The organism is Bacillus sp. sid0103 (genome assembly GCF_019219025.1).
Map to the genome: position 1 here is coordinate 1 of NZ_JAHUWN010000012.1, position 57,671 is coordinate 57,671.

A 57,671-nucleotide genomic window follows, 5' to 3' on the forward strand; every position below is an offset into this window, starting at 1 on the left:
TATGAATTAAAAAGGTGAACGTAGAAGTGTTCGTTCTATTTAAGAATAAAAATGTCTACTAATACTCCCATTTGTAATAAAACGGGGGTATTTTATTTTATATAAAGATAATTGTAATCCATACAATCATATCATTTTTTGTATGGAATTCTTAATAAATTGTATGAATTAAAAAGGTGAACGTAGAAGTGTTCGTTCTATTTAAGAATAAAAATGTCTACTAATACTCCCATTTGTAATAAAACGGGGGTATTTTATTTTATATAAAGATAATTGTAATCCATACAATTATCTTGTTTTTTGTATGGATTTTCTGTGTTAAATTTAAATAAATTTTGCAATCAGGATGTGAATCAAATGAAAAAAAGAAGAAATCAAATATGGATTGCATTTCGTGCCGCTTTCCCATATACAGTCCCCATTTTTGCAGGATTTGTTTTCTTGGGAATCGCTTATGGAATCTTTATGAATTCTTTAGGTTTCAGTGCCATATACCCAATTCTAATGAGTTTAACCATATTTGCAGGATCAATGGAGTTTGTTGCAGCTAATTTATTGCTTGTCTCTTTTAATCCGATAAACGCTCTTTTTCTAACTTTAATGGTGAATGCACGGCACTTGTTTTATGGCATTTCCATGCTGGATAAGTACAGGGGAATCGGGAAGAAAAAGCTCTACATGATTTATGGGCTTTGCGATGAGTCTTTTTCTATCAATTGTACCGTCGAAATTCCGAAGAATATAGACAAGGGCTGGTTTATGTTCTTTGTAACATTGCTCAATCATTCCTATTGGGTCTTGGGAGCAGCAATTGGCGGCATTTTTGGATCTCTTGTTAAGTTCAACACAGAAGGACTCGATTTTGTTATGACCGCTCTCTTTGTAGTCATTTTCATTGAACAATGGATGAAAGAGAAGAAGCACCACAGTGCTATCGTGGGTCTTGGAATTTCGACTGTCTGTCTTATTATTTTTGGTGGAAACCATTTCATTATCCCAGCTATGTTTGCCATTTTGGGGATAATCACCCTACTAAGAAAGCCAATTGAGAAAGTTGAGGTTAGCGCCATATGACAATGAATGTAACGCAGCAGATTATTACGATTGCTATGGTTGTTTTAGGCACAATGCTAACAAGGTTTCTTCCATTTATTGTTTTCCCATCCGGTAAACCCACACCGAAATATATACAGTATCTCGGTAAAGTCCTGCCATCGGCGGTCATTGGTCTTTTGGTCGTTTACTGTTTTAAGGATGTGAATTTATTATCTGGAAGTCATGGTATTCCTGAATTTATTGCAGTGGCGGTGGTGGTTCTTCTGCACTTTTGGAAGAAAAACATGCTCCTCTCAATAGCAGTGGGAACAATTGTCTACATGATGTTGGTGCAATTGGTCTTTTAATCACATTCGAAACATTCAATATATTAAAGGGGTAGGTCACCGTGAAGAAGAAAATGGATGAGTATCAAATTTATGAAAAGCATTACGAGCAAATTTATGAACAAGTAAAAAACGACCCGTATGCGAAAGTCTTAGCATCCAATTAACAAAATTTGAGGCAGGTTTTGCAGAAGCAATTCTAGAAGTGCAGGACCATATGGTAAATGCGTATGGAACAGTTCATGGAGCAGTTATTTATGCTTTAGCAGACCACGCATTTTCTGTAGCCTGTAATGCATATGGAAAAACCTCAGTAGGACTCTCGACCACTATCCAGTTTATTGAAGCAGCAAAACCAGGAGACAGAATTGTTGCGCGTGCGACGGAATTAAGACGAAACTTTCGTACAGGATTCTATCGAATTGACATTTTTCACGAGCAAAATCTAATTGCAACCATGGAGGCAGTGTCATATCGTAAGGATCATTATTTTATTGAGCTTGATTAACAAGTTTGAGTATAGGGATACGATATTGTTCCAAAAGGAAACATCTTGTTTGGAACGATAAAACAAAAGAGAAAAGGCAAAACCATATGATGAGATTTACTAATATAAGGAGTATGTCTTTCGGAGTATCTAGCAAACGAGCTAATCTTGTTACCGCGTCTAGCAAAGATGGCTCTATTTTGCTGACATACATATCTCGTTTAGCATTTTCCTTCTTGTCAACTCCCATTTGGAATTCACGTAACACCTTTAATATTTCACTTGGTGTAAATTCAAGTTTGAGAGCCAGATAAGGAACTTCGGAAGAGCCTTCAGTAAAGACCCTCCAACAGAATGCTGGAGATTCTTAAAATTATTTTTTAAATTTATTCGGAAACTGCTTTACAACTCCCGACGAGATAGTATCTGCCATTAGGATTATATGTGTGACCCCTTCGTCAATTGAAACGATTCTGGCATTCCAATCTTTTGCTAAACTTGCAGAGACATCATTTGTCACTAATTTCAGATGCATATACAGCAAATTTTTTAGATCTTCATTTTTCAAATAGGGGTTGGCACCGCTAAGGAAAGCTACTATTTCATCAGCATTTCTATACCATTCTTTGTTTAGCTGATTCACCAAGGCTTTATTTCCGCTTTTAGCCGCAGCCACAATCTTTCCCGCAATAACAATATGCTGCTTAAGCAACTTCGTAAGTTTGTTCCCAGCTTTCACTCCGTATACTGGCTTTACAGCATTGCCAATTTCCTCCTGATTTTTCAGAAGCCTAGTCAGTACCTGTTTTTGATCCTCCGCTCCTGCTGTTGTAGCACTTGTAATATAATTACTTGTCCACAATACATGATCAATCCAAAGTCTCCTGAATTTATTTTCGAACTTTACCTCAGATTGACTAATGCAATGTACCTGCGGTTTAGCGTAGGTGCTTGTTACAGCCACCATGTTTAATGGAAATAACAAAATAAATCCCATTAACAATAATTTTTTCATAAATCCTTCTCCTTCCAAATTAAAAAGTGCTCTTTTTATTATTGATATATGGGATTATTTTATTCCTAAAAATGGTTCTACTTACCGTGTTGATCTGTAAAGGAGCAAACGATTGCCAGTTGAGATTTTTTCACTTGATACAAATGCAATAAGTACCATATCGGATAGCCTGCTGATGTGTTGGATGAATTGACAGGGATAACATAGAAAAGCATAAAATAAAAAGAGGGGATGGGAAGTAATATATAAACTGTCTTCTTTAGCATACGGGTACGATGTAAAGGTATAAACGGCGGCTCGAGCATATTTTTACTCTTCTAGGGAAAACGTATCAATACAAAAAGAATGGAGGTAATTAGGTGAATACCGATAATCCAATTGACAATTATCTATTTCCACTATCAGGAGGAAAGCTGGATTTACAGAACGGTGTGAAGTTAAATGAGGATACATATGAAGTGTATGTAAATGATAAGTTTGTAGGGCATAAAACATTAAAGAATGCTGGTGAAAAACTTTCAGATGTTGACGACTTTTTACGAATTCAAGGAATTCATAATTTTTCCTCTTCATTAGAAGGTGACCACTATATAATAATAACAAATGAAGACTCCGAAAATTTTAGCGATGCTTTATCCGTTTATTTTAATAATCGATAATTAACAAATTGATGGTCATAAAACCCAGCAATACCAAGGGGAATTTGATAATCATTTTAATTTTGGGATGATGACGATAATAGAAAATTAAAAAGAAAGGAATTGGATTGTTTGAGCGTAAATTTAGCATCAATGGGGCTGCTATCGCAGTCCCTTTTTTCTGTTCTACTAGAGAAGCAGTTAGTTAATTTAAACCAACATTTAGTTGACTAAATCAACTAAATGTTTTATGCTATTTGTAATGTTTAATATTCTGAATATTAAGGAGAATAAAGATGGAAGAAATTCAATATGTAGAAAAAATTCGGAAATTCAATCGGCATTATGCAAATGTTCTAGGTAAAATTGACCAAGAAATCTATAATAAACCTTTTCCTTTAACAGAAGCACGTGTTATAACTGAAATCAATTTTAGAAATGGTTGTACTGCAACGGAAGTGAGAGAAAATCTTGGAATAGACCGTGGACAAATGAGCAGAATCGTTCAAAAATTTGAGGAAGAAAAAATTATTTTTAAAAAGCAAGCATCAGACGATAAACGCCAATACTTACTTTACCTCACTGACTATGGTAAAGAAATTTTTAATGAGCTAGTTGAAAATGCGAATCGTGAAGTTGGAAAAATGATTCAAGAAATATCTAATCGTGATTTGACCAAGCTGATCAGTGCCATGGAAACCATAGAATCCATATTCACTAAAGAATATCCTTCTCAATCAGAGGTATCCATTCGAACATTTCAACCTGGAGATGTTGGTTTCGTAGCACACCTGCATGGAACGTTGTACGAAAATACTTATAAGTTTGGACCAATGTTTGAATATTACGTTATGAAGGGCTTAACTGAATTTATGATCAATACGGATGGAGGAGAACTGTGGATTGCTGAAGTAGATGGTAAAATGGCAGGTTCGATTGCGATTACTAAATCCAATGATAATGTTGCCCAATTAAGATGGTTTATTTTGGATGAAAATTATCATGGAATGGGTATTGGTAAGAAACTTATGGAGACGGCCATCGACTTCTGTAAAAAACAAAGATACAAACATGTTTTCCTATGGACGGTAAGTGTTTTAAGCACTGCTCGTTATCTATATCAAAAATATCATTTTAGATTAACAGAAGAAAAAGAAAATTATGAGTGGACTGGTTCGAAATTAGTAGAAGAACGATGGTACTTAGACTTATTCGATGAAAACTAAACTAAGAAATGGTAACAGGTGAAAAACATGGATTTTTGTTTTAGCGGAGAACCAACCCTTTTAAAGACATTGTGAAGGTGAGGAAATACACTTAAACTATCTTATTATAAAATATTGATGATAAAAAATGACAGGTATGAATCTAACGAAATAGATCACACCTGTCATTTTCATTACAAAAAGTTATATTAAAATTACCCTAAATCACATTTGATTCATATGATTTATGAAGATAACGTTCTATAAACTCAGCTAATCCATCATTTTCGTGGTGTTCTGTAACAAAATCAGCTGCTAATTTAACCTCTTCGCTAGCGTTCCCCATTGCCACACCCGTACCGACATGACGAAGCATCTCTATATCATTGGGTCCGTCTCCAATAGCAACGACTTCATTTGGACTAATTCGAAATTCGCGAAGTAAGCTTTTGATAGCAGACCATTTGGAAACATTAGGAGCAACCAGTTCAAATCCGTCATTCCAATTGATGATATCTGCTTCCTTTTTAAACAAAGCGGATAATTCATGACTTGGTGTACCTGTTCGAACACTTACTTCATAGTGTCGTCCAGTAGCTAGAAAAACCTTGACTCCCTGATTAATGAGCCTATAAATGGCTTCCATATTTCGACGGGAAATGTTGTTTGAGGCTTTTAGTAGTGTTCCATCCATATCAATAAATATTGCACGCACATTCATTTATACTGCCTCCTCATTCGTTGATAAACCAATCATATCATCTGAATATTAAAGACTTGTAAACTTAGTGTACAGTTTAAATAAAGTTTATGAGGAAGCAAGGGACGTTTCTATGAAAAATAAAAATATTATTCTATTAACGGGTGCTTGAATTCAAGAAGGGATGGCTGCATTGGCAGTCTTTTTTTTGAGCTAACGAGCATATCTATAAAATAAAGAAAAGAATTATTGATTTGAATGATGAGAACTTAACGAAGAACCAATAGAAACTATCATTTTTACGTGCTCTTCCATAAGAAGAGCTCTTTTATGTGTAATAAAAATAGGGGATATTTTTATGGAGAAAAATGAACAAATAAATCTTATTAACGGATTTAATGAAGGAGGGGATTCTGCGCATTTTTGTAATATGCAGTTAGCGGATACCTTCTGAGATACGTTCACCCGCGTTCAAGTGTCCGCCTGAGTTGGGCTATCCGCTTTCCTTATTTGTTAACGAAGGTTTTCAATATAGTTTACGACATCACCGACAGTTTGAAGCCTCGCTGCAACTTTCTCACTAATTTCGATCGCGAATTCATCTTCAATTTCCATCGTCAGGTTCACCATATCAAGTGAATCAGCTTCGAAGTCATCTTTAAATGATGCTTCCGGTTTGATATTCTCCATTTTGACACCCAGTTGGTCTGCAATAATAGGCTTTAACTTTTCAAATATGTTCATTGTGACATCCTCCTAAGTATTTCATAATCACCATTATAACAACCTATTTCGGAACATAAAACATAAAAGAATTGCCAATATACGGTGAACATTTGACCAAATGGAAGTCGGTACCACTCTAAATTAATGAATGAAGTGATAATATTTTATGAATTAGAGAAAAATAGTGGTTAGGAAAGGAGGGATTGCGAATGTCTTTGAAAAAGTGGTTAACAGGATTGGTCGTTATGCTTGCCATGATTGTGGTTGTGACAACTCTAGGCTCACTAGGCGCATTTGCCGAATCCAGTGTCGGAACTCAGCCTATGGAGACGGTGAAAGCGATTGAGGTCGAGTTGAACGATGATTACTTTAATCCGAAAGTCATCACTATTCTCAATGGAAAAACGACACCGTTGATATTGAAAAACAAAGGTAAGAAGGAACACACCTTCACCGTGGAAAAGCTCGGAATTGACGCCGAAGTCCAGCCAGGAAAAGAAACAACCATTACCGTGGAACCGAAAAAGCCCGATACATATGAACTGCTATGTCGGTACCATTTCAGTAAAGGAATGGTTGGAAAAGTAATAGTCAAATAACAAGCAGGGCCAATCGGGCCTTGCTTTTTAAATAGGCGACGGTAGCTTGCTTAATATTAAAACCCCGACATCATTGTAACAGCTAACATTCCTCCACAAAGGATTGTTCCTTTAAGAAGTGAAATGCTCACTTTTTGTTAAAGTAAAGCGGTAGGTTTGTACAATTACATTTCTAATTGAAACTTATTTAATGTAAGTATGGGAGCTATGGAAAAAGCTTTTGATGATAAAAAATGGGGAGAACGAAACAAAAAGATATTTATCTGTTATTAAGTCGAATTTTATAGATGTGAATTATGGAACAATTTCAAAAACAGTGCCTTGATTAAAATCAGTCACTTTCATAGAGCCATAAACCCCTAAATATATTCTGGTTTGATCCAGATTCGTGCCCAAATTAACATAATAAGATGATTGAGACCCAAAATTATAATCGGTTTCAATCACACTAAAATCATTTAGTTTACCATCTGTTCTTACCCTGGTATAAGCTAAACCCCCTCTAACCGGAGGCCGAGATTCTTCAACACGGGCAAGGTCGGTAAACACAACACTTCCCGTTAAATCGGGGATTCCATTTCCCATATATGGCTGGACTCCTGTAAGTGCAGTTCCTCCAAACTTATCGGGTCGGGGATCTTTATGAAAATAACTTGTTAAAGGCTGAAGACGCCTCACTGAAGTTTTTATTGCTTCATTGTAATAAGCAATTGTTTTCTCATCCAAAGTCGGATTTTGAGAGCAGCCCCTTATAGTCGAAGTAGGAAAAGCACCTTCCCACCCTCGCCAGCCAAAGTTAATAAATTCTTCTTGGTCAGGTTCAGATTTCAATAAAGAAGCTTGAATAAGCTGAGTAACCGGTATTGGTTTATAATGAACGAATGAAAAAATCGACTCAACCAAATCCTGTCCGACATTTCCCACATATTTGACATACTGATTATAAAACTTTTGAAATGAAATGCCTGGTATATTGCGAACCCCTTTGGCAATTACCGTAAGCGTTTCTTGAATAGGTGAGGGAAGTTCATTAAACCGTGTGACTACGGGTGGATTATCAATAAATGTATTCTTAACTACGTCCATTTCAATTATTTTACCGGCAATTTCCATATTATCCTGGCTTAAATTAAATGGATCATAGCCTGATCCACCGTCTCCGGTTGTTAAAACAAGTTTTCCGGTTTCAGGTGAAAAGTTTAAGCTATTGAAACCATTATGATTGAAAAATGGTCTTCTTAAGTTAAGTAATGTCCGTCGTTTTTGAGGTTGACCATTCGATTGTAAAATCCATTCTTCAACTGTATCAATATGATCATATTGAGTTTCTCTATTTATCCACTTTAGGTTTAAAGTTCTAGGATCACACGGGTTAGGTATAAAATGTTCAGAAAGAGCACCTGGACCTTGTGTTCCAGCTACTGAATAATGAAGATAAAAAAGACCGTTATAATAAAATTTGGGATGAAACGCTAGCCCAAGCAATCCCCGTTCATCATATCCTCGACCAGAAACACCTGGTTCAGAAGTACCTAACTTTATGATTCGCGGGCGAATATCTAAAAAAGTCCTTAAACTTGAGTTTCCTATGTAAAAGATCTCTCCTACCTGGGTTGCAATAAATAGTCTTTCAATTGAGTCACCCGGAAGTATAGCTGTTTTCAAAACTGTGGGTAAATTTATCTTACTTACAATGGGCCGTAAACTAACCTTAATTTTTTTCAAACTAACTTTACACTCCTTCTTATTGTTTTCTTTTATAAGAATATGATTAGGACTGTTCTATTAGTACCATATTAGGGCCGGAGAGTCTGACAACTATCCTGCTTACTTTAATAGAGGAAGAGATCGTCTATTGACGATCTTTTTTATGAGTAAACATATTTGTGCAGGGAGAACAAAATTTTTTTCATTGAATATCATGTCTTTTTAAGAATAGAGGAAGAATAAACAGAAAATGCTACTTAAGAGCAGATGATTTGTCATCGTCAGGGGGTCTACCTTGTTCAATCAGATAGTAAAAGCTGTACCCAATTTATTTACGATTGGAAATTTATTGTGCGGTGTTCTTTCAATTACTTTTAATATGAGTGGCTTTTTAGAAGTAGCCTCCATTTTTATTTTCTTTTCGGCTGTTTTAGATCTTCTTGACGGAAGGGTTGCGAGAAAATTAAAAGTGAACAGTGAATTTGGCGTAGAATTGGATTCCTTAGCTGATATTGTTAGTTTCGGAGTTGCTCCAGCACTTTTATTTCATTCGTTAGCAGCACCATCCATTTTAACTTCTTTGGCGTTTATCCTTTTCCCAACAATGGGGGCAATAAGATTAGCTAAGTTTAGTGTTAAACCAACCATTGGGTATTTTAAAGGATTACCTATTCCAGCTGCTGGATTGCCATTGGCTGGTATGGGATTCTTTTTATATAGCAATGCATGGATTACCTTAATCCTCGCTCTATTAATGGTAAGTCCAATTAAGGTTAAAAAACTTTAATTTTAATATCCATTGTAAAAAAGCTGGTAACCTTTTCAAAAAGGGATTAGCTTTTTTATTTTATCCATAACCTTTTTGTTCTCTTAAAACCAGATTAAGAATTCATTAATATGGAAAATGAATTCATTTATCGTGCTACATTGTATTTAGAACTAAATTTGAATTGACTTTAGTGTTTCTTTTTATAAATATTGGAGGCATATTTTATGTCACATTTAATCACTTTATTTGAACAGCACAGTTATCTGATTCTATTTACAGGAATCTTTCTAGAGCTTTTGGCCCTACCTATTTCAGGCGAATTTTTAATGAGCTACGCTGGCTATTTTGTATTTCAGGGTAAAATGAATTACACTTTGGCTCTCCTGACAGTCTTTATTTCGGGCGGTGCGGGAATTACTGCCACTTATTGGATAGGTAAGGCAGGAGGATATAAATTGATTGAAAAATACGGAAAGTATATTCACTTGGGACCAGAAAGATATAAAAAAACCGCCGATTGGTTTGAACAATCTGGCAGCAAACTGTTGGTCTTTGCTTATTTCATTCCAGGGATTAGGCATTTCACTGGTTATATTTCGGGTATTTCAAGAATGCCTTTTCGAAAATTCATTGTCCCTGCTTATACAGGTTCATTTTTATGGGGATTTTGTTTTATTACTCTAGGAAAAGTATTGGGACCTCGTTGGGAGGCCTTACATCAAGCTGCTAGTAAATATTTCATTATATTTATTATTGTTTTTGTCATATTGTTGGCAGGTTTTTTGGCCTATCGGTTTTTTAAGAATCAAATCAAGGACTTTTTTATTCGTTTCATACAACGATTGTTGAATCATCTAAAAACCATTAGAAAAATAGAGATCTTTCTTGTTTTTCTTACTTTAGTGTTAATCGGTATGGTGACCTTGATGCTAGGAATGGCTCAAGACTATTTATATGATGAGTTTAGTCAATTTAATGAAATAGTTGAATATATGGTTAAGATTGCAATTTATATGAGTTGGATGAAAGTATTTCTTGTATTCCAATCTCCGTATACCCTGTGTGCAATTATTGGGATAACCATCATCCGTATTTGGAGAAAAGGAAAGAACAGACTGCTTGAGTACCTTTTACTCATCGTTTCGATTTTAGGAGCGAGGCTGTTTCATGAATCTATCATCCAGATTTTTTCCTATCTTCAATCAATAGGGTTTGTAGGAAAATTTCATTCAGATAATTTTCCTGATATAAGCTCTACTTTAACAATCATAATTTATGGGACATGCTTATTTTTACTTGTCCGTCATCAAAAAACCACTATTACGCCATTATTGGGCATTTTATTTACTTTAGTCTTTTTAATAGGGTTAACCATAGCAAATGTTGCATCGACCGATTTACTTCCAAGTGATATTATGGGTGGTTATGTATATGGCTCTGTATGGATATTTTTTAACTTCTTGTTGTTTGAAATGCTACGGCTTGTTTTGGAAAAGCATAAAGTTGAGAATGATTATGGAATCTGAAAGACAATCGAGAAAAAATTTTTTTGGATTAAATTCAGTGATTTGTTAATAAAGAAGTGTTAGACGCTTCAATCAGAAGAAAGTGTGAACATTAATACTCGCACTAAATATTATTAAAACTCAAATGGCTTGGACAAAAACAAAATTTCATGAAGAATTAACTTATTTAATGAGTGGACACTATCAAGCGTTTTTGTTGACAGTGCCCTTTCATTTTCAACTACTCTGCGAACCACTATGCGTGAGAAACTTTAAAAACTTAATCTTCGTAAAATCTTTTCCAATGAGGTTAATGAGGATAATTGAACTGACTCATCATATTCATCTTCAATAGATGTTTTGAGCGAAGCTCCCTTAGGGCTAATAATGGTGTTATTGTTGTTATTTTCACTCTCATCGATTAATTTTGGAGGTAATGTTTGCGAAGTAGCAATAGGGCTACTAGTGGTGGTATTGTTGTTATTTTCACTCTCATCGTTTAATTTTGACGGTAATTCTTGCGAAGTAGCGATAGGGCTACTAGTGGTGGTATTGCTGTTATTTTCACTCTCATCGTTTAATTTTGACGGTAATTCTTGCGAAGTAGCGATAGGGCTACTAGTGGTGTTATTGTTGTTATTTTCACTCTCATCGTTTAATTTTGGCGATAATTCTTGCGAAGTAGTGATAGGGCTATTATTGTTGTTATTTTCACTCTCATCATTTAATTTTGGAGGTAATGTTTCCGAAGTAGCAATAGGGCTACTAGTGGTGTTATTGTTGTTATTTTCACTCTCCTCGATTAATTTTTGAGGTAATTCTTGCGAAGTAGCGATAGGGCTATTATTGTTGTTATTTTCATTCTCCTCGTTTAATTTTGGATTTAATGTTTGCGAAGTTCCAATAGGGCTACTAATGGTGATATTGTTGTTAATTTCATTCTCCTCGTTTAATTTTGGAGGTAATGTTTGCGAAGTTCCAATAGGGCTACTAGTGGTGTTATTGTTGTTATTTTCACTTTCATCGTTTAATTTTGGAGGTAATGTTTGCGAAGTTCCAATAGGGCTGCTAGTGGTGTTATTGCTGTTATTTTCACTCTCCTCGTTTAATTTTGGAGGTAATTCTTGCGAAGTAGCGATAGGGCTATTATTGTTGTTATTGGTGTTATTTTCACTCTCCTTGTTTAATTTTGGAGGTAATGTTTGCGAAGAAGCAATAGGGCTACTATTGGTGTTATTGGTGTTATTTTCACTCTCCTCGTTTAATTTTTGAGGTAATGTTTGCGAAGAAGCAATAGGGCTACTATAGGATATATTGTTGTTATTTTCACTCTCATCGTTTAATTTTGGAGGTAATGTTTGCGAAATAGCAATAGGGCTACTATAGGTGATATTGTTGTTATTTTCACTCTTATTGTTTGATTTTTGACGTGATTTTTGTGAAGTTCTCTTAGGGCTACTAGTGGTGTTATTTTTGTTGTTTTTGTTATTTTTACTCTTATCGTTTGATTTTTGACGTGACTCATGTTCTTTCGATTCAGCCTTTTCATTATTTACTCCATAACTAACATTTTTAATGTGGACCATGGCAATGCGAACGATTTCCGCATTTTTGACCAAAGAAACAAAATCATTTTTTACCTCACAGAGGACCCCCTCGACCGTCTCAGGACCGCCACGATTTATTTTCACCCAACAATATTCCAATGATTTAAGCAGGTGTTTGAAATTTTTAGCTTTTTTAAATTCGAAATCCTTCGGAACATCAACGTCGAATTTAAACTGCTTTTTCAGATTTTCTGTAAAACTTTTAATATTGTGAGTGTTGTAATAAACGACCCCATCATCTTCCGTGAGAACGGTGATAAAATCGTCACTTGCATCCAGTAACTTCCCAATTCTGGATTCTGGTCCACCTCGATTAACCTTGATTACTTTTTCTTGAAAATATTTCTTGAGGTATTCATTCATAAAAAATTATCCTCCTTAAATTATATAATTATATTTACACTGCATGTATATGTATCACGGGATGAAGTTGTCCTAATAAAACAGCCTGTTTACTTATAACTTAAGAGAAAAATAGGCTAGATTTTAAAGAATAGTTACACCAGCTCGGTTTAATAAAATTCAATTTTTTCTTTATATGTTTCTGAAGTCATTTTTCTTATATGGAAGTCATTACTTATTTAAGAGAGAAGAAACCATATAAAATTATAAAAGGAGGAGAGTCATAAAATGCAGATAAAGAACAATTATTTTCGTGCGCGTACGAGTATGGTGTACATGATGACCAATAATGAAGTAATGAATCAAATCATTTCCTTCTACGTGGACATGAATGGAATGCTTACCTTTGTAGGTGCCTACCCAACTTATGGAAGAGGTACTGGTACCAAGGAAGTTTCCACTGCAACAGCAAACGATGGAGTCGACCCCTTAGCGTCACAAGGCGCCCTAACTTTGTCCCGTGATGGACGTTTCCTACTTGCAGTCAACGCAGGCAGCCATAGTATCAGTAGTTTCATCATAACCGAAAACGGAGCACCTGTTATCGTGGATGTAAAGCCATCAGGAGGTGCTCAGCCCAATAGCGTAGATGTTTTTGGTAATCTTCTCTATGTCTCCAATGTAGGTCATGCCGCAAACAATTTTGCATCAAATATCACTGGTTTTCACATAGATGATAACGGAAGCCTTATTCCTATTCCCGGATCCACCCATTCTCTCAGCACTTTCAATGCTCAGCCGGCGCAGGTTCTCTTCACTCCGGATGGAAGTAAAATCGTTGTCTCCGAGCTTACATCAAACCATCTCAGTGTATTCCAAGTAAATAATAATGGTACGGTTACAGGACCAATCGTTAATGATTCTTTCGGTCAAGGACCATTGGGCGCTTATTTTCTTTCGTCTGGAATCCTCTTAGTTACAGAAGCAGTTTCAAATGCGCTGTCATCTTATTCATTGACCAACGACGGTATTCTTCATGTGATTAGCGGCTCTGTACCAAACGGATATAAGACTGCTTGTTGGGTTGTAACAACGAGAGATGAACGTTTTGCCTACATTACCAATACCTTAAGTGGCATCATCTCCACCTACCATATCGATCCCAATGGAGCACTGTCGGTGGTAAGGCATATAACCAGTACACCGCCAGGTACAGCACCAGGTCTTCCAATGGATGTCGGAGTAAGTAAGGATGGACGGCATTTTTACAACCTTAACGGAAATCAGGGTACAGTGTCAGTATTTAATATCCAGGATGATGGTAGTTTAGTAAGATTGCAGGTTGCTGCCTGGACTAACTTTCCTTACTTCGGCTCGCAAGGTTTAGCTGTTCTTTGATTCTATTGGGTTCAGCATACTGTGTGGAATAGAAAATACAGGAGTTGCTAAAAACAAGGCTGCCGGCAAACTGGCGGCTTTTGTTATGAGACAACATAATTGCCAGCAAGATTGTGAGGAAATGTACTTACAAACGGGTGCAATAGTTCAAGAAATGATTGCTCAAATTCTAAGTGACATAAACAACCGTTTTGAGCATATTCATAGCGTTGGAAATCCTCATAATCCTGATGCTACCCTCTATATAAACTCACCCATACTAAAAGAGTAAAAAGTTATTTGGAGTCATATGATTTTTTCTACTGTTAATTAAAGCAATACCATGAGCTAATCGCTCTACCCCTAGTTTAATTTGACTCTCGTTCACTTGAGAGATGCTTAATCGAAGGAGATTTTCCTTTTTATATTCTGGCAAAAACATTCTAGAGGCATCATCAACAAATATATGCTGCTCGTTTAGCATATGAACTACCTGTTTGGCTTTCACATTCTCGGGCAAAGTGATGGATAGATAGAATCCTGAAGTCGGTTTAGAAAAATGAGTATTAGCCGGTAGCAATAATTCACAGGCTTCTTGAAGGATTTGCATTTTAGTATGGTATACCTTTTTAATTTTTTTGAGATGGCTATTTAACATTCCACTTTTTAAATAGATTTCTAGTGCCCCTTGAGAAAGTGCTGAACTATTAAAATCCGAACAAAATTTATATCGTAAAAAATTGTTAATCATTAATGTAGGAAGAACGACAGTAGCAATCCTTAACCCTGGGAGGAAAATTTTCGAAAAGCTTTTAATATAAATCACTCTCCCCGAAGGATCATAAGAAAATAAAGGATCTGATTTTGCATTTGGGTCAAGGTCACCTAAAAAATCATCTTCCACTATATATACATCGTATTTTTCAGCTAACTCAACGATTTTTTTCTTTTCGCTATTCGAGTAACAATGTCCTAGAGGATTGTGAAATCTCGGGATAATATAGAAAAATTTTATATCATTATTTCGAAAAATGTATTCTAGCCGATCAAGATCAATCCCTTCCATCGATAACTCAATTCCGAAAGTAGTAGCTTGGTGCAGATTGATGGCCTCAATAAATCCGAAATAAGTAGGTTGTTCAATTAGAATATTGTTTTTTCCATTTGGAAATGGCATAGAAACTAATAAATTAAGGGCTTGCTGCGAGCCAGATACAACCACTACTCTTTCAGGTTGAGTGAACACTTGTAAATTCTGCAAATATTTCACTAACTGTACGCGTAATGAGTAAAGGCCTTGTTGATCAGAGTATGTAAAAAGCTCTTCTTTATATTGTTCAATTGCTTGATTCATACAATGTTGAAATTCAAGATAAGGCATAACTTTTTTATCTGGACCAGCAGATAAGAAATCAATCACGTCATTTTCATTCGTCGTCATTTGAAATTCATTCACAACAAAGTAGCCACTTTTAGGAACTGAATAAATTAAATGCTCTTTTTCTAGTTCTTCGTATGCTTTAATGACTGTATTTTTGCTACATGAAAAATGCTCAGATAGCTGACGAACAGAAGGGAGTTTACTCCCTGCAATAAGCGCCCCGTCTGCTAGCCGAAGCTTCATTTCTTCCATTATCTCGATATATTTTGAGCTCATTCATTTATCCTCCTTCAACTGTACTGGTACAGAAGGGCGAAAAAGTGGTTTATTTTTATTGTGTGTACCTATTATTATGTTAATTATATCAGAACTGTTTTTTAAGAAAAAAGAAAATGGTACAGATATAATACGAAGGTAGGTAGGATAAGATGCAGAGAGAAACCAGAGAGAAATTTGGATTATTGTTGGGATTAGTAGGTGTTATTTGTTTTAGCTTAACGCTCCCTTCTACAAGAATTGCAGTAGAGTATTTTGGGACCACGGTCGTCGGTTTAGGAAGAACAGTTCTTGCTGCTATTTTAGTAGCTGTGATATTTATTGTTCGAAAAGAAAAACTTCCTTCTCCTCGCCAATTCAAACATCTATTTATTGTTGCTGTTGGTGCAGTTTTAGGATTTCCACTCCTCACTTCTTGGGCAATGGAATCCTTGCCTGTTTCTCATGGAGCTGTGGAATTAGCCTTATTACCATTAGCAACAGCCGGATTTGCTATGTTTAGAGCTGGTGAAATCCCTTCTCTCAAATTCTGGCTTTCCAGTATAATCGGTTCTTTAGCTGTTATTGTGTATGCACTTCATCTTGGATTCGGTCAATTACAATTTGCCGATTTAGCTTTACTAGCAGCAGTGATTATACTTGGACTTAGTTACGCAGAAGGTGGGAGATTAGCGAAAGAATTAGGTAGCTGGCAAGTGATTGCTTGGGCGATTATGATCGGTGCTCCATTTTTCATTATTCCAGTTGGGCTAAACCTTACAACTGAAATGCTCCATGCTCCATTACAAGCATGGGTTAGTTTTATTTATCTCGCAGTGGTTAGTCAATTTCTAGCATATGTTGCTTGGTATAGCGGAATGGCTATGGGCGGAATAGCAAGAGTTAGTCAGATTCAATACTTACAACCATTTTTGATGATTCTATTTTCAACAGTTTTTCTCGATGAATCCATCACATTTTTCACTCTTGTAATAGCAGTGTTTGTTGTCTATTCTGTTATATTAGGCAAAAATGCTCCCGTATCAAAAAAAGGATCACTATCAGAGAAAAACTAACTATTATTTATATTTCCTTATAATATTAAGCACGAAATTTGACATATAATCATTCAAAACATTGATATGGATCGTGTAGGTCAGGAGTTGTATATTTCCATTATTGTAAAATCGAAATATACAAAAAATACATTTTTCAACCGAGTATTTATTCTAAAAATAAATAGAAGAAATATATGATAAATGAAGGAACTATTAAAGGGGGGAAACACGATTGAAAAAATTTTTAAGCGCAATTCCATTATCATTACAGCATTTGTTTGCAATGTTTGGTGCCACAGTTTTGGTGCCGGCACTAACTGGTCTTGATCCAGGAAGTGCACTTATTGCCAGTGGTTTAGGAACCTTGATTTTCCATCTTATTACACGCGGAAAGGTTCCTACGTATCTAGGTTCATCCTTTGCCTTTATTGCTCCGCTTGCGTTGTATGTGGGGAAGTTACATTCACCGGGTCAAGCCGTTGCAGGTCTTATCAGCGTTTCCATTGTTTATGCCATTGTATCTATAATCATTTCATTTGTCGGCTTTGAAAAAGTCCGCAAGGTAATTCCTGCAGTTGTCGTTGGTCCTGTTGTAAGTATTATCGGTCTTTCGCTGGCAACCACGGCGGTGACCAACATGGCTTCGACCCATTGGGATGTCGCTATCGTCAGCCTTCTTGCAGCGGTCATCGCAACGCTTGCAGGCACAAAGGTGATCCGCCTCTTGCCGCTTATAATCGGTCTTGCGGTAGGGTATGCTTATGCTTCGGTGCGTGGATTTGTTGATTTTCATACGATCGCCACTGCACCGACTTTTGCTCTTCCGCATGTCGTCATGCCGGAATTCACGTGGGTCGTGATCCTCGGAATGGCGCCAATTGCCCTGGTTACCATCATCGAAGACCTTGGACATATGTTTGTACTAAATGAGATTACAGGAAAAGATGTGACAAAGAATCCTGGATTTTCAAGCATCCTATGGGGGAATGGCATTGCAACATTAATCTCCGGCTTCATCGGAGGACCTGCACAAACAACTTACGCGGAAAACCTCGGGGTTCTAGCCATCACACGCCAGTTTTCCAGTAGGATCGTTCAAGGCGCTGCTGTTCTTGCGATTCTTCTTGGCTTGTTCGGTAAAGTTGGAGCTGTTATCCAATCCATTCCAGTTGCAGTGATGGGAGGCATATGTATCCTGTTATTTGGTATGATCGCTGCCATGGGGATCCGTCACCTCATTGAGGAAAAAGTGAGTCTGGCTAATATGAAAAATTTGGTCATCGTCGCGATCATCTTCATCATCGGAATTGGATATGCTCATAATGGTATCGCCTACGCTACCATTGCTGGATTGCTCATCCATTGGCTCGTACCCGATTTTACGACAAAGAATGAACATTAAAATGAAAAAGCCATTCCAAACACTTGCAGCGGAATGGCTTTTTATATGTGCGTAAACAACTAGGTCAAAGGAAATGTTAACCTTTTTTTAATATTCTTAGAGAAGGATATCAATAAGAAACAAAATCCATGGAGTTAAAATAAATAAAGTTAATTTGAAAAAAAGTATTTCCGGAAAAGAAGGCCGTATCCAATGTAGACGGGAGAGCCAATAATATTGATTGGTGCTGTGCGGGAGACTTTTTCTTTGTTTACTATAGAGCAGGATATAAACCATGGATAAATGGGCGAATTTTGAGTGAAGGGATTGGTAATAATATCTTCAAATTTGGGGGTGGATTAATAAACATGTTAAAAATCTCATCGGCATTGCTAGTCTTATTCTTTACTCATATAGGAATAATTCATGCACAAACTTTAAAAGAAATATCCTATCCGTGTAGCGTGGTTCTTAAGCCGGTTAGGGATATTCCCAATGCACAAGGGACTGGTTTAATTACAAAAGTTAAAAAGCCATATACGCCTGGTCCAACAAGTCCGATTAGAGAAAGGAAGAGTGTAGGTATTTATGCGGATTGGTTACCTTTACCTTCATCCTTTGGAGACTATGACCAATATGAGGGGTTTGCACGGATCATAGGGGAAATCAGCTGGCGATTTAAGATGTATTCAGTTAAGGAGGACGCTCCGAGCTGGTTTGGTGGAACTCCTTGGGTAGGTAAAATCGAAGAGATATCTGCTTCGCTTCCTGTTAATACACGAGTGGAATTACGTCTTTCAAATTCAAAAACAAACAAGTTAGGACCTGTTATTTTGCAAAACACCCTACATCAATGCCATAAATAAAGTGGAGTGCTTAAATTTTGTGCTGCATGGATGGCTAAGGGGCATTAGTAAAAAAATAATAAAGGGTGATTTAATAATGAATATACAAGTCAAACTGAAGGATATAATTGAGGAAATGGAAATACAGTTCGAAGAGTCACGTTCCTTACTTAATATTAAAACAGGTGAAATAGTGTTAGTTAATTCGGAGGACTTGAGAGCTGTTGAAGAAGAAAAACCATTTGATCATTTACCTGAATGGGAACGAGAAAATAGAATTATTGCAATTGATGTCGTTGAAAACTTTGAAAATTACATAGAGTTACCTACTAAATATGAAGTGAATGAATATGAAATAATGGAAAACTATTGCCTAACAGTAAGTGATCAACGTAAGCAGGAATCCTTATTAAGAGCAATTAAAGGAAAGGGTGCATTTAGAAGATTTAAGGACAAAATAATAGACTTTGATATGGAAGATCAATGGTATTCATACCGTGACGAGCGTTTTATACAAATTGCGATTGAATGGTGTAAGGAAAATAAAATAAACTTTATTGAATAGAAATGACAGGGGGCGATTACTAAACTAAAGAGTAATCGCCTTTTCTCCTTATTAAAGTAAGGTGCAGTTAAAGAAGAGAAATATATTAGTAAACCTGGCATCATTGAGGTTCAAAGAATAGCCTAAAGTGAAAGAACAATGCTGCCAAGAACTGTCGGCTTTTCTTATTGAAGGAACGAAGCAGTTTAGTCTCATAGGCATAATGTAGGGAAATTAGGTATATTTTAATCACCTTGTAAATAAGAATAGACCAAATGGAGTTTATTCCGGGGGGTAATCTAATGAATGGTGATGATACCGTTTTGCATGCTGATACAGGTGTTACATCAGTTATGTTTGTTGAGCGTTCATTAAATGAAATACGTTTTTGGGCTAGGATCATGAAAGAGCATTCTTTATTTCTTCGATTAGGATTTAGAGCAGAGGATACTCAACTAATTCAAGAGGCTAACCAATTTTATCGATTATTTGAACACATCGAACAAACTGCACATTCCTTTAATAATCAGACTGACCCCGAACAAATAAGAAGATTTAATTCAGAGGTACAACAAGCTGCAACTAATATTTTCGTATTTAAACGGAAAGTATTAGGACTAATTCTCACATGCAAATTGCCGGGGGCAAATAATTTCCCACTATTAGTTGACCATACAAGTAGGGAAGCTAATTATTTTAGAAAACGATTAATTGAATTAAATGAAGGAAAATTACAATCGCTTCCAGATGCCATTATTAAAGAAAATGTCTTCTTCTTAAGGATTATGGCAGACCATGCCAAATTTATTGGACATCTACTGGATCCGTCCGAAAGGAAGCTAGTTGATGTAGCACGGAATTTCAGCAATGATTTTGATCAATTGCTGTATCAAGCAAAGGACTTAGAATCTATGAAGCCACAATCTCAGACAGTTCCTCTTTTAGATCAATTCCTTGATCAAAATCGGGTGTCGGTATCATCTCTTAGGGACTTCAAGAAAACAGCCCGTGATTTAATTGAGCAATGTAAAATAAAGAGCATTATTCATCCTCTGTTAGCTGACCATGTTTTCCGTGAAGCTGATAGATTCCTAGAAATCATTGATATGTTTGACGCACATCTTACAGGAGGTAGCTCACAACCTGGATAATATTTTTTGAGGACGCATATAAAAAATTAGTTTAAATGCAGAATGTTGGAGATCCAGAGGTAACATCACTCATGATTAATACAATTATGCGTAACTAAATTACAATAAATTTAACGGGGATGTTAAAAGAAGGGGATTGCTGCGGCGATCCTTTTTTGTTATTCAGCTAGAGTGGCATCCTGTGGGAGGACGGGGCAGGGGAGACCCCGCAGAAGCGCGGCGACGAAGAGCCTCCCCGGACTGCCCGCGAACCACCGCGCCTGGAGCGGAAATCAACAGGCAATTTTAACAGAGTCTAAAATATAAGGATAATTAAAAGTTTGAGCTTTTCAAATATTGTACTATGATAAATTTAATACCATTGTTTGAGTTGAGCAATCGTATGGTGTAGTGACCTTTACTCTTACACAATCTAGATAACATTTACCTAAGGAGTGTTTATTATGGCATGTGTTTTGTTTATTAATGGTGGATCAGAAGGACATATCAATCCAACTATTGGTGTTGTGCAGGAGCTTATATCGCGTGGGGAAGAGGTAGTGTACTTTACGATAGAAGCTTTTCGAGAGCGTATTGAGAAGACGGGAGCTACTGTACGAACATTTGACGGTGAAAAATTTATAAAAGCTTTTATCTCAGGTGGAAGAAATCATTTACTCGAAAGAATCAACGGTCTTTTGCATACGGCAGATATCATGATACCTAGTGTTCTGAAGCAAATCGAAGGAGAACATTTTGATTATATCATCCACGATTCCATGTTTGGTTGTGGACGTTTACTTGCACAAATACTTAAACTTCCGGCAATTAATTCTTGTACTTCATTTGCGCAGACAAAAGCTTCATTTGATAAAATGTTGGAACATCTTTCACAAAATGTCCCAACAGAAATTGTTAAAACGATAAATGATGATTTTCAAAACCTGACTACAAAGATTAAAGAAAAATATGATGTGGAAATCCGTTCTCCTTATGAAGTTTTTTGTAACCCTGCACCACTTACAATCATTTATACAACTAGGGAGTTTCAACCCTTTGGAGAAACGTTTGACCAAACTTACAAATTTGTAGGTCCATCCATCTCTTTACGACCAACGCAAGAAAACTTCGACCTAACTGCAATCAAGGGGAAAGGACTGATTTACATTTCACTGGGTACTGTCTTTAACCAAGCAATTGATTTCTATAAGCTTTGTTTTAAGGCATTTTGGAATACTGATCATGCCGTTGTCATGTCTATTGGGGAAAAAGTTCAAATATCTGATTTGGGGGAGATTCCAAAAAACTTCATTGTTAAGAATTACGTTCCACAAACTGAGGTGCTGAAACACACTAAATTATTTATCACACATGGTGGAATGAACAGTACCAATGAAGGTCTCTATTACGGGGTACCGCTAATTGTAATCCCACAAAGCGCGGATCAGCCGATAATTGCCGGGCAAGTTACCAATATTGGAGCCGGTATTAAATTACAAATGCAAAACTTGACTGCAAATCAACTACGTGAGGCCGTAGATCATGTGTTAAACCACCCATCTTTCCATAAAGCTGTTGCAAATATTAGGGAATCCTTTCAAAAATCGGGTGGGTATCAACAAGCTGTTAATGAGATTTTCGGATTTAAAAGTGAATATCTAAATTTAAATATGTAACAACTGCCTTCATTGTTGACTTTTTCTTAGTGGATACAGCATCTTCTTTTTTAATTGCATTAATGGAACAATAGTCAGATTGCAAAGTACTTAAAGTAACGGGTATAAGAGTTGAAGACCCAGCTGTTAAACCATTACAGAAACTAATGGGAGCGAATTTTCAGAACCAGTTGTTATTACGTTTTAGTTTTGATATAGCTTAAAACATACATATGTATTTTTACGGCTGGAATAAGATATTATTCTAATTGAAGATTCATAACTGGAATTTTTGTCAATGCTGGCAGACTTATAAAAGCAAATAGCCGTGTATATGTCAGATTTATTAAAGAATATGGGGAGTAGCTAGGTAAGAAAATGAAGGTATATAAGCTAAAGAATAATTTTAAAGGTATAAAAAAGGGAACACAATTCTATTTGATTGCTGAATCTGAATTTATAGGTGTCAAAGATTTTGTTTTACGAACTAAAGACTTAGCAATCAGGATATCAATTAATGAAAGGGAGCTGCATAACAATTTTATTTTATTGAATTATAGGTGAACAGTTTGACCAGTTAAATCTATTGAAGTAAAGAGTGAAAGATCCAGCTGCCATAATGGTGGCTTTTTTCTTAAAAACAAAAAAACCCCACACACAGAGGAGTAGGGAATTTCAAAACAGTAAATTAAATGGTAAACACAGTGTAGCACACATTTTGGGAAACTCCTAATTCTTTTTTGTTCATTTTAGAGTTTTTAGATTGTAATTTCTGACCAACGGCCAGATTCATTTGTAAATCTCCTCCACCAACATAAAAAAATCACCGGTAGCCCTAGTTCCTTCTTGTAGTATCATAGCTTCGCTTATAATATTAGATCAAAGTCCCAACCAGCCAACATGTTTCCAAAAGTAGGGGGACTGTTTAGCTGAAGGGATCTTTTACAAGTGAAAATGGGTTAAACCGATAATTTGTCAACATCATATTAATGTTAAAATTATTTATTCTTACGAATCCTACTAAAGAGGTGGCAAAAAAATGGAAGAAAAGAAAGTGACATGGTTAGAGCTTTTTGAAGATTTACTGTTTGTAGCGGCAGTTGCTACCGCCACTCACGTTTTGTTTCATGTTGAAAATGGATATATTCCTTTCGAATATCTATTGAAATTCATGCTGATATTTATTCCCATCTGGTGGGCATGGACCGGGCAAACTATGTTCACAAACAGGTTTGGCAAAGATCTTTTGCATCAGCGAATGTTCATGATTACTCAAATGTTTTTTGTTTTGATTATGACTTCGAGCTTATCAGTGGATTTTGATCATTATTACATGTCTTTTCTAATCGGGTATATCGGATTAAGATCACTAACAGCTATACAGTATCTCGTTGTCCACCGACTGGAGCAAGGAGATGCAAAGAAAGTATCAAGATTCTTGGGTACATACTTTTGGATTGGAATTATCATTTCATCCCTTTCTATCTTTTTTAGTTCATGGGTTCGATATGCGGTGTTGTATGCAGGAATTCTTGTTGACATGATTGTTCCAATAATTGGACGCAAGTATTTAGTAAAAGTTCCGACTCATACTGCCCATTTATTAGAACGTTTTGCTCTGTTGACCTTGATTCTCTTTGGCGAATCGGTCGTCAGCATCCTTTCTGTGCTGGAGCCGCAAAAAGGGGATTGGAATTCCATATCATTTTCCATCAGTTCATTCATTGTTATCCTCGCTATGTGGTGGCAGTATTTTGACAATGTAGAAAAGAAAGTGAATAAATTGGTGCAGGGGACAGGGCAAACCATTGTCTACGGACACTTATTAATCCTTATGTCCTTAAGCATGATTGCAGCGTCCATCAAGCTAATGTATTTACAAAAGACAGATTACTCGTTTATGTTATATTTTTTATTCGGATCGGTACTGCTTTATTTCGCGGCAACCTCACTTGTTTTTCATCAATATAGGCACAAACTACACCGCTTGAAGCTGTATCACTTAGGAGGATTTCTTGGAATTTTGACTGCTTTTTTTATCATCAATCTCATAACAGTTGTTCCAAATATTATGATTATGGGTGAACTGGCGCTTTTTTTTAGTATCTACGCCAAAATCACAACCGCGTAATTAAAGAGCAGATAGATGATCTTGAGTCATCTGGAGAGTAGGAGCAAGTAAAAACAGACCGGAACTCAGTTCAAGTTTCTTGCTGCGGTTTGTCTAGTAATTATAAAGGAAAGAGCTTCTTCCATAAAACTATTTAGAGATGATAGATCACCTATTTTCAAATAATAAATTGGATTGATCAAATCTTTCTAAACTTCTTTAGCTATATCATTCTTTAGCAATTGTCGATGGTCATAATATTTCTCAAAAATAATACCCATAAAATAGAAAAATATTAAGCCAAAACAAATGTGAATGAGTGTAAATGTAACTCCAAATGAAGTAAATTCATATACAATAACTGGTAATTTTGCAGTCGTCCAAACTCCTAAAAAAAATACAATGTACCGTATGCTTGCCCCTTTTCTTAATAAAAGTGCCGCAATTGGAAAAGCGACGTAAAGGGGACCAGCTGCAATTACTCCTAAAAATAGGGAGAACAAAATGCCATAAATGCCGGATTTTTCTCCCATATATCTAATTAGTGTTTCTTTCTCCACCCATTTGTCAAGCAAACCTACGAATATTAAGACAGGAGGGAGTAGAAACAACATATCTAAAATACTTCTTCCTGTTAATTGAAATGCGTTCCATCCCACCGATTGGTTTATGAAAGTAAGGATCATGAGCCCAAATAATAAAATCAAAAAGAGACGATATCTTTTTAATTCTTTCATCCCATCACCACCCAAATAATATATGAAAATATTAGAGACATTAACACTGCAGATGCATTCCGAGAATAGGCAAAACTTCGCCCAAATATCTTTTGTTCCATAGGTAAAGTGGTGATTCCTACTGACATTAATGTAGACATTAATACAGCTACTTGGGGGAGACCTGCACCATTTTGGACTAACGTATGTCCAAGCGGAAATACAACAAAGCTTGGAACTAGTGCAATAGATCCAATTAATGTCGAAAAAACAATACCTATTAATCCAGATTTTTCTCCAATGATTGAAGAAATTAAGGATGGCGTTAACATAGATAGTGAAAGTCCAACAAAAAGCATAATTGATAACATGTCAGGTATTATATTACGAAAGCTTTTCCATGACTTTAATAAAGCTTCTTTTGTTTTATTTCGATCTTTTATAAAAGAAATACTGATAAGGAAAATAGCTATAGCGTAAAGGATAACACCATTAATCATGATTTGACTCCCTCCATTTTTTGTATTTATTTAAGAAAAATGATAAATTCTTCATTTTTTCTTCGATATCCATTTGAAAATCTTCTAATTTACTTTTTCCAACAGTAGTAATTTTGTACATTTTTATCGGTTTATCTTGATCAGATGTGTCCAAATAAGACTCAACAGCACCTTCTTTCTCTAATGTTTTTAATGTGCGATATATGATGGCACTGTCAATTGGATTGATGGGAAGCTCTTCTTCACATTTCTGCAGAAGTTTCCCTCCATAGCTATCTCCCTCTGTTAAAAACAGCAAAAGAAATGCACCTGTATGTCTCCCTGTATGTTTCATGAAATATATAACCTCCTAATATAAATGTGGAATTTTTTCCAGCAACACCTTACTGTTAATAACAGTATACTGTCATTGACAGTAATATGCCACTGACAGTATGTCCTTTTTGTAAAAATTTTTGTTCATTTTCAGTTCAGCTTTCGTAAGGTTAGGGTCTTGCCGCGAAACCAGGGTCAACAGCCAGAGGTTATTGTCGCTATTTCTGCTATTTGTGCCGAGACGGACGAAATGGCAGAAGAGGTCGCGTTAAGTACGCTGATTTGGGCATTTCAGAAGAGAAAAGGAGAGGGAGGCAGAGTTCCTTCCATCGCGGAAGCCAAGCAATATACACTTACAGATATTGAAAGGCAATCATTAGAAATAATGAAAGAGAAGATGATTATGGGGAACCCACAAAAGGTGTACCAGAAACTAAAAGAGCAGCAAGCAATGTACCACGCGGATGAAATCATGATCGTCACCATTACCCATTCTCCTGCAGATCGAATCCGCTCGTATCAGCTGATTGCCAACGAAGCCCACCTTTCACGCTAAAAAGCTGTCCCCACTGGGAACAGCCTTTTCTTGTTAATATCCTTTTGCGGTATAATATTTTACGGGTTCTTTACTCGATGCCTTTATCTCAGAAAAAATGGTCCCTGTCAGACTATGTGACCCTTGGGAGTCTAATCCTGCTTCCCACAACATCATCCCGCCAAAGCCGTGATCCAGAGCTAATCGTGTTTTCTTTTTCATCGTTGGTCCGCCGTTATAATGGTAGGTTGTTCCATTCATCTTCACGGTGTCCTTTCCTGCATTCGCAGGGTTCTTGTTAATGATCGCAGCATATGAAACCTGTTTGATTTTAGGATTTTCTGGTTGGGCATAAAATGGAACGCCTAAAACCAATTTTTCCTTTGAAAGTTTTTTAGAATCAAATAGATTAGTCCAATAGTTTACGATTTTCTCAGTAAATGGATAAGGTGATAAATTAGCAGCATTGTAGCCGCCATCCCACTGACCATCATAGGCCATGATATTGACATGGTCGACATACTGGAACATCGATGGTTCATATTGAATAAAGCCAACTTCCGTTAACGTAACAGCATGAATTTTTGAATATACGGCAACAGACAGCTCCTTCTTTTTCGGGTGAAGCTGTGCACTTAACTCTTTCGCGAAGGCAGTCAGATTTTTTGCATCTGCTGTTGTGCGAGGGTGTTCAAAATCGATATCTATCCCATCTAGGTTTTCGCGGACTGCGATATTAGTAAGCTCTTTAACTAGCTTTGCTCTAGATTTAGGATTAGAAATCGCTGGTTTAAAATAGTTATAGGATTCTCCACCCTTAATGTGGAACCATCCACCAATTGCAAGGATTACTTTCGTGTCATGCTTTTCTGCTTTGGCAACAACCGTTCTTAAGTTTTTTAAAGCGAGATCACCATTAAATAAGACTGTTCCATCTTTAGTCGGATGAACAAAAGAGAAAATGACATGCGATAATTTTGAATAATCCACAATGTTAGGATCACGATAATCCTGAACATAACCAATGAGTACCTTTGATGGTGCTTTTTTTACATTTGGTAGTTCTTTTGCGTTTGGCATAATGGCCGATTTAGGTGCATCTTCTATGATTAGCGTACTTGGACGCTCATGCTTTTGATTATTTGAAGAGAAAAAGACTCCTGTGAATATTCCTCCTATAAAGGTAACGGCAATTACCAGGCCAAGGAGGAGATGACGTTTGTTCATAGTTTGTGTTCCTCCTTACAAATTCTCACATAGAAAATTGTAACAGAAAAAGGGAGGAAGGACGGATGGTAATATCCACCTATGCAGGAATTGCATCCTTTGGAAAGTGAAAAAATTTGAACTTCCCTGTCTGTTTTTGCTATAATTATTTGGTTAATGTTGAAAACCTAGGGTTTTTTATATATAAAATTGTAAGGTGGTAACCATGAATCAAGACTATAGAGTATTATTATATTATAAATATATATCCATTGAGAATCCTGAAGAGGTAACCCAGGAACATCTTAATGTCTGTAATGAACTTGGACTCAAAGGCCGGATTATCCTTGCAGCTGAGGGAATTAACGGCACGGTGTCAGGCACCATTGAACAAACTGACGCGTATATGAAATATATGCATGAACATCCACTGTTCGCAGGAACTATCTTTAAAATTGATGAAGCGACTGAGCATGCTTTCAAAAAAATGAAGGTACGTTTCAGACCGGAACTTGTCACGTTGCGTTTGGAAGATGACGTCGATCCGAATTTGCAAACAGGGAAACATTTAAAACCAAAGGAATTCTTTGCGGAAATGCAAAAAGAAGATACAGTTGTCATCGATGCGCGAAATGATTATGAGTTTGATCTAGGTCATTTTAGAGGGGCTGTTAGACCGGATATTCTTAACTTCCGTGACCTGCCACAATGGATAAGAGAAAATAAGCAGGAGTTTGAAGGCAAAAAGATTCTAACCTACTGTACAGGTGGGATTCGCTGCGAAAAATTCTCCGGCTGGCTGCTTCAAGAAGGCTTTGAAGATGTATCACAGCTTGAAGGCGGGATTGTCACTTATGGTAAGGATCCTGAAGTACAGGGAGACCTATGGGATGGTCAACTCTATGTGTTTGACGAGCGAATAAGCGTTCCAGTTAACCGTAAAGAGCATGTAGTTGTTGGGAAGGATTTTTACACTGGTGAGCCTTGTGAACGCTACGTGAATTGTGCCAACCCAGAATGTAACCGAAAAATTCTTTGCTCAGAAGAGAACGAACATAAGCACTTACGCAGCTGTTCACATGAGTGCCGCGTTCACCCACGCAACCGTTATGTTGCCCAGCACGGTTTAAGTGAAGATGAGGTCAAAGAAAGATTAGCCGTTATTGAGAAAGAATTAGCAAGATAACTATTAAAGCAAGCAGGTCATTTCGGTGGCCTGCTTTTTTATGTTCTCCTTTTTTAAGGTTTGCCAATAGGATTTTGGGAATATATTGATTATGATAGAGAATAGATACGTTTTACATAGAGAGGAGCGGAATAATTAATGGTGAGCTATACCAATCGAAATGAAGTACCCGTTCAGGAAAAGTGGAATTTAGATGATATTTATTCAGATCTCAACAAATGGGAAGAGGATTATCTGAAGATCCAAGAAATAGCTGCTAACCTGAAGCAATATGATGGAACCATTCAAGATGGGAACTCATTGTATCAATATCTCAATCAGCGAGAAGAATTATCTTTTCTGTTCAACAAAGTTTATGCCTATGCGATGTTGAGAGTAGATGAAAATACAAGGGATACCGCCTCACAGTCTTATTTAGACCGAGCGAAACAATTGAGTGTAAAAGTGAGTGCTTCCACTTCCTTCTTTATGCCTTATTTATTAAGTCTGGATGAAGAAACATTATCAGGTTACATAAAAGCAGAAAAGAAGCTGGACTATTTTGAAGAGGATCTATGGGAGTCGTTCCGTTACAAGCAACATGTATTAACTAAGGAACAGGAAGCAGTCCTATCCCAATTAGGGGAAGCCCTCTCGGCACCGGGAAACATTTTTGGCATGATGAATAATGCAGATATTAAATTCGGGGAAGTGACCAGTGAGAGCGGTGACCGTATCGAACTAACCAGGGGACTGTATTCCAAATTAATCGAAGATACGGACCGTGAAAAACGGAGAGAGGCCTATAAGGCATATTATCAACCCTACCTGCAATTAAAAAATTCCATTGCTTCTACACTTTCAGCGGCCATCAAAAATAATGTGACAACGGCTAAAATACGTCAATATTCATCAGCGTTAGAAAAAGCTCTGTTTGGAGATAACGTACCTAAAGAGGTATATGAGAATCTCATCCTAACAACGAAACAAAATATCAGTCCACTCCATCAATATTCAAGGATTCGAAAGGAAAAATTGAAGCTTGATGAGCTTCGTCAATATGATATGAGTGTCCCGCTGGTAGAGGGTGTAAAGCAAGTCATTTCATTTGAGGAAGCCTATGAAACGATGTGCAAGGCATTAGCCCCACTAGGGGAAGACTATGTCAATATCCTGAAGGAGTTTAAAGAGGCGCGTTATCTAGATGTGAGAGAAACACCTGGGAAGCGGTCAGGTGCCTACAATCTTGGCGTATACGGCGTCCATCCTTATATCCTTTTAAATCATCAGGATGATTTGGACAGTTTATTCACATTGGTCCATGAATGCGGGCATGGTGTCCACAGCCAGTTGAGTTCACAGTATCAACCGCAAATAACTGCTCGATACAGCATATTTGTGGCAGAAGTGGCATCAACCGTTAATGAAGTGCTATTAATTAATTATTTATTAAACAATGAGAAAGACCCTGATGTTCGGAAACATTTAGTGAATCATTTCATCGATCAATTTAAGGGGACATTTTTTACACAAGTCATGTTTGCAGAGTTTGAGATGAAGACACATGAAATGGCGGAAAAAGGGATGCCGCTTAATGTGGAGGTATTTAACCAAACTTATGAAACTTTATTCCGGGAATACAATGGAGATGAGGTTGTCTTCGATGATGAAGTTAAATTTGGATGGTCAAGAATCCCACATTTTTACCGCCCCTTCTATGTTTACAAGTATGCAACTGGATTTGCGTCAGCGATCCATTTGGCGACAAAGATTCTTGAAGGTGATCAAGAGACACTTACTTCCTATTTAGAATTCTTAAAGAGCGGCAGTTCGGATTATCCGCTTGAATTGTTAAAGAAGACCGGCGTCGATTTAACGACACCATACCCAATTGAAAATTCACTGAAACGGTTTGGTGAATTAGTAGAAGAGTTCTCACAAATTTAAAATAATCAACGTTCATAACCCATGGTTTTCTTCTTTTTAGAGGCGGCCATGGGTTTTATTTTTTATAGAGTATTAAATGAACTTATTGTAAAATAAAGAAAGTTAAGAATATTAAAGGAGTCATTTGGATTATGAATAGTAGAAAAGACAAAAAACAAGCACGGAAGAAAGCATTTCTACCTTTCCTCATTCTTGTAGTTATTTCGCTTATTGTTGGTGGTTTTTACTTGAACAGCAGTTTGAAGGAAGAGAATACTGCTTCGAAAATCTCCAACAATAAAGAAAAAACGGCTGAGAAGGTAAAAAAAGAAGAACCCATACAAGAAACGAAACCTGAAATTAAACCAGAACCAGTCAAGGAAACAACCATTAAAATAAGTGCTGCCGGTGATTTTACGCTTGGTTCGGATGAATCGTTTAACTATAGTACATCCTTCATTAAAGCAGCTGAGGACAATGGACTGCCGTATTTTGTTAAAGGCTTGGATAATATTTTTTTAACTGATGATTTCACAACGGTCAATTTAGAAACGACACTAACAAATGCGACCAAAAAAGCGGTAAAAACATTTCGCTTTAAGGGTGATCCATCCTATGCGGAAATTCTCGATTTGGGCGGAATTGAAGCGGTAAATCTAGCAAACAATCATATCCATGATTACCTAGATAAAGGTTACCGAGATACAATGACATCATTGCAAAAGCAGAACATCGGTTATTTTGGTTATGATCATAAATATATTACAACCGTAAAAGATACGAAAATTGGCGCTTTAGGTTATGAGGGTTGGTCGGATACACAAGAAATACGCAGTCAAGTGGCGAATGATATTAAAGAGCTGCGAGCACAAGGTGCACAAATCATTCTCGTTCATTATCATTGGGGAAGTGAAAGGCATTATGTCCCTGACAGCTCCCAAAAGTCGTTGGCTCGATTTACCATCGATAGTGGTGCAGACCTAATTCTTGGTCACCATCCTCATGTTGTCCAAGGAATTGAAGAATATAATGGTAAATTTATTGTGTATAGTCTTGGCAACTTCATGTTTGGCGGGAATAAAAATCCAAGTGACAAGGATACGTTTGTTTTTCAACAAACCTTTCATTTGAAAAATGGGGTTCTTTCCGATACGAAGGAAATCAACGTAGTTCCATTTTCAATTTCTTCTGTTTCCTCAAGGAATGATTATCAGCCGACGTTATTAACCGGCTCCGAAAAGAAAAGAGTTAAGCAAAAAATCATCGACGCATCAAATAAAATCAAAGGCTCTGATTGGCTTGTTTATGAAAATAATGATCCGGTCGTAAAAAAGGAAAACTAAATACAAACAAAATAAAGGGACAGTCAGCACTGTCCTTTTATTTAATAGAAGAAATTTTTAAGCCAACGTTTCCGTAGACGGTATCATAAAAAGTAAACTCGCGGTTTTTATAATGGTATTTCGTTTTGCTCTGTGTCGGTTTTCTGATGTTAATTTTTAAATAATCATTAAATCGCAAAAAAATAGAGTAGTTTGATGACGGAAGCTGGTTTAATAACTCAAAATCCAGTGTCAGCGTTCCATTCCCACTTTTATCTAGACTTACAGGATAAGTAGATTCATGCAAGGCATTTTTTGTATCCCGAATCAATCCATGGGTGAGCGTATCCTGATGATCGCCAAACACCTTAAATGTAAGGGTATATTGATCCTCATCACCATATTCTTCTTCTAACACGGAATGCATTGGAATACGAATATATTTATCGTTATCTTCTAAGAAGGGTACTATCATATAGGGAAGATTATCTTTGATCAAAATATCTTTGATTTTCTCCTGCTTATCCCAGGCAAAAAGGTGCTCAAGGTCTTTATATTTCTTTTTGGAAAATAAGTTATAAACCACTTTATTAATCGGGTGGAAGAATTCCTCGGAAACCTCATAATTTAAATTCTTCGTAGTTTTTAGCACTTGGTTAAATTTATAGTAATAGACCCGTTTCAGTTTCGTTTTTTGAAAATGGGGTGTATTAAAAAACCGCGTAATGGAATCAAATTCATATAGTCGGTTTAACACCATCTTCTGTTTTTCTACATCTAAATTTTTATTGAGAATATGGTTAATTACGTTGAGATTACAATTGGTCTTTTGAATAATATTAGTCCGATTTGATAATCGAGTATCCTGGTTATCAATCCGATTCAAATAATATATAGGATGTTCGGTAGTAGAAATCGTATGACAATGGGTAAGCACATCCATGAAAAATTGCTTGTCCTCCGCAAATTTCATTTCAGGAAAAAGAATCTGATTGTCCTTTATGATGCTCGTTTTGATCATACGCGCTCTTGGACCTAAATGATGAAAGATATGCGGAATCGAAAAGGGCGATACACTTCTTCTTTCCTTGCACGATTCATGTTCACCGACAATTGAAATCCCCTTTGATTGGACCTGAATCGTTTTCCCCACTGCATAGTCATCACCGGTTTCCGCTAGAATCGTTACTAATGATTTAAGGCCATTAGGTTCAAGCCAATCATCGGCATCTAAAAAAGTAATATATTTTGATTGAGATAATTCAATACCAATGTTACGTGGCTGACCGGGAGTACCTGTATTTCTTTTCAGAAAAACAACCTTGATGTTAGCAACCTTTGCTGAGTATTCTAACAGGATTTCTCTTGAGGAGTCTGTAGAACAATCATCAATTAATATGTACTCGATTTGATCCATCCCGAGTGATTGATTTAAAACAGAATCAATTGTTTTTCTCAAATATTTCTCGGCGTTATAAACGGGGGTAATGACAGAAACGACTGTCGGTTTCCGCTCATCCGTTAATTTTTGATCAACAATATGATAGCCTTTCGCATTATGCTTCTGTTCCTGATTCCAAATCCAACCCATCTTTATTCACCTCAACATTCTCCCCATCCACTTACTTTATTGATATGTAAAAAACGCCAAACCATTATTATTTTTGGACAAATTAATAAATCTTATTCGAAAAAACCCACACTTCCCGTGAAACCTAGTCCAGATTTTACGTCCTTTGACAACATTTTACACTAAATATATTTGAATAATGTTAAAATAGGTCATATTGATAATTATTTTAGGAGGATTTCAACGTTGGATAAAAAGTTTTCTACCCCTAAAGGATTTGGAGAAATACTCGATCACACCTTTCAATTAACTAAAAATCGCTTTAAGGACTTATTCATGATTTTATTGATTTTCATGGGTCCAGTTTACTTGGTTCAAGCAATCCTGCAACTTAGTTCTGGAACAAGCTTTTTTAGAGAAGTTGGCAGCGGTGGAGCGTGGTTTGAGCAAATTCTGACGAGTTTCGAAGAGACAGGAACTTTCGATTCAAGCAGTTTGGGAGCTGACATTGGTTTAATCATCATTGGTATAGTAAGTGCTATTTTGGCACCAATTGCAGAGGCAGCCATCCTCTTTACACTCAATCATGTTCGGCGAAATGAAGAATATACCGTGGGTTCGGTCATTAAACAAGCCTTTTCACGATTTTGGCCAATCATGGGGAGCAGTATTTTATTTGGGCTTATTAGCCTGGGGATCATCATTGTGCCACTTGCAATCGTAGGTGTTACAGGCGGTGTCGTTGCGACTACCGTGAATCCAATCGTAGGAATTCTATTAGGTGTTGTCCTGTTCTTAGGCTTTGCCGTACTTGTAGGGCTGCTTTTAACGCGCTGGAGTTTTTATTTTGGTTCGGTTGTCCTTGATAGAGTTTCTCCTGGATTAGGAAGAAGCTGGCGATTAACAAGGAAACGTACATGGGTATTAATGGGACTTTATATCGTATTTTATTTTATTATTTCAAGTATCAGCTTTGGGGTTCAAATGACATTCGGAATGGTTTTAGGCAGTAGTGTGTTGTTAACATTGATTTCCAACCTTGTCACCTTAGTTACGACCATGATTTTCTCTGTCGGCTATGGGGTGATGTATCTGGATGCAAAAACAAGACATGATGCGGATGATTTGAAAGAAATGATAGAAGAATTTAAAACGGTTTAATATATGTTTTTGAAAAGAACCGTGATAAATAACCTATTATGTTAGGTGATGATTATGTTCGATACAGACAAGGCACAGGGTGACCTTGAAGAAATTTTAAAAACAAAAGAATATAGAGTTTATTACGAATCTAAGGGGTTCCTTGCTACCTGGTGGGACCAAGCAAAAGAATGGATTGCCGCGCAGTTGGAAAAATTGTTTCCTGCCATTGATTCAGCAAGCAGCGCGTCAGGTCCCATCCTTATTACTGTCATTGTAATTGTTATTATCCTTTTAGGAATATCGGCTTTTTTTCTGATTCGAAATACGAGACGAAATAGGACCCTGCGCAACCAAAAACCGCTCCAATCGAAGAAAGAAATGAATTGGACTTCACAAAGACATCTTGAAGAGGCAATTAAACAGGAGAGTTTAGAAGCGTATAGATTATCTACCCGCCATTTGTTTTTAGCGATGCTCCTTTCCTTCCATGAAAAAGGATTGCTTGAGGCGAGGATTTGGAAAACAAATTGGGATTATTATGATGAACTAAGGAAAGTAGATCAGCACCAAGCAGAACAATTTTTTCAGTTTGCTCAATTTTTTGAAGAAGTGACCTATGGAGAACGCACCGTGATGAAAGAAGAATATTTGCAGTTTCATCTTCAGGCATGGAAGGTACTTGGTGATAGGAGGGAGGAGAATATATGATGAAACCTCTTTCCAAACTTCGGGCATGGGGAGGGTTGACCATACTACTTAGTTTATTTTTGGTCTTCAGTTATTTAAGTTCTTCACCCAAGCCGAAGTATTATCCTGACTATGTTACTGAGTCACCTGCACCAACGGGTGTAAAGGCATTTTATTCCTATGTAAAAAAGGAAAAGGAAGGGAAGCTTTGGAGGCACTCACCAGATTTACTGTCAGATACATCAAACCACCAATTGCTAATTATGGTTGAACCTTCTTTTACCCTTGAAAAAGAAGAGATGCAGGCTTATATCAATTATATGAAAGCGGGGAACACCATCTTATTGTTGCAAAGCAATCCACAAGGTATGTTTGATATCAAAACGAGTGGCTCGGACGGAAAAGAATCGTTCAAGGTTTATACCGAAAACCGGACATCCTATCGTGCACACATTCAATCAAACATCCGTTTGCGCCCTAAAAACGGAGATAGGATATTACTATCTGACCAGGCCGGTCCGATTGCAGTTGAACAATCATTTTGGAAAGGGCATTTAATGGTTGCCATCGCTCCTGAGTGGATGACCAATGGCAGCCTTTTGGAGAAGGATCATTTACCGCTTCTTCTATATTTACTAAATCAAGAAAAAACAGACACCATCCTGTTTGATGAATACATTCATGACGGGGAGAATGCAGCTTCGGTTTGGGAAGTGTACCCAATGTGGTTTTTACTTCTTGTGTTTCAAGCGATCCTATTGATGATTCTCTGGCTTTGGATGAAGGGAAAGCGTTTTGGACCTATTTTTGTCCCACGAGAAGAGTCGGTTCGATTCAGCGATGAAGGAGTGAAGGCACTAGCTGCCTGGTACCTACGTGGTAGACGATATCATGATTCCATCATCATCCAAGCAGATTATGTCAAGCTGCTTCTTCAAGAACGATGGCAGATGCCATATCACAGAGAATGGCAGGATCTGTCTAGCAATTTTGAGAGAAAGTGGACTCGATTGAACGCTAGTGAAATTAGCACTTTTTCATCTGGATTGGTCAACATCCTTGAAAAAGATACCATCACAAAACAGGAATACCTATTATGGTCGAAAAAGCTCGAGCAATTAAGGAGAGAGGTTGAAGAATGAAATCAGAATTAACATCCTTTTTGAACAAATATGAAGAGCGTATTTTAGGTCAGAGCCTAAATCTTAAACTATTAATATCTGCTATTTTAGCTGGGGGGCATGTCCTCTTAGAAGGTGTGCCTGGCACTGGTAAAACACAGATGGTACGTACACTTGCAAATCTCTTAGGAGGAACCTTCAACCGGATTCAATTTACACCCGACTTATTGCCAAGTGATATCACTGGAAGCACAATTTACAATATGAAGGAGAGTACCTTTCAAACGCTAAAAGGGCCGATTTTTACAAATATCCTGTTAGCAGATGAAATTAACCGGACCCCTGCAAAGACACAGGCTGCCCTGTTAGAAGCAATGGAAGAAAAACAGGTGACCATCCAGGGTGAAACGTATCCATTGCCTGAGGTGTTTTTTGTGGTTGCTACTCAAAATCCGATTGAATTCGAAGGGACATACCCACTGCCAGAAGCACAGCAGGACCGTTTCCTCTTTAAGCTTAGAATTGAATTTCCAAGTTTTGAGGAAGAGAAAAATGTCTTAAAACAAGTCCTTGAAAATAACTTTGACGAAAAGCTTCTTTCAGCCATCTTAGATATGGACGAGTTTTTAACCATTAGAAGAAAAATTGAAAAAGTCACGATAAGCGAGAATGTATTAGATTACATGATGAAAATTGTCAGGAAAACTCGTGAAGCAGAAGCGATCCGGTACGGGGCTAGTACGAGAGCTGGAATTTCGATTGGCAAGGCAGCGCAAGCGTGGGCCTATCTTTCAGGCAGGGATTATGTAACACCTGACGATATTAAAATGGTCGCCAAACCAGCCTTACGACATCGTATACAGTTATCGCCGCATGTAGAATTGGAGGGAGCGACTGTTGACCAAATTATTGAAGAGTTGGTGGGCTCGGTTCCTGTTCCAAGATAAAGGGGTTTTACCAACCAAACGATTATTACTGGTTTATCTTTTGCTCTCCGTTGTTTTATGGATTAGTACGTTATGGAAAATCTCATGGGTTTTGGTATTTAGCACGAATCTTATTTTATTATTGGTAAGTCTTCTGGACTTGTTTTTTTCACCCTCTAAAAAACATTTCTCCTTTCAACGCACGATTTCAGCGGAATTGGAAAGAGGCATTCCTTACCAGGTAACGATCGAGGTTCAAAACACTTCTTCCTATCCTTTTTTATATCAAATGGTGGATGACTTGCCACAGTCCTTTAAAAGACCGTTTCCAATCAGTGGGTCGATACCAAAGGAGGCTGTCGTCGAAATTTCCTATCAAACCACTGCGATGGTACGAGGAAAGTACGCAATGAATAAGGTTTATTTTCGCTATACGAGTTTGCTGGGATTGTGGGAAAAGCAAGTGTCCTTCGAATTACGGGATGATGTGAAAGTCATTCCGGATTTAACCGAAACCAAACAGTATTTAGAAAACGCACAGAAATATTTAGTGTACGAAGGGTTAAAGATTCGCCGGCAACAGAGCGGGGTCGGTGAATTTTCTAAGATTAGGAACTATGTAATGGGCGATGATCCTCGGAAAATAAACTGGCGTCAAACAGCCAAGCTCCACGAAGTGATGACGAATGAATATGAACCGGAGCACGGAAAGTATATTACCATTTTAATTGATTGTGGAAGAATGATGGGGGCAGAATTGGCGGAGGGGAATCGCTTAGAAAAAGCGTTAGAAGCAGCTTTGACCTTGACTGCCGCCGCCCTCCAAAAGGGAGATTATGTTTCTGTTCTCGCCTTCTCAAAAGATATTAAAGTCTTTGTACCGCCTGCCAAAGGAAGGGCGCACCTGCAGACCATTCTACAAGCTATTTATTCATTAAAAGTGGATGCAGCTGAGTCTAATTACGCTGCTGTGTTGCAGTACCTTGAAATGGTCCAAAAGAAACGAAGTCTGTTGTTATTATTTAGTGATGTGCGCACCTTTCTTCATGAGGAGAGTGCGCTTATCCTATTAAAACGGCTTAGACAACGACATTTATTTTTAATGATAGGGATTGAAGATCAGACGCTTATAAAAAGGGTAAATGAGGAGCCGCATACGATCCAAGCAGCGATGAGGAAAAGCTTGGCTGAGCAGCAACTTCTATTTAAGAAAAGGGAAAAGAACAAATGGGAAAAACAAGGCCTCGTCATGATTGAGGCCCGCGAGGAGAAATTGGCAATTACCGCTGTTTCTCATTATATTGACATTATGAATCAAAATCTTTTATAGCTATGCCTGAGCTTTAACTTGCCAATCATTACATAAAGGATAAGCCCGATCACGGTTAAGAAAGCAACGATGTACTTTGCTTCTAATGAAATTGCTGCCGGGGTGATAAAGCCTTCAATGATCCCGGCAATGACAAACAACGGGATGGTTCCAAGTAAAAGTTGAACGGATCTTTTTGCATGCTGCTTTAATTGGAAACTTCGAGAATATGGTCCCGGCACAAACAGTTTATAGCCCATCAGAAGACCAGCACCGCCAGCAATAAAAATGGCTGTCAGTTCAATCATTCCATGTGGAACGATATACGCCCAAAAATCATACGATTTTCCGTGATGCCAAAACAGGGCAGCGAGCGCTCCAATGATGATGCCATTGTAGACCATTAAATAGACTGTAACTAGTCCAAAGGTGATCCCTCCAGCAAATGCGAAGATGGCGACTTTGATATTATTTGTCATGATGCTAGCCGACATAAGGGAAGAGTCCACCGCTTCATGACCCTTTCCGAGTTGGTCTGGGTCAACCCCTTTGGCAATTTCCGCCGGGAGAATAGAGTAGATATGCAATGGATCATTCATGACCGATAGAAAGCTCCCTAAGGCGCCTATTAGAAATAATACCATTGCTGCCAAGACAAACTTCCATTGCTCTAACAATAGCCCAATAAATGTATGACTTAAAAAATGACGGATTTGTTTGAAACTTGATACTTGGTCTTTGTACAAAAGATTATGTGATTTTGCGACAAGTCCGTTCAAATAGTGAGTGACTTCATCTTGGGGGAAATAGGTTTGACTGTATGAGAGATTCTGGGCTGCTTTTTGATAGAGTCGATGGTATTGCGTGATACGATCACCTGTAATCGAACTTCTACGCTTCATGGTTGTGATTAACTGTTCCAGCTGTTTCCATTCTTCTCGATGCATTTTGACAAATTGTTTAACATTCATTCTGACACCTACTTTAGTGGGCTTTGGATAATAAGTCTTTATTCTCCTTATTATAGTAATATTGTAGAAAAATAGAAATAGAAATCATCAACATGTGACGGGGGAAACTTATGCATGAAGATCATTTAGATATAAAAACACCTGAATTCGTTTCGATTCAGTTTCAAATCGCTGGTTTAGGCAGCCGATCAGCCGCTTTTATCATTGATCAGTTGCTCTTAATGGCCTTTAACATTTTGACTGTGATTATCCTTTTTTTCGTCCTGGACGGAATGTCGAAAATGGAATTTATTATGATTGGGAATTCACTCCCTATCGCCATAACGATTATTGGATTGTTTGTCGTTAATGGGGGCTACTTTTTTGTGTTAGAATTTTTCTCGGGGGGAAGAACGTTAGGGAAGAAGTTAATGGGAATCCGGGTCATTCAGGAGAATGGTCATAGCATCACATTGCTTTCTAGCCTTATTCGAAATCTAATGCGAATCATTGATTCCTTGCCGACGGCATACTTTCTCGGGATTATCATGATCTTTTTCCATTCGAAACACAAACGGCTTGGCGATCTTGTTGCAGGAACGATTGTCGTCCATGAGCGCAAAGCAAAACGGAAAAAGAAATCTCCAATCGAAGCAGAAGTGAATAATAGAGGTCTTCACATTGATGATCTTACGATTGATCAATGGACCCTGAAATCCTTAGGAAAAAAGGAATGGAAACTCGTCAGTACATATGTTAGTCGTTTTCTGCAAATCCCGTTAGCCGAAAGAAATCAACTTACAGAACAAATCTCCGAGTTACTATTCCCGAAAATTGGACTAGACCCAGCAGGGAAAACGACAACCGAATTAGAAAACACCCTTCTTGTCCTTTATTTAATCCTTTGTGAGGAATGGGAGTTTGAACTGTAAGGAATAATGAATAGATGACTGCTGTGGTATGAGTAATAGGATTGAACAAATACGATAGGGGTGTATGAACATGAGTAAAGAGGTAATAGGAAATGCTGCTGGTGATGACCTAAAGAGGAACACCCCGGTTTCTTTAATAGTGAATGGGAAAACCATTGGAACGAAAGCAATCAATATAAATACAAAGTTATTGGTACCATTAAAAGAAGTGTTTGAAAGCAGCGGGGCATTTGTAAACATAAACGAAACGAACACACTTGCAACCGTTAGGACTAACGATTTTTCATTCGAAGTGATGGTTGGTGAAACGCAGGTTATTATTAACGACCAAGATTCTAGAACCATTCCTTTAGATCACGAGGTAATTTATGAAAATAATGAAATCTTTGTCAGTGTTCGTTTTGCTTTAACTGTTTTAAAAGCTAAATTGGGCAGGGAGGCAGAGGCTGGAATTGTGACGATCGAGACGCTGCCGGATAATGGGTTAAAAGTAACTTCACTTGCATTTGAAGCTTGGGGAAATATTCCCCACAAATTTGTTCAGCATAGTGTTGGCGGTGAAAATATTAGCATGCCAATAAAGTGGACGGGCGCTCCTGCTAACGCTAAATCGTTTGCTGTGGTCATTTATGATGCTCATGTTCTGTCTGAATACTGGGTACATTGGGCAGTGATTAATATTGACGATGCTACATCAGAATTAGCAGAAAATGCGGCGGTTAATTTAACAGATTATCGGCAGATAAAACCTTATTATGGGATGCAGCCAGCTGAATTGACTGGAGATCATGCCTACCAAATCGCGGTTTATGCGTTAGATATTGAAACAATTGAAATTCCCCATCAAGTGGTATTCTTTGAGGACATAGCGCCAATTTTGGAGTCACACATGATTGCTAGTGGGACGTTAGTTAGTTTTTTTCAGAGTTAAAAAAATATGAATCGGAAAAAAGCAATGCCAAGCCGCATTGTTTTTTTCATTCATATAGACGTCTTGACTAATAAATGGGTGCAATTTCGTTTAGTAATTTTATAGAATTAGAGGTTCTATTTGTCAAATCCATCCGACTTGTGTCCCATTTAGTCGGTTTTAATCGAAAAATTTATAGTTAGGATGTATAATAGGGAATTGTGGATTGCTATGTAAATGAAGGAGGAAACTAATATGATGGAATGGACATTAATTCTGTTGATTGCGATATCGGCTGTGTTGCTAATCGTTTCAATTATGTCGAATCGCAAAGTAGAAAAACAAAAACAAACGGAAATTGATATGGTTCATGTTTCTGTTATGAAAGATATCAATAACGTCCAAGAGCAAATTCGAAATCTGGAACTTGATATAGAAGTAGTTACTAAGGAAGCAGGCGTTCAACTGACTCCAGAAGAAATTATTTTTAAGCGTGAAGTACTAGATTTATATAAACGGAAATATTCGATTGAGACAATTGCTCAGAAAAAACAAGTTTCAGAGAATGAAATTAACCGATTATTAGCTCCATATCTGGCAGCAAAGGATGAAAGGAGCAAATTAGCCCATGAAATTTAATGTAGTGAGCAGCTTTGCGGCCGGAATTCTTTTAGCTACGACCATTTGTGGTGCTGTTTACTTCACTGACGATCCTGCGGTCACAAAAGCAGCTGACAAACCAACCAAGAGCGAGCAGAAAACAGTCGCTCAACCAACAGAAACAGATATGAAAGATAAACTATTAGCTGCAGGTTATGTAGTCCAACCGAAAGCAGAATATGATAAGACATTAGAAGCAGCAAAAAAAGCAGCTTCAACGTCTTCAACCGCTTCCACGGCTAATAATAATTCTAAAAAGATTGCCTATCGTGCGGTTATTTCTGTGACACAAGGGATGACGAGCATCGATGTCGGAAAAATGCTAGAAAAAGCTAAAATAGTCCCAGATGACTTTAAATTCTCCCAAGATGTAGAGAAAAAAGGCGTCGAGAAAAATTTGCGTCCTGGTACTTTCGTAGTTGATACCGAAATGACTTATGATCAAATCATTGCGACCATTTTTAAAAAATAAATATAGTTAAAACAAAGACGGACAGGATCTAAGATCCTGTCCGTTTTTGTTTTATGAGCGTTTTTTTACGAATTCTTGAACCATTTCACCCGTAACGTTTTTTCTCGTTGGGATGAAACGCAGGTTGATTTTATTAATACTATTGGTAACTGCATTTATTTTATCAGTTGAAAAGGGTTTGCCTTGTTTACATAACTCAATCGCTTCTTCGATATATTGTTCGCGTTGTTGATCGAGCGCTAAGAATTTTTGATAGGTTTCATGTTGATTTGCCGCATGTTTAATTAAATCTTTATGTACACTCATGATTTCACTCCTTAAAAAATTAACTTAATCCATCATACCATATTTGAAGGGGGAAGAGAGTATCGATAATTGAAGAGGAAAATGTATGTCAGATCCCCTCAAAAAAATTAGATTTGCTACGAATGTATATAAGTATCTCAAAAAGGGTGGAATACTTCCCCTTTTATCTCAAAATGGATACTTTTTCAAGAGCAATGTCTATGAAAACCAACTCTGATTAAACTATACGCGGGAGAGAAGATGAATGTCAGAAGAAACGTATCAATATCGACAGGAACGGAAACAAGCTGAAAAAACAAGACAAAATCAACAGAGACGTAATAAATCAACAAAAAAAGGATCCTGGCTAAAGAGAGGAATCATTGCCTGTTTGGTGCTTGGAGTTGCTTTAACAGGAGCAGGAGCGATTACGTTCGCTTCTATGATTAAGGAAGCTCCCAAATTAGATTCTTCAAAATTAATAGATCCGCTTTCGACGAAATTCTATGATAAAAACGGAAAGTTTATCTATGAATACGGAAAAGAAAAACGGACAAAAATTACTTATGATCAAGTTCCAAAAGTGTTGGAACATGCATTTATTGCAACCGAAGATGCACATTTTTATGAACACCATGGAATCGACATAAAACGTACCGCTAAAGTGATTTTTGTGAACTTAACTGGGAACTTCGGATCTCAGGGCGGTAGTACCATTACACAGCAGGTAATCAAAAACTCATTTTTGACTCCTCAGAAAACAATAAAACGTAAAGTGCAAGAATGGGACTTGGCGTATCAATTGGAACAAAAATATTCAAAACAAGAGATATTAATGATGTATTTAAACAAGATCTATCTCGGTAATCGTTCTTATGGGGTTGCGGCAGCAGCGAATAATTATTATGGGATAGAAGCAAATGATTTGAAGAAATTGACACTTCCACAGGCGGCCATGATAGCAGGTTTGCCACAAAGTCCCAATAATTATGATCCGTCTAAACCAGAAAACAAAAAAGCAGCAACAAAAAGACGTAACCTTGTCTTGATTTCAATGCATAATCAAGGATATATAACAGAAGAACAAATGAAGGAAGCAATGAAAGTCCCAGTAACAAAGGGAATTGTTCCTAGGAAAGGTCAACAAAGCATGCTTTATGAAGCCTTTTTAGATGCGACTGTAAAAGAGGTGGAAAGTAAGTTAAAGGGTATTGACATCGGCAATGATGGATTATCTATTTATACCACTTTGGATCCTAAAGCACAGGATTACGCGGATAAGTTGATAAACACAAATGATATTATCGCCTATCCAAATGATAGATTTCAGGGAGCCTTCGTATTTTTAGATACAAAAACGGGTGAAGTCAGAGCGATTGGAAGCGGGAGAAATGACTATAAAGCTGCATTCCGAGGCAACAACTTTGCGATTACTCTGAAACGTCAACCTGGTTCTTCATTCAAGCCAATTTTTGATTATGGTCCGGCGATTGAAAATTTAAAATGGTCCACTGGTCATCAAATTAATGATCAGCCGACAAATTATTCAACCGGACAGCCTATTTCTAACTGGGATCATCAATATCACGGTACGATGTCAATACGGAAAGCACTGCAATATTCATACAACATCCCTGCACTTCTCACGTTGCGAGAGGTAGGAATGGAAAATGCAAAGAGTTTTGCAGAAAAGCTTGGTATAACTTTTCCTAACAACCAAGTATATGAATCCTATGCGATTGGAAGTAACACGGTAAACCCACTGAAAATGGCGGGAGCTTACAGTGCTTTTGGAAATGAAGGAATATACAACAAACCTCATTTTGTCCAAAAAGTTGTCTTCCCTGATGGCAAGAAAGTTAGCTTCACACCGAAGCCAAAGCGTGTAATGCATGATTACACTGCCTATATGGTGACGGATATGTTACACACAGTCGTAAACGAGGGGACAGGAACAGCAGCAAACTCCTCTGGATTGAATATTTCTGGAAAAACAGGAACAACCAATTTTGATGAACAGACACGCATTAGATTTGGATATCCTTCCAATGCAACAAACGATAGCTGGTTTGCTGGATACACACCGCAATATACGATGGCGGTTTGGACAGGATATACCAATAATGGTATTGGGAATTACATGGTTGGCGAACCATCGAAAATTTCGCAGCTAATTTTTAAAAGGATGATGGTGGCATTTGCAACTGACACGTCTGGTTTCGAGCAGCCAAATAGTGTATATAGAGTGAATAACGAGCTGTATATAAAAGGTGTCGGATCTACTGATGTTCCACCAAAGATTAAAAGCGACAATGTAAACACACATCCTAATAACAATGGAAATAAAGTGGAAAAGAAACAAAGGAAAGAAGAAGAGAAGCGTAAAAAAGACGAAGAAAAACATAAAAAAAAGGAAGAAAAGCATAAAAAAGAAGAAAAACATAAACATGGATAAGAGATATATTTTTCTTACCATCGTTTAATCGAAAGCTAATGGGCTCCAAAATGTCTATTTCAAAGACTTTTTGGAGCCCATTTTTTATAAAAATATGGAGTTCTTATTCAACGTTGTAGTTTAGGGGTAAATAAACCCGTATCCTGAGGAAGTTATGCGTGACAAACGCTTCAACTTAGTTTTAATATATAAAATAAAACTGAGTTGATGTTACTTACATCAATTGAGAGGGGTATCAGAATAGTTGCAAGGGGAGAGCAACTAAATGGGGTAGGGTGGTTATATTGTGAATCAGAAATAAGTTCAAGAAGGCATTCGTGGAACAGGTCATCTTACTGATCATTGGGAGATCTTCTTCAAGCATTATTGTATAATAACCCATTATGAATTAATGAAGATGATGGGGAGGAGGAAAAGCTGAAAATTTACTTAAGAAATAATAAAGCTTTCTAATTAAGGAACTTCGTAGGAGCTTTTCTCTAATATTTAATTCACTTCAAAGAGAGGGCGACAAATATGGGGATCGAAATAAAAGAAATCTTAGCAAAGAAAATTTTTACTAAAGCAAAGGGATATTTGGATGTTGGATTCACACATTCATTGAATCCGTATAGTGGTTGTGCGTTTTCTTGCAGGTACTGTTACGTAAGAGAAATGCCGATTCAACGATTTAAACAAATCCCTTGGGGAGAATGGTTGGACATAAAAACAAACGCAGCAGAAAATTACCGAAATGAAATGAATAAACTTCGTAAAAAAAACCAATCTGTGAATATTTTTATGTCCTCCGCAACAGATCCTTACCAACCTATTGAACGTAAAGCAAACATTACACGGGGGATATTAGAAGAAATGATTGAAAATCCGCCTGATTTTCTTCAAATCCAAACACGAGGACCACTTATTACAAGAGATATTGATTTGTTAGTGAAATTAAAAGAAAAATGTGAAGTCCTTGTGTCTATGACAATTGAAACGGATAGAGATGATAGAAGGCAGATTTTTGCTCCATATGCACCCGGAATTAAATTGCGGTTAAAAGCCTTAAAAGAAGTTCACGATGCGGGAATATCCACCCAAGCTTCGATTTCCCCAGTTTTGCCATTTACTCCTGAGTTTCCAAAAGTTTTGGAAGGGTTCGTGGACCATATCTGGATTGATACTTTAAGCATTGGGGATGGAGCAATGGGCAAGCGTTCAGAGAGATTAGGTATGCCACAATTATTTGAAGAAAATGGACTATCGCAGTGGTATCAAAAAGATTTACATCTAAAGGTAGAAAAATATTTTAATAAATACTTTCCTAGTCAAATGATTAGAGTTTCTAAAAAAGAAGCCTTCCCAAAATAAAAAGCTTGATTCTTCAAGCTTTTTAAAATTTGGGATCAATTAGTTCAGATACAAATGGAGAGTAGGGAGTTTCTCTAAATCCGGTTCGAAACAAACCATGCAACATAAAGGAATAATGTATCCAAGTTTGAGTCATTGGACAGCAAAGGGGATCAAAAAAGTACTTATCAACTAAATAGACATTATTACGTAAAATATAAATTTGACGTAATAATGTCTATTTAGTAAAATATAGAAGCGGGGTGATTTTATGGTAAACCAATCAAAGCAGCAACAATTCCAAAAACTACAAACGTTACTCAATGAACTTCCATGGTATGTTGATGAATATATCAATCATAAATTACGTAAGCTTTCGACGGCTTCCTTATTCAATTACTGCCATGATTATAAGATCTTTTTCAACTGGATGATTAATGAGCGTCTTTGGGATGGCAGCGTGAATGATATCCCTTTAGAACGGCTAGAGAAAATGACGGTTTTAGAGGTCGAAGGTTTTTTAAACTATCTCCACTACCAATTAAATAATAAAGAACTTACTGTAAATCGGAAATTATCTGCATTAAAATCACTATTTAATTACATGCAGAATATTGCTGAAACTTCCGATCTTAAGCCGTATATTAATCGAAATGTCATGGCGAAAATCGAATTTAATGAGGTAAAAGACAGCATGGAAACAAAGGCAAATAAAATGGAAGGTAAAATCCTTCTGGGAGATGAATATGAAAAATTCCGCCTATTTGTCGCTAACGATTACGGAGAATTAAACAAAGACAACAAAAAAATTTATAACTTTTATCAATTAAATAAAGAACGGGATACGGCCATTGTGTCGTTAATCCTGGGATCTGGTCTTCGCCTATCAGAGCTGGTTGGGATTGAATTAGACGATATCGATTTTAGCAAGTACTGTGTTAGGGTCATTCGTAAAGGAAATAAAGAACAATTTGTTTACTTTAGCCAGGTGGCGATGGCTGATCTGCAAGATTATTTATCTATTAGAACGGCAAAGTACCAGGTCGAGAAATCCAATAAGGCATTGTTTATTTCTGCACCAATGGGTCCTAAAGGTAAATCACGGCGATTAACCGCTCGATCCGTTGAAAAACTGATTGAAAAATATGCAACTGCATTTGGTAAACCATCATTATCGGTACATAAGCTGCGTCATTCATTTGCAACCAGATACCATGCGGAAATCAATGATGTTCCAAAATTAAGACGTCAATTAGGTCATTCATCGATCCAAACGACAATGATATATACCCACATTAAGAATGATGACCTGAAAATAGCAGTCGATAAGATGGATATGCCGAAAGAACAATTGGAATAATAAACGGACTGTCACATTTATGGCAGTCTTTTTTCACTTTTTATCAGTTTACATAATATTATTATGTAAATAAATAATGAAAATATCTCAATTCCAAAGTATACTTAAGATACTGAGACAGAACAAATTTTTTATAATTTTTCATTTTCAAAAATAAAAAAAGCGTTTAGAAAGCCCTTAGTCTTCCCAAACGCATTATTTTATCCTACATCTTTCAGTGAATTATTACCGGTAAATTGACTATTATATAGATCTGCATAAAAACCTTCTTGCTCAAGCAATTCCACATGAGTTCCTTTTTCAATCACACTTCCATTATTCATTACGAGGATTAAACCTGCATCACGAATCGTCGACAATCTGTGTGCAATCACAAAGCTGGTCCTCCCTTTCATTAGATGATTCATCGCCTTTTGAATTTGCACCTCTGTACGCGTATCGACGCTGCTGGTCGCTTCATCAAGAATAAGGATGGCCGGATTTGCAAGGATTGCCCTCGCAATCGTTAAAAGCTGTTTCTGGCCCTGAGAAATATTGGATGCTTCTTCATTTAATATTGTATTATACCCATCAGGTAAAGTTCGAATAAAGTGATCTGCGTTGGCAGCACGAGCTGCAGCCACCACTTCTTCTTTCGTTGCTCCCTCTTTCCCGTAGGCAATATTATCAAAAATGGTACTATTAAATAGCCAAGTATCCTGCAGAACCATACCAAACAAGCTCCTTAGGTGCTCCCTTTTTAATTCTCTCGTATCGATTCCATCAATTAATATTCTTCCAGAATTAATTTCATAGAAACGCATGAGCAAATTAATAAGTGTTGTTTTTCCGGCCCCTGTAGGTCCGACAATTGCTACCGTCTGGCCGGGTTTCACCTCTAATTGCATATCTTTGATTAAGATTTCATTTTCCTCATAACCAAAAGTAACATGTTCAAATGTAACTTCACCCTTTGGCGCAGTAATGACCTGCGCATTAACAGCTTCTGGGATTTCTTCGGTTTCATCCAATATTTCAAACACACGTTCGGCACTGGCAACCGTGGATTGAATAACATTAGCAATTGAAGCAGTCTGAGCAATTGGTTGGGAAAATTGACGAGCATATTGGATAAAGGCCTGAATATCACCGATTTCAATCGCCTTTTTCGTTACCAAGATTCCACCGACGACTGATACCAGAACATAGCCAATATTATTGATAAATGACATCAGCGGCATGATCATCCCGGAAACAAATTGTGCCTTCCAGGCCGATTGGTAGAGAGTTTCATTGATTCCCTCGAATTTCTCAATTGATTTCTGCTCATGGCCAAACACCTTGACTACTTTATGACCAGTATACATTTCTTCGACGTGCCCATTTAGTTCGCCGAGTGATTTCTGCTGTCCTTTAAAATACAGTTGTGACTTTTTGGCGATCTTTGCAATTGCTATTCCACTTAGTGGCAATGTCACAATCACAATCAGCGTCATTAATGGACTAATCGATAGCATCATAATAATAACGCCAATAATTGTGACAACAGAGGTAATCAACTGGGTTAAACTTTGTTGCAAGGTCGTGCTGATATTATCAACATCATTGACCGCACGGCTGAGAATTTCACCATGGGTACGTGAATCAAAGTACTTTAACGGCAGCCGGTTTAGTTTCTCCTCGACCTCTTTACGAAGGTGATAAACTGTCTTTTGCGCTACACCTGCCATGATATATTGTTGAATATAGGCAAATATTGCACTTAAAATATAGAGGCCAATGAGTAAAATAATAATTTGACCGATATAATCAAAATCTATTTTAGCCCCGGGGACTCCCCTAAGTTTCAGCATCAAACCTTCAAATAATCGGGTCGTAGCCTTCCCCAAAATTTTTGGGCTGACAATCGCAAAAATTGTACTGATTATTGCAGTAATTAAAACCGCCAGAAGCTGTACTTTATAAGGTTTTAGATAGCTGATTAACCGATTTAAAGTTCCTTTAAAATTCTTTGCTTTTTGAACAGGCATACCCATTCCCATCGGGCCAAAGCCACCACCCGGACCAGGTCTGCGTGCCCCCGTATCTTGCGTTTGTTTTTGACTGGAATCCTTACTCATGCGATTTCCTCCTCTGACAGCTGTGACATGACAATCTCGCGATAAACCGCACTCGATTCCATCAAATCTTTATGTTTACCGATTCCACAAATCTCACCGTTATCGAGGACAATAATCTGGTCAGCGTCTATTATGGTGCTCACACGCTGGGCCACGATTAATACTGTTGAGTTTCCAGTTTCATTTTTAAGTGCAGCGCGAAGTTTCGCATCTGTTTTAAAATCCAATGCCGAAAAGCTGTCATCAAATATATAGATTTCCGGCTTTCGAATAAGTGCTCGAGCGATCGCCAAGCGCTGTTTTTGTCCACCAGAAACATTTGTTCCCCCTTGGGAGATAACGGCATCAAAGCCCTCGGGCATGTTTGAAATAAATTCTTTCGCTTGGGCGACTTCAGCGGCATGTTCAATCTCTTCTGCTGTTGCATCTTCTTTTCCATACCGGATGTTCTCTGCAATCGTTCCGGTAAAAAGGACGGATTGCTGGGGAACAAACCCGATTTTTTCACGAAGTTTTTCTTGCGTCATATTCCTGACATCGATCCCATCAACAAGAACATTACCGCTATCGACATCATAAAAGCGTGGAATCAAGTTAATGAGCGTTGATTTTCCTGAACCCGTTCCGCCAATAATGGCCGTCACTTCACCCGGTTTGGTCGAAAATGAGATATTTGAAATCGCTGGCATTTCCGCCCCTGGATAACTGAATGTTACATCTTGGAATTCAACATAGCCTTTTCCCTCTCCAGTTTTTGATGAAGTTGGATCCTTAATATCTGCTACCGTTTTTAGAACTTCATTGATACGAACGGCAGATACCGATGCCCTAGGGATCATTACAAACATCATCGACAGCATGATGAACGAAAACATTATTTGCATCGCATATTGGATAAACGCCATCATATCTCCGACTTGCATATGACCATTGCTAATCCGAAGTCCGCCAAACCAGACAATGGCAACAGAGGAAAGGTTAAGGACTACCATCATAATTGGCATCATCGCGGCCATAATTTTATTGACCGTAATAGCCGTTTGCGTTAAATCCCAGTTAGCTTCATCAAAACGCTTCTTCTCATGTTCCACTCGGTTAAAGGAGCGAATAACACGAATACCAGTTAAGTTCTCGCGTAAAACACGATTGAGATTATCTAATTTTACTTGCATCGCTTTAAAAAGCGGAATACCTCTTCTTGCAATGACCACAATTGCCAGCACGAGAATAGGCAAAGCAACAGCAAGAACTAAGGTAAGTTTGGCATCTTTTGAATACGCCATAATAATCCCACCAATACACATCATCGGTGCCATGGCTATCATTCTTAGCATCATCACTAGTACCTGCTGGATTTGAGTAATATCGTTGGTGGTTCTCGTAATAAGAGATGCCGTTCCAAGCTTATCAAACTCATGTAACGAAAAGTTTCCAACATGTGAGAAAATTTTGCTCCGCAATAACTTTCCAAAGCCTGATGCTGCTTTTGCTGAGTAGAAACTAGCTGCAATCGAACAAATCATCCCCCCTGCCGCCACAAGCAGCATAAACCCGCCAATTTTCCATATGTACCCCGTGTCTCCTGTAACGACTCCTTTATCAACGATATCAGACATTAACGTTGGTAAATAAAGTTCTGATAATGATTGTAAGAGGACAAGTCCTAAAACCAGATAAATGGCTAATTGAAATGGTTTTAGAAATTTGGTTAATTTGATCAATAGCTTTCAACTCCATTTTAATTAATTGTTTATGAGTAACTTTACCCTATTTTTATGAACTAAATATGAACAATACTATTCTTTTATGTTTATTCTCAAACTCAAGGGCAAATTTAGTAAAGCTATGTATATCCCCTTCGATAATTTCGGTAAAAATTAAAAAAACACAGGAGAACCTGTGTCGATAGCCTGTAGATCATTTATTTATTTCTTTATGAACAACTGTCCGGTCTAACTTCCATTTGCCGTGATCATATGACCACGTTGATTCAATAGAGGCAATGACATCGGCATTCGCGATTCCCGTTATTCGCTGCTCCCCTAGTAACCCCACTTTATGATCCTCAACGTGGATAGGCCTGAGACTGCTAAAAGGATTAACGGTTAATTCTGTAGGCTCATTTAGCTTTCCATGATAATAAAGTCCAAGCTTTTTATAATATTGTTGACGGTCCTTTAAATCAAATAAGTAACACTGGCCCGTTTTGTTAATTTTAATTTCCGCTTTGTATCCATTTAGAAAGTGACTATCTATTTCAAGCGGTTCAGGCAGAGCTAACTTCGTCTGGACATTGTTCTTGATAGAATAGGAGTAATGTTGGACTATACTTTCACTTTCCCTAGTTAACACACTTGCAAATATGTCCTTTACTCCATCATTGTTTAAATCGACAATATGAAGTGATGCCTTCGCACCACTTTCTAAAGGATACGTGAATTTTTTTCCATTTGAGGCGCTAATATCGATGTAAATCCTCTCCAAAAAGGAATCTTCTTTCTGATAAGGAACTCCTTTAAGTAGAATCTCTTCCTCTTTACCATCACCTGTAATATCTGCTTTGTCTTTTGAAATCGTAATTATTTTTGCCGTTTCTTCAATTGCATAAACCCCAGTAATCGCAGTAAGTGACATGAGAAAAAACGAAGCAAGAACCAAAAGCATCTCTTTTTTCATCCATGAACCCCCCCAATCTGATACTAGTTAGTATGTCCAGTTTTGGAAAAAAGATGAAAAAGGGACTCTCTATTTTTAGAGAGTCCCGGAAAAATTTTATTCACTTGATTTTTCTGGAGTGGTTACTTTCCAAACAGTTGTTACCTTGCCGTTATCTTGTTCATCAAGAATAAACGATCCATTCGAATAACGGTCACTGAAATGAATGTCTACTGTATTAAGGGTTTCAATGTGACCTTTTTCCGTTTGGATATAAATCACATCTTGTTCATTGGCAATTTCAAATCCCACGATCCGGTGTGGATTTGATTTAAGCTCCCTTAAAATGACCACACCACGTTTAGCCCTGGTAGCTTTTTCAAACTCTTTCATTTTCATCCTCTTCACAGCACCACGCTGTGTAGAAATGACGATCGTTTCATTACTAGCTGGATCAATGATCTTTCCGCCAATCACGAAATCCTCATCCTTTAAATTGATTCCTTTAACACCTGCGGCACGTGCACCAACAATACTGATTTCTTCTTCATGAAACCATAATGAATAACCCAAGTGCGTAACGACAAATAATTCTTTTGTTCCATCTGTTAAATGAACATCCATTACTTGATCATCATCTTTAAGATTAACGGCAACAAGTGGTTTAGAATATCGTTGTGCTTTGTATTGTTTCAGTTCGGTTTTCTTAACCATGCCATTTTTCGTGACAAAAACAAGGAATGAATTTGTTTCGAAGTCTTTGACAGGAATCGCTTGAATGATTTCTTCATCACGATCAATTGGAATAATATTAGCCACATGTTGTCCTAGGTCTTTCCAGCGGATATCTGGTAGTTCATGAACAGGACAGAATAAATAATTTCCTTTATTTGTGAAGAGGAGTAAGACATCCTTCGTATTCATGTCAAGCTGTGCTAATAATCGATCAGTATCCTTCATTGCTAAATCCTGACCATTGGAAGCTGCATAAGAACGCAGGCTCGTCCGTTTCACATAGCCTTGTTTTGTAACCGTTACAATCACATCTTCGCTAGGGACAGTAACTTCAAGATTGATTTTCAATTCTTCGATTTCTGCTTCAATCTTAGAACGACGCTCATCTGCAAAACGTTTTTTTACATCTTTTAATTCTTTTTTAATCACAGTGAACAGGGCTTTTTCACTTGCTAAAATGCTAGTAAGCTCTTCGATTTTCTTCGCTAATTCTTCCGCTTCCTGTCTCAGTGCAGTAATATCGGTGTTAGTTAAGCGGTAGAGTTGTAAGGAAACAATTGCTTCAGATTGCAGCTCAGTAAAGGCAAACTTTGCAATCAAATTATCCTTCGCATCGCGTTTATCCTTGGATGCACGGATGGTAGCAATCACTTCATCAAGAATCGATAAAGCCTTCATTAAACCCTCAACAATATGCTGCCGTTCTCTTGCTTTATTAAGATCATATTGCGTTCTTCTTGTGACTACTTCTTTTTGGTGCTCGATATAGGCATCCAATAATTCTCTAAGTCCCATTAATTTTGGATGTTTCTTATGAATCGCAACCATATTAAAATTATACGTTACTTGAAGATCACTATTTTTATATAAATAGTTCAAGACACCTGCTGCATCGGCATCTTTCTTTAGTTCAATAACGATTCTTAGACCTGTCCGGTCCGTTTCATCACGAATCTCTGAGATGCCTTCCACTTTTCGATCAAGTCGGAACTCATCCATTTTTTTAACGAGATTGGCTTTATTCACCTCATATGGAATTTCTGAAACGACGATTTGCTGCTTACCGCCTCGAACCTCTTCGATATCGGCTTTACTGCGGACGATTATTTTCCCTTTACCAGTTTCATAGGCTTTTTTAATCCCATCTATCCCTTGTATAATACCGCCCGTCGGGAAATCTGGACCTTTAATGATGGTCATTAATTCTTCCACAGAACAATCAGGATGGTCCATTCTCTTGATTACCCCGTCAATGATTTCACCAAGGTGATGTGGTGGAATATCTGTTGCATAACCCGCAGAAATTCCTGTTGATCCATTGACTAAGAGGTTCGGGAACATCGCTGGTAAAACGGTTGGCTCTTTCGATGTATCATCAAAGTTTGGAATAAATTCAACCGTATTTTTTTCAATATCGCGCATTAATTCAGCAGCAATAGCGGAAAGCCTTGCTTCTGTATAACGCATCGCAGCAGGAGGGTCACCATCGACACTCCCATTGTTTCCATGCATTTGAACAAGGACATTTCGAACCTTCCAGTCCTGACTCATCCGCACCATTGCCTCGTATACGGAGGAATCCCCGTGTGGATGATAGTTACCAATAACATTACCAACAGTTTTAGCTGACTTTCGAAAGCCTTTATCGTGTGTATTTCCTTCTACATGCATCGCATAAAGAATTCGTCGCTGTACAGGCTTCAGACCATCACGTGCATCCGGAAGGGCACGCTCCTGGATAATATACTTACTATATCTGCCAAAACGATCACCAATGACATCTTCTAGAGGCAAGTCTCGGAATTTCTCAGTTGCACTCATCCTTCAGAACCCTCCTCGGAGACCGTAATATTTTCATTTTCTAAAATCGTGTCATCTTCTTCTAAACCAAATGCTACATTGCTTTCAATCCATTTACGTCGTGGTTCAACTTTATCACCCATCAGTGTGGTCACTCGGCGTTCTGCACGTGCAGCATCATCAATTTTCACTCGAATTAACGTCCGTGTTTCAGGGTCCATAGTTGTTTCCCAGAGCTGGTCGGCGTTCATTTCACCAAGTCCTTTGTAACGCTGGATAATATAGCCTCTGCCCACTTTTTTCATTGCACCTTGAAGTTCATCCTCATTCCAAGCATATTCAATAATTTCCTTTTTGCCTGTCCCCTTACTCACCTTATAAAGCGGTGGCAGTGCAATAAACACTTTGCCTGCTTCTAACAACGGCTTCATATAACGATAAAAGAAAGTAAGCAGCAAAACCTGAATATGCGCTCCATCTGTATCCGCATCTGTCATAATGACTATTTTATCGTAATTGATGTCTTCTACATTAAAATCGGATCCAACTCCGCCGCCGATTGCATGAATAATCGTATTGATTTCTTCATTTTTAAAAATGTCAGCGAGCTTAGCTTTTTCAGTATTAATTACTTTACCTCTAAGTGGAAGGACTGCTTGGAAGCGTCGGTCACGCCCTTGTTTTGCAGAACCTCCCGCGGAATCACCCTCAACAAGGTAGATTTCATTCCTTTGCGGATTCCGTGATTGTGCAGGTGTTAATTTACCAGATAAGACAGCATCTGAGCGTTTACGTTTTTTACCGCTTCTTGCGTCCTCACGGGCTTTCCTAGCAGCCTCTCTTGCTTGATAGGCTTTGATCGATTTTTTGATAAGAAGGGAGCTAATATCAGGATTCTCTTCTAGAAAATAGGAGAGGTGCTCAGAAACAACTGAATCGACAGCTGACCGTGCTTCACTTGTTCCTAACTTCCCTTTCGTTTGTCCTTCGAACTGGAGCAATTCTTCCGGGATTCTTACGGAGATAATTGCCGATAATCCTTCACGGATATCTGCACCATCAAGGTTTTTGTCTTTTTCTTTTAAGAAGGAGACCTTGCGAGCATAATCATTGAATACCCTGGTCATTGCTGTTTTTGCTCCGGCCTCGTGGGTACCGCCATCTCTTGTGCGGACATTATTAACAAAGGAGAGGACATTTTCTGAATAGCCATCATTAAATTGAAATGCAAAATCCACTTCAATGCCATGCTGAGAGCCTTCCAGACTAACAACTGGATGGAGGACATCCTTCTCTTCGTTTAAATAGGCAACAAACGCTTCAATTCCATTTTCATAATGAAAGACTTCGTGGAAATCATTACGATCATCGATAATTTCAATTTTTAATCCTTTTAACAAGAAGGCTGACTCTCTTAACCTCTCGCATAAGATTTCGAAATTATAAGTGGTTGTCGAAAAAATTGTCGCATCTGGCTTGAAATGAATCGTTGTCCCCGTTTGATTAGTTTTGCCGATTTTTTCGAGGGTTGTTACTGGTTTCCCCCCATTTTCAAAGCGCTGTTCATATACGAAACCGTCCCTTTTAATGGTGACAGTTAACCATTCTGATAAAGCATTAACAACCGATGCACCAACACCGTGCAATCCGCCGCTTGTTTTATAGCCGCCTTGGCCGAACTTTCCGCCAGCATGAAGCACCGTTAAAATAACCTCTGGTGTCGGTTTCCCCATTTTGTGCATACCAGTAGGCATTCCGCGTCCACGGTCATGAACACTAATAGAATTATCTTTGTGTATTTTTACAATGATTTGATCACCAAATCCACCGAGAGCCTCATCGACGGAATTGTCGACAATCTCATAAACGAGATGGTGAAGACCGCGTGAATCGGTGCTGCCAATGTACATTCCTGGACGTTTCCTGACCGCTTCCAGTCCTTCTAGTACCTGTATGGCATCATCATTATAATCAAAAACTTGCTGATTCCTTGCCACTAAAATACCCCTTTCATTCCCTACAAAAAGAAGTATCCTTCTAATTGCTTCATGAACTAATTGAATAGTCATTCTTTATATTTTCTGTTTATAAAAGTAAAATAGAACCAATGTTTGCCGTTTTTATTTTATCATATTTCTCGCGGCGTCTATGCTTTATTGTAGCGATTTAT

General features: G+C 37.6%; 50 protein-coding genes and 1 pseudogene. 32 read left to right on the forward strand and 19 right to left on the reverse strand.

Translation table 11 applies throughout. From position 1 onward, the window contains the following. The first annotated feature begins 357 nt into the window (after nt 1–357). From azlC to KW850_RS14390, 3 genes are all read left to right on the forward strand, one after another. Nucleotides 358–1,074: an azaleucine resistance protein AzlC gene (gene azlC / locus KW850_RS14380; protein ID WP_218348273.1), complete on the forward strand. Its 717-nt coding sequence runs from the start codon at nt 358–360 to the stop codon at nt 1,072–1,074. Further along, nucleotides 1,071–1,403, forward strand: a complete 333-nt coding sequence (locus KW850_RS14385) for a branched-chain amino acid transporter permease (protein ID WP_218348274.1) — start codon at nt 1,071–1,073, stop codon at nt 1,401–1,403. Before azlC ends, KW850_RS14385 begins: the two co-directional genes overlap by 4 nt. Nucleotides 1,404–1,539: 136 nt before the next feature. Next, nucleotides 1,540–1,890, forward strand: a complete 351-nt coding sequence (locus tag KW850_RS14390; protein ID WP_308128809.1) for a PaaI family thioesterase — start codon at nt 1,540–1,542, stop codon at nt 1,888–1,890. Between the two features lie 103 nt (nt 1,891–1,993). On the opposite strand, the pseudogene KW850_RS33370 reads toward KW850_RS14390, so the two are convergent. Continuing rightward, nucleotides 1,994–2,206: pseudogene (locus KW850_RS33370) on the reverse strand (AraC family transcriptional regulator); the annotation flags it as partial. A 36-nt stretch (nt 2,207–2,242) separates the two neighbouring features. Beyond that, the gene (locus KW850_RS14400) at nt 2,243–2,884 is read right to left on the reverse strand and encodes a glycosyltransferase (RefSeq protein ID WP_218348275.1); all 642 of its coding nucleotides are present in this window, start codon (nt 2,882–2,884) and stop codon (nt 2,243–2,245) included. 359 nt (nt 2,885–3,243) lie between these two features. Here KW850_RS14400 and KW850_RS14405 point away from each other — a divergent pair, with 359 nt between their 5' ends. Next, nucleotides 3,244–3,543 (forward strand): hypothetical protein, encoded by a 300-nt coding sequence (locus tag KW850_RS14405; RefSeq protein ID WP_218348276.1) that lies wholly within the window; start codon nt 3,244–3,246, stop codon nt 3,541–3,543. Between the two features lie 275 nt (nt 3,544–3,818). After that, on the forward strand, nt 3,819–4,748 hold the full coding sequence (locus tag KW850_RS14410) for a bifunctional helix-turn-helix transcriptional regulator/GNAT family N-acetyltransferase (RefSeq protein WP_218348277.1): 930 nt from the start codon (nt 3,819–3,821) through the stop codon (nt 4,746–4,748). Between the two features lie 199 nt (nt 4,749–4,947). On the opposite strand, the gene KW850_RS14415 is transcribed toward KW850_RS14410, so the two are convergent. Both KW850_RS14415 and acpP read right to left on the reverse strand, forming a co-directional pair. After that, nucleotides 4,948–5,448 carry an HAD family hydrolase gene (locus tag KW850_RS14415; RefSeq protein WP_218348278.1) on the reverse strand — a complete coding sequence of 167 codons (501 nt, stop codon included), beginning with the start codon at nt 5,446–5,448 and terminating at the stop codon, nt 4,948–4,950. A gap of 492 nt (nt 5,449–5,940) precedes the next feature. Next, nucleotides 5,941–6,171 carry an acyl carrier protein gene (gene acpP / locus KW850_RS14420; protein WP_218348279.1) on the reverse strand — a complete coding sequence of 77 codons (231 nt, stop codon included), beginning with the start codon at nt 6,169–6,171 and terminating at the stop codon, nt 5,941–5,943. A gap of 191 nt (nt 6,172–6,362) precedes the next feature. Here acpP and KW850_RS14425 point away from each other — a divergent pair, with 191 nt between their 5' ends. Continuing rightward, the gene (locus tag KW850_RS14425; RefSeq protein ID WP_218348280.1) at nt 6,363–6,752 is read left to right on the forward strand and encodes a cupredoxin domain-containing protein; all 390 of its coding nucleotides are present in this window, start codon (nt 6,363–6,365) and stop codon (nt 6,750–6,752) included. Between the two features lie 294 nt (nt 6,753–7,046). Here the strand turns inward: KW850_RS14425 and KW850_RS14430 are convergent, their stop codons facing one another. Beyond that, entirely contained in the window at nt 7,047–8,477 is a 1,431-nt protein-coding gene (locus KW850_RS14430; protein ID WP_218348281.1) for a PQQ-dependent sugar dehydrogenase, read from the reverse strand. 277 nt (nt 8,478–8,754) lie between these two features. On the opposite strand from KW850_RS14430, the gene pssA reads away from it, so the two are divergent. Both pssA and KW850_RS14440 read left to right on the forward strand, forming a co-directional pair. Next, the gene (pssA, locus tag KW850_RS14435; protein WP_218348282.1) at nt 8,755–9,246 is read left to right on the forward strand and encodes a CDP-diacylglycerol--serine O-phosphatidyltransferase; all 492 of its coding nucleotides are present in this window, start codon (nt 8,755–8,757) and stop codon (nt 9,244–9,246) included. A 206-nt stretch (nt 9,247–9,452) separates the two neighbouring features. After that, nucleotides 9,453–10,754: a VTT domain-containing protein gene (locus KW850_RS14440; protein ID WP_218348283.1), complete on the forward strand. Its 1,302-nt coding sequence runs from the start codon at nt 9,453–9,455 to the stop codon at nt 10,752–10,754. A gap of 251 nt (nt 10,755–11,005) precedes the next feature. Here the strand turns inward: KW850_RS14440 and KW850_RS14445 are convergent, their stop codons facing one another. After that, the gene (locus KW850_RS14445; RefSeq protein ID WP_218348284.1) at nt 11,006–12,703 is read right to left on the reverse strand and encodes a hypothetical protein; all 1,698 of its coding nucleotides are present in this window, start codon (nt 12,701–12,703) and stop codon (nt 11,006–11,008) included. Between the two features lie 267 nt (nt 12,704–12,970). Here KW850_RS14445 and KW850_RS14450 point away from each other — a divergent pair, with 267 nt between their 5' ends. Then, the gene (locus tag KW850_RS14450) at nt 12,971–14,080 is read left to right on the forward strand and encodes a lactonase family protein (protein ID WP_218348285.1); all 1,110 of its coding nucleotides are present in this window, start codon (nt 12,971–12,973) and stop codon (nt 14,078–14,080) included. Nucleotides 14,081–14,339: 259 nt separating this feature from the next. On the opposite strand, the gene KW850_RS14455 is transcribed toward KW850_RS14450, so the two are convergent. Continuing rightward, nucleotides 14,340–15,716 carry an aminotransferase-like domain-containing protein gene (locus tag KW850_RS14455; RefSeq protein WP_218348286.1) on the reverse strand — a complete coding sequence of 459 codons (1,377 nt, stop codon included), beginning with the start codon at nt 15,714–15,716 and terminating at the stop codon, nt 14,340–14,342. 152 nt (nt 15,717–15,868) lie between these two features. Here KW850_RS14455 and KW850_RS14460 point away from each other — a divergent pair, with 152 nt between their 5' ends. From KW850_RS14460 to KW850_RS14490, 7 genes are all read left to right on the forward strand, one after another. Further along, nucleotides 15,869–16,771 (forward strand): DMT family transporter, encoded by a 903-nt coding sequence (locus KW850_RS14460; protein WP_218348287.1) that lies wholly within the window; start codon nt 15,869–15,871, stop codon nt 16,769–16,771. A gap of 265 nt (nt 16,772–17,036) precedes the next feature. Next, nucleotides 17,037–18,155 (forward strand): uracil-xanthine permease family protein, encoded by a 1,119-nt coding sequence (locus KW850_RS14465; RefSeq protein ID WP_374226332.1) that lies wholly within the window; start codon nt 17,037–17,039, stop codon nt 18,153–18,155. A gap of 347 nt (nt 18,156–18,502) precedes the next feature. Beyond that, nucleotides 18,503–19,000: a YoqH family protein gene (locus KW850_RS14470; protein WP_218348289.1), complete on the forward strand. Its 498-nt coding sequence runs from the start codon at nt 18,503–18,505 to the stop codon at nt 18,998–19,000. Between the two features lie 19 nt (nt 19,001–19,019). Continuing rightward, a complete protein-coding gene (locus KW850_RS14475; RefSeq protein WP_308128802.1) occupies nt 19,020–19,544 on the forward strand; it encodes a UPF0158 family protein in 525 nt (174 codons plus the stop codon). Between the two features lie 281 nt (nt 19,545–19,825). After that, on the forward strand, nt 19,826–20,674 hold the full coding sequence (locus tag KW850_RS14480) for a DUF2935 domain-containing protein (protein WP_218348290.1): 849 nt from the start codon (nt 19,826–19,828) through the stop codon (nt 20,672–20,674). Between the two features lie 443 nt (nt 20,675–21,117). Further along, on the forward strand, nt 21,118–22,329 hold the full coding sequence (locus tag KW850_RS14485) for a macrolide family glycosyltransferase (protein WP_218348291.1): 1,212 nt from the start codon (nt 21,118–21,120) through the stop codon (nt 22,327–22,329). 1,018 nt (nt 22,330–23,347) lie between these two features. Beyond that, the gene (locus KW850_RS14490; protein ID WP_218348292.1) at nt 23,348–24,439 is read left to right on the forward strand and encodes a low temperature requirement protein A; all 1,092 of its coding nucleotides are present in this window, start codon (nt 23,348–23,350) and stop codon (nt 24,437–24,439) included. Between the two features lie 188 nt (nt 24,440–24,627). On the opposite strand, the gene KW850_RS14495 is transcribed toward KW850_RS14490, so the two are convergent. The 3 genes from KW850_RS14495 to KW850_RS14505 are packed head-to-tail and all read right to left on the reverse strand — an operon-like array spanning nt 24,628 to nt 25,968. Further along, on the reverse strand, nt 24,628–25,155 hold the full coding sequence (locus KW850_RS14495; protein ID WP_218348293.1) for a permease: 528 nt from the start codon (nt 25,153–25,155) through the stop codon (nt 24,628–24,630). Beyond that, nucleotides 25,152–25,634: a hypothetical protein gene (locus KW850_RS14500; RefSeq protein WP_218348294.1), complete on the reverse strand. Its 483-nt coding sequence runs from the start codon at nt 25,632–25,634 to the stop codon at nt 25,152–25,154. The genes KW850_RS14495 and KW850_RS14500 overlap by 4 nt, the downstream gene beginning before the upstream one ends. Beyond that, entirely contained in the window at nt 25,627–25,968 is a 342-nt protein-coding gene (locus KW850_RS14505; RefSeq protein WP_218348295.1) for a PadR family transcriptional regulator, read from the reverse strand. Before KW850_RS14505 ends, KW850_RS14500 begins: the two co-directional genes overlap by 8 nt. Nucleotides 25,969–26,127: 159 nt before the next feature. On the opposite strand from KW850_RS14505, the gene KW850_RS14510 reads away from it, so the two are divergent. Beyond that, the gene (locus tag KW850_RS14510; RefSeq protein ID WP_218348296.1) at nt 26,128–26,505 is read left to right on the forward strand and encodes an LLM class oxidoreductase; all 378 of its coding nucleotides are present in this window, start codon (nt 26,128–26,130) and stop codon (nt 26,503–26,505) included. A 33-nt stretch (nt 26,506–26,538) separates the two neighbouring features. On the opposite strand, the gene KW850_RS14515 is transcribed toward KW850_RS14510, so the two are convergent. Beyond that, entirely contained in the window at nt 26,539–27,711 is a 1,173-nt protein-coding gene (locus KW850_RS14515; protein WP_218348297.1) for a glycosyl hydrolase family 18 protein, read from the reverse strand. A gap of 205 nt (nt 27,712–27,916) precedes the next feature. Here KW850_RS14515 and trhO point away from each other — a divergent pair, with 205 nt between their 5' ends. From trhO to KW850_RS14530, 3 genes are all read left to right on the forward strand, one after another. Next, entirely contained in the window at nt 27,917–28,876 is a 960-nt protein-coding gene (gene trhO / locus KW850_RS14520; protein ID WP_218348298.1) for an oxygen-dependent tRNA uridine(34) hydroxylase TrhO, read from the forward strand. Between the two features lie 138 nt (nt 28,877–29,014). Then, the gene (gene pepF / locus KW850_RS14525) at nt 29,015–30,802 is read left to right on the forward strand and encodes an oligoendopeptidase F (RefSeq protein WP_218348299.1); all 1,788 of its coding nucleotides are present in this window, start codon (nt 29,015–29,017) and stop codon (nt 30,800–30,802) included. A gap of 131 nt (nt 30,803–30,933) precedes the next feature. Beyond that, nucleotides 30,934–32,124: a CapA family protein gene (locus KW850_RS14530; protein ID WP_218348300.1), complete on the forward strand. Its 1,191-nt coding sequence runs from the start codon at nt 30,934–30,936 to the stop codon at nt 32,122–32,124. A gap of 37 nt (nt 32,125–32,161) precedes the next feature. On the opposite strand, the gene KW850_RS14535 is transcribed toward KW850_RS14530, so the two are convergent. Next, on the reverse strand, nt 32,162–33,694 hold the full coding sequence (locus KW850_RS14535; protein ID WP_218348301.1) for a glycosyltransferase family 2 protein: 1,533 nt from the start codon (nt 33,692–33,694) through the stop codon (nt 32,162–32,164). Between the two features lie 225 nt (nt 33,695–33,919). Here KW850_RS14535 and KW850_RS14540 point away from each other — a divergent pair, with 225 nt between their 5' ends. Genes KW850_RS14540 through KW850_RS14560 form a run of 5 tightly spaced genes read left to right on the forward strand, consistent with a single transcriptional unit; the run spans nt 33,920 to nt 38,880 of the window. Next, a complete protein-coding gene (locus KW850_RS14540; RefSeq protein WP_218348302.1) occupies nt 33,920–34,834 on the forward strand; it encodes a hypothetical protein in 915 nt (304 codons plus the stop codon). A gap of 54 nt (nt 34,835–34,888) precedes the next feature. After that, nucleotides 34,889–35,524, forward strand: a complete 636-nt coding sequence (locus tag KW850_RS14545) for a DUF4129 domain-containing protein (protein ID WP_218348303.1) — start codon at nt 34,889–34,891, stop codon at nt 35,522–35,524. Then, nucleotides 35,521–36,645 carry a DUF4350 domain-containing protein gene (locus KW850_RS14550; RefSeq protein ID WP_218348304.1) on the forward strand — a complete coding sequence of 375 codons (1,125 nt, stop codon included), beginning with the start codon at nt 35,521–35,523 and terminating at the stop codon, nt 36,643–36,645. The genes KW850_RS14545 and KW850_RS14550 overlap by 4 nt, the downstream gene beginning before the upstream one ends. Then, entirely contained in the window at nt 36,642–37,571 is a 930-nt protein-coding gene (locus tag KW850_RS14555; RefSeq protein WP_218348305.1) for an AAA family ATPase, read from the forward strand. Before KW850_RS14550 ends, KW850_RS14555 begins: the two co-directional genes overlap by 4 nt. Continuing rightward, the gene (locus KW850_RS14560; protein WP_218348306.1) at nt 37,522–38,880 is read left to right on the forward strand and encodes a DUF58 domain-containing protein; all 1,359 of its coding nucleotides are present in this window, start codon (nt 37,522–37,524) and stop codon (nt 38,878–38,880) included. Before KW850_RS14555 ends, KW850_RS14560 begins: the two co-directional genes overlap by 50 nt. On the opposite strand, the gene KW850_RS14565 is transcribed toward KW850_RS14560, so the two are convergent. Next, nucleotides 38,865–39,830 carry a stage II sporulation protein M gene (locus KW850_RS14565; RefSeq protein WP_218348307.1) on the reverse strand — a complete coding sequence of 322 codons (966 nt, stop codon included), beginning with the start codon at nt 39,828–39,830 and terminating at the stop codon, nt 38,865–38,867. The two genes, KW850_RS14560 and KW850_RS14565, sit on opposite strands and share 16 nt — an antisense overlap. Nucleotides 39,831–39,940: 110 nt before the next feature. Between KW850_RS14565 and KW850_RS14570 the strand changes: the two genes are divergently transcribed. The 4 genes from KW850_RS14570 (at nt 39,941) to KW850_RS14585 (ending at nt 42,783) form a co-directional block, all read left to right on the forward strand. Beyond that, the gene (locus KW850_RS14570; protein ID WP_218348308.1) at nt 39,941–40,741 is read left to right on the forward strand and encodes an RDD family protein; all 801 of its coding nucleotides are present in this window, start codon (nt 39,941–39,943) and stop codon (nt 40,739–40,741) included. 70 nt (nt 40,742–40,811) lie between these two features. Continuing rightward, entirely contained in the window at nt 40,812–41,672 is an 861-nt protein-coding gene (locus KW850_RS14575; RefSeq protein WP_218348309.1) for a YbhB/YbcL family Raf kinase inhibitor-like protein, read from the forward strand. Nucleotides 41,673–41,906: 234 nt separating this feature from the next. After that, on the forward strand, nt 41,907–42,290 hold the full coding sequence (locus KW850_RS14580) for a hypothetical protein (protein ID WP_308128803.1): 384 nt from the start codon (nt 41,907–41,909) through the stop codon (nt 42,288–42,290). After that, the gene (locus KW850_RS14585) at nt 42,280–42,783 is read left to right on the forward strand and encodes an endolytic transglycosylase MltG (RefSeq protein ID WP_218348310.1); all 504 of its coding nucleotides are present in this window, start codon (nt 42,280–42,282) and stop codon (nt 42,781–42,783) included. The genes KW850_RS14580 and KW850_RS14585 overlap by 11 nt, the downstream gene beginning before the upstream one ends. Before the next feature lie 51 nt (nt 42,784–42,834). On the opposite strand, the gene KW850_RS14590 is transcribed toward KW850_RS14585, so the two are convergent. Next, nucleotides 42,835–43,089: a DUF2533 family protein gene (locus tag KW850_RS14590; RefSeq protein ID WP_218348311.1), complete on the reverse strand. Its 255-nt coding sequence runs from the start codon at nt 43,087–43,089 to the stop codon at nt 42,835–42,837. 244 nt (nt 43,090–43,333) lie between these two features. On the opposite strand from KW850_RS14590, the gene KW850_RS14595 reads away from it, so the two are divergent. The 3 genes from KW850_RS14595 to xerS all read left to right on the forward strand — a co-directional run bounded on the left by KW850_RS14595 (nt 43,334) and on the right by xerS (nt 48,212). After that, on the forward strand, nt 43,334–45,523 hold the full coding sequence (locus KW850_RS14595; RefSeq protein WP_218348312.1) for a transglycosylase domain-containing protein: 2,190 nt from the start codon (nt 43,334–43,336) through the stop codon (nt 45,521–45,523). A 516-nt stretch (nt 45,524–46,039) separates the two neighbouring features. After that, nucleotides 46,040–46,873 carry an SPL family radical SAM protein gene (locus tag KW850_RS14600; RefSeq protein WP_218348313.1) on the forward strand — a complete coding sequence of 278 codons (834 nt, stop codon included), beginning with the start codon at nt 46,040–46,042 and terminating at the stop codon, nt 46,871–46,873. Nucleotides 46,874–47,123: 250 nt separating this feature from the next. Then, on the forward strand, nt 47,124–48,212 hold the full coding sequence (gene xerS / locus KW850_RS14605) for a tyrosine recombinase XerS (RefSeq protein WP_218348314.1): 1,089 nt from the start codon (nt 47,124–47,126) through the stop codon (nt 48,210–48,212). Nucleotides 48,213–48,412: 200 nt separating this feature from the next. On the opposite strand, the gene KW850_RS14610 is transcribed toward xerS, so the two are convergent. The 5 genes from KW850_RS14610 to parE all read right to left on the reverse strand — a co-directional run bounded on the left by KW850_RS14610 (nt 48,413) and on the right by parE (nt 57,498). Further along, a complete protein-coding gene (locus tag KW850_RS14610) occupies nt 48,413–50,311 on the reverse strand; it encodes an ABC transporter ATP-binding protein (RefSeq protein ID WP_218348315.1) in 1,899 nt (632 codons plus the stop codon). Continuing rightward, a complete protein-coding gene (locus KW850_RS14615) occupies nt 50,308–52,032 on the reverse strand; it encodes an ABC transporter ATP-binding protein (RefSeq protein WP_218348316.1) in 1,725 nt (574 codons plus the stop codon). Before KW850_RS14615 ends, KW850_RS14610 begins: the two co-directional genes overlap by 4 nt. A gap of 196 nt (nt 52,033–52,228) precedes the next feature. Further along, nucleotides 52,229–52,987 carry a hypothetical protein gene (locus KW850_RS14620; protein ID WP_218348317.1) on the reverse strand — a complete coding sequence of 253 codons (759 nt, stop codon included), beginning with the start codon at nt 52,985–52,987 and terminating at the stop codon, nt 52,229–52,231. Between the two features lie 96 nt (nt 52,988–53,083). Then, complete coding sequence (parC, locus tag KW850_RS14625) at nt 53,084–55,522, reverse strand: DNA topoisomerase IV subunit A (protein WP_218348318.1); 2,439 nt, start codon at nt 55,520–55,522, stop codon at nt 53,084–53,086. Next, a complete protein-coding gene (parE, locus tag KW850_RS14630; RefSeq protein WP_218348319.1) occupies nt 55,519–57,498 on the reverse strand; it encodes a DNA topoisomerase IV subunit B in 1,980 nt (659 codons plus the stop codon). The genes parC and parE overlap by 4 nt, the downstream gene beginning before the upstream one ends. Nucleotides 57,499–57,671 lie beyond the last annotated feature (173 nt).

Coding starts and splice junctions, on each gene's coding strand:
- azlC (WP_218348273.1), top strand. CDS start 358: ATGAAAAAAAGAAGAAATCAAATATGGATTGCATTTCGTGCCGCTTTC.
- KW850_RS14385 (WP_218348274.1), top strand. CDS start 1,071: ATGACAATGAATGTAACGCAGCAGATTATTACGATTGCTATGGTTGTT.
- KW850_RS14400 (WP_218348275.1), bottom strand. CDS start 2,884: ATGAAAAAATTATTGTTAATGGGATTTATTTTGTTATTTCCATTAAAC.
- KW850_RS14410 (WP_218348277.1), top strand. CDS start 3,819: ATGGAAGAAATTCAATATGTAGAAAAAATTCGGAAATTCAATCGGCAT.
- KW850_RS14415 (WP_218348278.1), bottom strand. CDS start 5,448: ATGAATGTGCGTGCAATATTTATTGATATGGATGGAACACTACTAAAA.
- acpP (WP_218348279.1), bottom strand. CDS start 6,171: ATGAACATATTTGAAAAGTTAAAGCCTATTATTGCAGACCAACTGGGT.
- KW850_RS14425 (WP_218348280.1), top strand. CDS start 6,363: ATGTCTTTGAAAAAGTGGTTAACAGGATTGGTCGTTATGCTTGCCATG.
- KW850_RS14440 (WP_218348283.1), top strand. CDS start 9,453: ATGTCACATTTAATCACTTTATTTGAACAGCACAGTTATCTGATTCTA.
- KW850_RS14445 (WP_218348284.1), bottom strand. CDS start 12,703: ATGAATGAATACCTCAAGAAATATTTTCAAGAAAAAGTAATCAAGGTT.
- KW850_RS14450 (WP_218348285.1), top strand. CDS start 12,971: ATGCAGATAAAGAACAATTATTTTCGTGCGCGTACGAGTATGGTGTAC.
- KW850_RS14455 (WP_218348286.1), bottom strand. CDS start 15,716: ATGAGCTCAAAATATATCGAGATAATGGAAGAAATGAAGCTTCGGCTA.
- KW850_RS14460 (WP_218348287.1), top strand. CDS start 15,869: ATGCAGAGAGAAACCAGAGAGAAATTTGGATTATTGTTGGGATTAGTA.
- KW850_RS14465 (WP_374226332.1), top strand. CDS start 17,037: ATGTTTGGTGCCACAGTTTTGGTGCCGGCACTAACTGGTCTTGATCCA.
- KW850_RS14470 (WP_218348289.1), top strand. CDS start 18,503: ATGTTAAAAATCTCATCGGCATTGCTAGTCTTATTCTTTACTCATATA.
- KW850_RS14480 (WP_218348290.1), top strand. CDS start 19,826: ATGAATGGTGATGATACCGTTTTGCATGCTGATACAGGTGTTACATCA.
- KW850_RS14485 (WP_218348291.1), top strand. CDS start 21,118: ATGGCATGTGTTTTGTTTATTAATGGTGGATCAGAAGGACATATCAAT.
- KW850_RS14490 (WP_218348292.1), top strand. CDS start 23,348: ATGGAAGAAAAGAAAGTGACATGGTTAGAGCTTTTTGAAGATTTACTG.
- KW850_RS14495 (WP_218348293.1), bottom strand. CDS start 25,155: ATGAAAGAATTAAAAAGATATCGTCTCTTTTTGATTTTATTATTTGGG.
- KW850_RS14500 (WP_218348294.1), bottom strand. CDS start 25,634: ATGATTAATGGTGTTATCCTTTACGCTATAGCTATTTTCCTTATCAGT.
- KW850_RS14505 (WP_218348295.1), bottom strand. CDS start 25,968: ATGAAACATACAGGGAGACATACAGGTGCATTTCTTTTGCTGTTTTTA.
- KW850_RS14515 (WP_218348297.1), bottom strand. CDS start 27,711: ATGAACAAACGTCATCTCCTCCTTGGCCTGGTAATTGCCGTTACCTTT.
- trhO (WP_218348298.1), top strand. CDS start 27,917: ATGAATCAAGACTATAGAGTATTATTATATTATAAATATATATCCATT.
- pepF (WP_218348299.1), top strand. CDS start 29,015: ATGGTGAGCTATACCAATCGAAATGAAGTACCCGTTCAGGAAAAGTGG.
- KW850_RS14530 (WP_218348300.1), top strand. CDS start 30,934: ATGAATAGTAGAAAAGACAAAAAACAAGCACGGAAGAAAGCATTTCTA.
- KW850_RS14535 (WP_218348301.1), bottom strand. CDS start 33,694: ATGGGTTGGATTTGGAATCAGGAACAGAAGCATAATGCGAAAGGCTAT.
- KW850_RS14545 (WP_218348303.1), top strand. CDS start 34,889: ATGTTCGATACAGACAAGGCACAGGGTGACCTTGAAGAAATTTTAAAA.
- KW850_RS14550 (WP_218348304.1), top strand. CDS start 35,521: ATGATGAAACCTCTTTCCAAACTTCGGGCATGGGGAGGGTTGACCATA.
- KW850_RS14555 (WP_218348305.1), top strand. CDS start 36,642: ATGAAATCAGAATTAACATCCTTTTTGAACAAATATGAAGAGCGTATT.
- KW850_RS14565 (WP_218348307.1), bottom strand. CDS start 39,830: ATGAATGTTAAACAATTTGTCAAAATGCATCGAGAAGAATGGAAACAG.
- KW850_RS14570 (WP_218348308.1), top strand. CDS start 39,941: ATGCATGAAGATCATTTAGATATAAAAACACCTGAATTCGTTTCGATT.
- KW850_RS14575 (WP_218348309.1), top strand. CDS start 40,812: ATGAGTAAAGAGGTAATAGGAAATGCTGCTGGTGATGACCTAAAGAGG.
- KW850_RS14580 (WP_308128803.1), top strand. CDS start 41,907: ATGATGGAATGGACATTAATTCTGTTGATTGCGATATCGGCTGTGTTG.
- KW850_RS14585 (WP_218348310.1), top strand. CDS start 42,280: ATGAAATTTAATGTAGTGAGCAGCTTTGCGGCCGGAATTCTTTTAGCT.
- KW850_RS14590 (WP_218348311.1), bottom strand. CDS start 43,089: ATGAGTGTACATAAAGATTTAATTAAACATGCGGCAAATCAACATGAA.
- KW850_RS14595 (WP_218348312.1), top strand. CDS start 43,334: ATGTCAGAAGAAACGTATCAATATCGACAGGAACGGAAACAAGCTGAA.
- KW850_RS14600 (WP_218348313.1), top strand. CDS start 46,040: ATGGGGATCGAAATAAAAGAAATCTTAGCAAAGAAAATTTTTACTAAA.
- xerS (WP_218348314.1), top strand. CDS start 47,124: ATGGTAAACCAATCAAAGCAGCAACAATTCCAAAAACTACAAACGTTA.
- KW850_RS14610 (WP_218348315.1), bottom strand. CDS start 50,311: ATGAGTAAGGATTCCAGTCAAAAACAAACGCAAGATACGGGGGCACGC.
- KW850_RS14620 (WP_218348317.1), bottom strand. CDS start 52,987: ATGAAAAAAGAGATGCTTTTGGTTCTTGCTTCGTTTTTTCTCATGTCA.
- parC (WP_218348318.1), bottom strand. CDS start 55,522: ATGAGTGCAACTGAGAAATTCCGAGACTTGCCTCTAGAAGATGTCATT.